Consider the following 41,834-nt stretch of genomic DNA (forward strand, 5'->3'; position numbering starts at 1 on the left):
GCGGATCGCCTCCGGTGCCACGGATTCGGCCCTGCCCGCCCGGGTGGCCTCGTCCCTGGCCAACTACATGCTCTGGCTGGTCAACCAGTCCGAGGCCATCTGCGCCACCGAGGCGCGCCTGGCCGACATCCTCACCGTCCTCAACAAGGCCATCGAGGAAATGACCCGCCCCATCGACACCATCCGACACCAGGCCAAAACCGTCACCGTCGGCATATCCAGGCCGCAAGGGTAATTTCATGAACGGCATGAACGGCATACAACGATCATGCGGCCGCCCCACGGGGGGCGAAGCCTCGGTGATCGTCCTGACGGAACATCGCGTGGTTTTACCGGAGTGGAGGGCCGTGAAACGGCTGTATCCTCGCTCCCTCGACCCGGAGAAACGGTCATGAAGAATCGGATTGCCAACGCCCTTACCGTGGACGTGGAAGATTATTTCCAGGTCAGCGCCTTCGAGCACTGCATCGACCGCGCGTCATGGGATTCCATGGAATTGCGCGTGGAAAACAATGTGGCCAGAATTCTGGACCTTTTCGATGAATTCGGGGCCAAGGGGACGTTCTTCACCCTAGGATGGATCGCGGAGCGCGCCCCGGGCCTGGTCCGGCGCATCGCCGACCGCGGGCATGACATCGCCTGCCACGGTTACGGGCACCAACTGGTCTACGACATCGGCCCGGACAGGTTCCGCGAGGATATACGCCGCGCCAAGGCGATTCTGGAAGATCAGTCCGGCAAAGCCGTGACGGGCTACCGCGCGCCGAGCTACTCCATCGTCGATCGGTCGCTGTGGGCGTTGGATATTCTCATCGAGGAGGGGTTCGCCTATGATTCCTCCATTTTTCCCATATTCCACGACCGTTACGGCATTCCGGACGCTCCGCGTTTCCCCCACGATATCGAGCGCGAGAACGGCACGATCCGGGAGTTCCCGCTGACCACGAAATTCTTCTCCGCCTTCGGGAAGGAAATGAATTTCCCGGTGGCGGGGGGCGGGTATCTGCGGCTGTTCCCGGTGAGCCTGATCGAGCGGGCCTTCAAGTCCATCAACCGGGACGGCAATCCGGTCGTGCTCTATTTCCATCCCTGGGAGATCGATCCGGGGCAACCCCGCATTGCGAATACGGGATGGAAATCCCGCTTCCGGCATTACGTGAACCTGGACAAGACGGAATCCAAACTGCGCACCTTGCTCGGATCGTTTCATTTTGCCCCCATGGCCTCGGTGCTGGGCGTGGGCGGAGGCGGCCATGGCTCCTAACGGGATACGGGTTTCCCTCGCCGACCTTTCCTCTCCGGCGGATACGGCGGCCTGGAACGCGTTTGTCGATGCGGCGGACGGGGCCGCCAACTACCACCGGTCCGGCTGGCTCGGCGTTGTCGAGAAGACCTTTGGCCATGCGCCGTACCCGTTGTGGGCACGGGATGACGCGGGCGTGGTGCTCGGCATTCTGCCTGTCGTGCTTATGCGCAGCCGTCTCTTCGGCACTTTCCTCACCTCGCTTCCCTTTTTCAATTTCGGTGGAGTCCTCGCGGAGGACCCGGCAGCGTCGAACGCCCTGATCGAGCGGGCCGGAGCGCTGGTGCGGGAATGCGGCGCGCAGTTCCTCGAACTGCGCCATATCGGCGCGGTGGCGCAGGGGTTGCCCTCCAAGACGCACAAGGTGACCATGCGCCTGGACCTGGCCCCCGGGGCGGAAGCGCTCTGGGAGGGCTTCAAGGCCAAGGTGCGCAATCAGGTCAGGAAGGCCACGAAATCCGGGCTGACCGTCGCCACCGGGCGGCATGAGCTGCTTGACGATTTCTACGAGGTGTTCGCCCGCAACATGCGCGACCTGGGAACGCCGGTGTACTCGAAAAAGTTGTTCGCGAACGTGCTGGACGCGTTCCCGGAATCCACTAGGCTGTTCACGGTCAACCATGCCGACGGTTGCGTGGCCGCCGGTCTCGGCACCTGGTATCGGTCGATTTTCGAAATTCCGTGGGCGTCGTCCATCCGGGACTACAATTCCCTTTGCCCCAACAACCTCCTGTACTGGACCCTCATCGAACACGCCTGCGCGGAAGGGTGCTCGACCTTCGACTTCGGCCGTTCCACGCCGGAGAAGGGCACCTTCCGCTTCAAGAAGCAATGGGGAGCGGAGCCGGTGCAGCTCAATTGGCAATACATCATGCCCAACGGCGGCGAATTGCCCGAGATGAACCCGGAAAACGCCAAATTTCAATTTGCCATCCGCGTCTGGCGCAAGCTGCCGGTGCCTTTGACCAAGCTTATCGGGCCGTCCATCGTGAGGAACATCCCATGACGTTGCGCGCCCTGGCTCCCTCCGGTGTTCCCTTTTCCCTGGGCGATATCGTTCAGGGCTTGCTCGCGGCCGTGGACGGCGAGCGCAGCATGACCCGTTTCAGGGATCAGGTGGCCGCCCGCTTTGGCAAGCGGCATGTGCGGTTCTTCTCCTCGGGCCGGGGCGCGGTCAGCGCGGGGCTGAGCGCGCTGCACGCGCGGTTTCCGGCTCGCGACGAGGTCGTGATTCCGGCCTACACCAGCTTTTCCGTGGCCTCGGCCGTGGTTCACGCCGGGCTCAAGGTCCGCCTTTACGATGTGGACCCGGAAACGCTCGGGCCTGTCCCGGAGAGCCTGGAGCGCGCCTTGGGCGACAGGTCGCTGTGCCTCATGGTCTGCCATCTTTTCGGTTGCCCGGCCGATATGGACATGGCCCGTGAAATGGCCGGCCGATACGGTGTTCCGCTGTTCGACGATGCGGCCCAGGCCATGGGAGCGGCCTGGAAGGGCAAACAGGCCGGAACGTTCGGCGACATCGGTCTGTTCAGCCTGAGCCGGGGCAAGAATATTTCCGCCGTGGACGGGGGCATTTTGGTCACGGACGAGGATTGGCTTGCCGAAGGGCTGGACGCCCTGGCTCCCCCGGCCCCGTCCATGCGGGGAAAGGTCAAGCTGTGGCTCACGGCCCTGGCCCTGTGCGTTCTCATGCATCCGCGCCTGTACTGGATTCCCAACAGTCTGCCGTTCCTGAAATTGGGCGAGTCCCATTTCGATCCGGATTTCGGCGTGACCGCATTGACGCCTTTCCAGGCCGGGCTGGGGATGCGGATGCTGCGTCGTCTTGACCGCATCAACGCCGGGCGCGGGAGCGTCGCCGTTCAATGGATGAACGTCCTGAATGGGAGGAAATTCCCCAGCTTGCCGGAAGGAAGCGATTCCGTATGGCTCCGGCTTCCGCTGCTGGACAGCGGCCCCGGCGATGTCATGAAGGAGTACGGCGTGGTCCGCTCCTACCCCACCGGTCTGCATGAGATAGAGGCGTTGCGGCCGCATCTGGCCGGGGATGGAACGTATCCAGGCGCCGAGCGGCTTGCCCGGTCGCTGGTGACGCTGCCGACCCAGGGGTATGTTACGGGACAGGACATCGAACATGTCGCCCGCGCGATGGGCGGGGGAGCCGTGTGATGGAATCCGTTTTCTGGTGGTGCCTGGCGGTTCTCGCCTATGCCTTTGCGGGGTATCCCCTCGCGTTGCGGCTCCTTGTCCGGATGCGCCCCCGTCGCGCGGCCTTCGGCGGGGACGGCCTGCCGAGCGTGACCATGATTCTGTCCGCCTTCAATGAGGAAGCCGTCATCGCCGACAAGATCAGGAATTTTCTCGACCTCGAATATCCTCCTGAAAAGATGGATTTCATCATCGTCTCCGACGGCAGCACGGACAGGACCGAGGAAATCGTCGCCGAATTCGTCGGCGAGAGGGCGCGGCTGCTGGTCCAGGAAACCAACCAGGGCAAGACCGCCGCGCTCAACCGGGCCGCTGACGAGACGGACAGCGACATCCTCGTGTTCACCGACGCCAATTCCATGTTCGACAGGGACGCGGTCCGGAAACTGGCCGGACATTTCGCCGACCCGGAAATCGGGCTGGTCAGCGGGCATTCGGAGTACGTCGCGAAGAACGGCGAATCCGGCAGCGGCGCATACCGCCGCTATGAGGACAGCCTGAAGGAGATGGAGGGCTCCCTTTGGGGCGTGGTGGGCGCGGACGGCGCCATATACGCCATGCGCCGCTCCCTGTACCGGCCGATGCGGCCCGAACACATCAACGATTTTCTCCATCCGATTCAGGCGGTCATGTCCGGATATGCGGTCGTGCAGGAGCAGGGCGCGATCTGCCGCGAGCCCGTGGACGAGGTCGGGCCGGGAGAGCTCAAACGTCAGACCCGCATCATGACCCAGTCCTGGATCATCGTCTTTTCGCAACTGCCGGAGCTGGTTAAAAACCGGCGAATCGGGTTCCTGTGGCAGCTCTTCTCGCATAAGATTCTGCGTTGGCTGACCCTGCCGCTCATGGCGTTGCTTCTGGCGGCGAATCTGTGCGTCCTGGGCGACGGCGGCTTCTATGTCCTGGCCCTGGTCGGCCAGATATTCTTTTATGCCGCAGCCTACGCCTTTCGAAGGGCGGACGGCGGCATCAAGCAGTTGCCGTATTCCTTTCTTCTGCTCCATCTGAGCGCGGTCATCGGCCTGGTCCAGTATTTCAAGGGCGAAAAATACATTTCCTGGAAGCCGAGGGAGTCCTGATGCTGAACTCCGTCCGCAGCCCCCGCATCGGCCTGTTGCCGAACTTTGCCATCTATCTGCTGATGCTCGTATTTGTCGGGAATCTTCCCGCCTTCAGCTCCATATTCGCGTTTCGCGGGCTGGGTTTCATCGCCGCGGCGGTGGGCGTTATCGCCATGGCCGTTTCGCAACAGCGACAGTCCTTCGCCGACATGTTCAGGGACGTGCCGGTGTTCAAATTTATTCTGGGATTGATGGCGATGGTCTTCCTGTCCGTGCCGATGAGCGTCTGGGTGGGCGGAGCCTTCAGCATGGCCAAGACCTATCTCTATACGATCGCGTTTTTCTTTTCGCTGGTCGTCCTTGCCAAAGGCGAAAACGGGTTGCGCGTATTGCTCAACAGCGGCTTGCTGGTTTTCGCACTGCTCGCGTTCGGTCTGGTCATGAACCATGGGCAGGGGCGGGCCATGATCGAGGGATCTCTCTATGATTCCAATGATGTGGCCTATGTTCTGCTCTCGTTCATGCCGCTGCTGTTCTATTATTTGCATTCGTTGCGCATCCCGGTCGTCAAGTGGATCGGGTATTTCGTCATCCTGACCGGGGTATTGGGGCTGGGACTGACCGAATCCCGTGGCGGCGTTCTCGCCTTCGTGGTGGTCTTCCTCGTGTTTCTGCGTTTCGAGAAGGTCAGTTTCAAGTTGATCCTGTCGGGCGCGCTGATCGGGTTGATCGCTCTCAACTTTCTGCCCGGGGCGTTCTGGGAGCGGATGGCGACGCTGACGGACCTCTCTTCCGATTACAACATGCAAAGCGAATTCGGAAGGATGGCCATATGGGAACATGGCCTCGACATGTTCTATTCGAATCTCCTGACCGGCGTCGGCGTCGGCCAGTTCTCGGCGGGCAGCGGCATGAGCGGAGCCGTGTTCATGACGGCGCACAATTCCGTCATTCAGATTGCTGCGGAACTTGGGCTTATCGGCCTCGTCTGCTACCTCGTCATGGTCCTGTATCCGCTGCGGACCCTGAAGAAGCGGATCAAGGACCCGGCCATGAAGGTCCGGCCCCATTATCCCCTCTACAAGGGCCTGTACATTTCCTTTGTCGGCCAGTTTTGCGGGAGCCAGTTCATTTCAGCGGGATATTTCAAGAGTCTCTATTATCTGTTGGCTGTATATGTCGTGATTGTCCTTATTGATGTGGCGTATGACGAAGAGAGTGCCGCGGAAACGGTCGAGGAGCACGTTCCCGTGGAAGCGCCGGAAGAAGGGGAAAAGCGAAAGTACAAGATCAAGAAGAAACGTACGTACACGATGATGGACAAGAAGCCTTAGGAGGGAGCCATGGCCGCTGCGAACAACCATATGAGCATACGTCTTGCCCGGATGATTTGTTGTCTCGTCCTGATATTGGGATGGGCGGCGTCTTCGCTCCCGGCCGACGCCGCGAGCGGGGAATTCACTCAACGTGGACCGGGCGGCGCGGGCGGCGTGTATGTCCCTTCCTTCTCGCCGTATCAAAAGGACCTGCTTTTTCTCGGCACCGACATGGGCACGGCCTTTCGCTCCACCGACGGCGGCGCTTCCTGGGAGATCATTCACCGGAGAAACGGTTCGACTTTCATGCAGTTTTCTCCTCCCGCCGTATTTTTCGAGGACGTCGCCTTTTGGGTGTTCAAATTCCGGCGCCTGCGGGTCAGCCGGGATCAGGGCGTCAACTGGGAGGCCGTCAAGAACGCGCCCTGGGGGAAGGAGAGAGTGCAGCACCTCGGCGCGTTGCCGGGGAATCCGAATGTCCTTCTGGTCGGCACAAAGAAGACGGTTTGGCGTTCCGCCGACATGGGCGGGAGTTTCGACAAGGTGCTGGACGTCCCGGTAACGGAGTTCGTCGTCCTGGGCGAGGCCGTTTACGCCTTGGCCGCAAACAAGGACCTCATGGTCAGCAGGGACTGGGGCAAGACATGGTCGGCGCGTCCAATGAATATAGGGGATGGGGAAAAGGAGGACGTGTTCAGCCTCGCGGGAGGACAGTCGCAGGATGGGCCGGTTCTGTTCGCCGCCATCAGGAAACGGGGCGTCTTCCGTTCGAAGGACGAGGGCGCGACCTGGGAGCAGGTGCGTCGGTACAAGGGAGAAAAACTCCTCCTCATGGACCCGAAGCAGGCCAAAGTGGTCTACGCGGTCCAGACCGGTTCCAACGTGAACAAGGAGGTGTTGCGCTCCGAGGACGGCGGCGACACATGGGAGAGCGCGTTCAGGCTGAAGGTCGTCTGGGAAAAGGCCCTTTTCAAGGATTACAACGTGGAGCCGTCCTGGGCGCAGACCGAGTTGATGTGGGGTTACTATATCACCAACTTCGGGCTGGGCATGGACCCGTTCGATTCCCGGCATCTCATTTTGACGACCCAGGGGGACATGTACGAGACCCGCGACGGCGGCGATAGCTGGCGGCCCGTCATCAATACGGTCCTGCCCCCCGAGGAGGGCGAAACCGCTCCGCGATACGCCTCCATCGGCCTGGAAGTCACCAGTTGCTGGCAGTATTATTTCGATCCGTTCGAGAAGAACGTCCATTACGGAGCCTATTCGGATATCGGGTTCCTGCGTTCCGACGATGCGGGCAAGACCTGGAGCTGGGCGGCGAAGGGTTGCCCCTGGCGCAACACCTATTACCAGATAGCCTTTGATCCGGACGTTCCCGGCCGCATCTTCGCCGCCACGAGCAAACGCCACGACATTCCCCATGACATGGCCCTGGCCATAACCCGGCCGAGCGCCTCCACGCACCAGGGCGGAGTGGTCGTCAGTGACGACAGGGGCCGTAACTGGACCGTTCCCTATGCCCCGGGAAAGATCGGCGGCCTGCCCAAGCTCGCCTGCACGGCCATCGCCCTCGACCCCAAGTCGCCCGTGAACAGCCGGACGCTTTACGCCGGTCTGTTCGGCGAGGACGAGTCCGCGGGCGTGTTCCGCTCGGACGACGGAGGCAAGACCTGGGCCAAGAAGAGCCGGGGCTTGGGAGTGGTCCCCAACATGCACGTGTTGCGGCTGGCCATCCATCCCAAGAGCGGCAATATATACTGCCTCATCACCGGCCTCAGGAAGAAAGGGGCCGTGTACAAGATCCCCGGCGGGGTCTGGAAGTCCACGGACAAGGGCGAGAATTGGCAGTATATTTCCGCCGACTCGGATCTCAACTGGCACGCGACATCCCTGTACGTGAATCCCGAGAACGAGGATGAAATCTACGTGACCGCCACGTCCCCGGCGGGCCGCTGGCTGACGGGCGGCCTCTACCGGACGAGGAACGGCGGCGCGACCTGGGAGCACATCCTCACGGACAAGCAGATCGGCAAGGCCGCGGGCGGGGATTCCTGGGACCACACCATGAGTTTTGCCATTCACCCGGACGATTCGGACCTGCTCTACGTGGGCACCACGCACCATGGCCTGCTCTACAGCCAGGACGGCGGGAGCAGTTGGGAGAGTTTCAAAGCGTTCCCCTTCAACACCATCCAGTCCGTTACCGTGGACCCGGACGATCACGACAGGATGATCGTCACGACCTTCGGCGGCGGGATATGGGAAGGCCCGAGCCGTCCCTAAAGGGGGCATTGGGAGAATATGATGATCAGCGGACGGGATTTCGTGGTGTTTTCGGACGACTGGGGGAGGCATCCCTTTAGTTGCCAGCACCTCATGAATGTTTTCCTCAAGGAAAACAGAATCCTTTGGGTCAACACCATCGGCCTGCGCAACCCGACCATTTCCCTCTATGACGCCGGACGCATCGCGGAGAAGGCCATGGGGTGGCTGGGACGGGGCAAGCGAGGGGATGATATCGTCCTGCCCGAAAATCTGACCGTTGTTTCGCCCTTCATGGTCCCCTGGAACCAGTTCGGAGCCCTTCGGGCCTTCAACAGACGCCAGGTGGTGTCCTGCGTGCGGAGCGCGATGGAGGCGTTGGAATTCGATTCGCCCCTGGTGGTGGCCACCGTGCCCAACGCGGCGGACTACATCGGCAGGCTCGGCGAGAGGCTGTTCGTCTTCTATTGCGTGGACGAGTTCAGCGAATGGCCGGGGGTCAACAGCGAACTGGTGAAAGATCTCGAAAGGACGATGTTGTCAGGGGTGGACATGGTGGCGGCCGTGTCCGACCGGCTGGCCGGGAGCAAGAAGGCCGCCAACGGACCGACTTATCTGCTGACTCACGGCGTGGACATCGAGCATTTCCGTCAGACCGGCCGGGTGGAGCCTGCGGAGATATACAGGGACCTGCCGGGGCCGGTGATCGGCTATTTCGGCCTGATCGACGAGCGCACCGACCAGGACTTGCTGATCGCGCTCCTGGAGCGGTTCCCGGAGGCGTCTTTGGTGCTCATCGGCAACACCAAGGTTTCGCTGTCGCGCCTGACGCAATTCGGCAATTTCCATCACATCCCGCCCGTGCGCTACGAGCTCCTGCCCCGGTACATCGCGGGGTTCGATGTGGCGATTATCCCGTATGTCGTCAATGCGTTGTCAAATAATATCAACCCGCTCAAGCTCAAGGAATACATGGCCTCTGGAGTGCCCATCGTTTCCACGCCGTTGCCCGAGGTCGTCAAATTCGACGGCGTCATTCGCGTGGGTTCGACCGCGGCGTCGTTCGCCGATGCCGTGGAGTCCGCCCTGTCCGACGGGGGGAGGGACGTTTCGGCGGCTCTTGCCGGAGAATCCTGGGCGGAAAAAGCGGAACTCCTGTCCGGTTGGATGATCCGGCGTCTGGAGGAGAAAGGCGGCGGCCGCGTCGATGAAACCGTGTTCAAGCCCATGTCTGCGCCCGGCAAGCGAGATGGAGTATAAATGACTGTCCTCAAGTATATTTTCGGAAGCTCTCTTTTGCGCAACGCTTCCTATTTCCTGACCATCGCCACGGGTCTCATCGTGACGCCCATCCTCGTGCGCGCGTTGGGGAGCGAGGACTACGCCAAATGGGTGCTGATAAACACGCTGCTCATTTATTTCATGGCGTTCGATTTCGGCTACTCCTCCAGCGTCGCCCGCTACGTTTCCCGCAAGTACGAGGAGTGGGGGGAGGGAAGCGCACAACGGTGCATCACCACGGCGTTTTACGCGCTGTGCGGCGCCCTGGTGGTCTCGCTTTCGCTGATAGCCGTGGGCTATACCTTCTTGAGGGAGCGGTTCTTTTCCGGAATGCCGCCCGAGCTCATCGTGTCGGTCCTGTTCCTGCTCCTCTGTTATTCGACCATCATCCCCTTGCGCGTATTCCATGGCGTTTTGCGGTCACAGTTGAAATGGAACACCATTTCTCTGATCGTCATGACCAAATCGGTGTTGATGAACGCCATCATCGTCGTCATGGCGTTGAACGACTACGGGCTCTACGCCGTCATTTTTCCGAACGCGGCCTTCGTCATCATCGAATACCTGGCGTATTATTTTTACGCCAAGCGGTCCTACAAGTTCACGTTGAACCCGAAGGGGTTCGACCTGCGCGTGCTGAAGTCGCTTTCCTCCTACAGCATATCCTTTTTCCTGATTCAGGTTTCCAACATGTTCGGCCGGCGGATGCAGGCGTTCTTCATCGCCCTGTACATCAGCCTTCCGGCAGTCACCATTTATACGATCGGTTTGCAGATGCTGAAGTACTACGAGGAGTTGATGTGCAGCACCTTTGACGTTCTGGCTCCCTATTTCAGCAGGCACGAGCAGGATTCTCAACGTATGATATCGGATTACCTGACCATATCCGCCCATTGCTTTTCCGTGGCGGCTTTCGGCGGGTACATGGTCTGGGCGTATGCGAAACCGTTTCTCTATTATTGGATCGGGCCCGAGCTGCTTCCGTCGACGGCGGTCATCAGCGCCTTGGTGATTCCCTTTGTCCTCAGGACGGCGCACATCCCGAGCCGGGAGCTTCTCTACGGGACTTCGAATCACAAATTCATGGTCCCGCTGAATGTCCTGGCGTTCGCCGTCAACCTCACCCTGCTTTTCTTCCTGGTGAAGCCGTTCGGCATGGCGGGCGTCTTGTGGGCCATGGGCAGCACCATGTTGTTTTTCCGGGTCGGCGTGTTCATGTTCCTCTTGTTCAGGAAAATGCACATCCCCGCCGGGAAATATCTCTACAACGTCTACGCCAAGCCGTTGGCGGTTTATATGCTGCCCCAGTTCCTGATACACTATTTCATCTACCCGCGGTTCGACGTCTTTTCGTTGGAACTCGGGTTCGTGTTCGTTCTCAGCATCGTCCTGTTCAGCGTGACCTTCTACGCCGTCGTGCGGAAGGAATTGCGCGAGCCCGAAGTCCCTGCGGAGCAGGGCTAGGCGGGCAAGGTTTCGGCAATGGTTTATCGTAAGGGAGTCGTCGGCGGGACGCCGGATCGCGAATGCGCCGTTCCTCCGGATTCCCGAGAGTTGGTTCGGAAGATTGAACGGGGTGAACATGAGTCGTTGTTCGGGTAAGGAAAAAGGGTTGCCCCCCGCTTTGGTGACATCCGCCCACAGCCGGGTGGGGTACACCGTCGCGCGGCAATTGGCCAAGGCCGGAATTCCCGTGATCGTCGGGTCGGGCTCGGAAAATGTCATGGCCATGCAATCCCGGCATGTCTGCGGCACGTTTGTCCATCCCTCGCCGTTCAAGGACGAGGACGGTTTCGTGCAATGCCTTCTGGACACTGCCGACAAGTACTCCGCAAGGGTCCTGATGCCGATACTGGAGGAGACCTTCCTGGTGGCCAAGGCGGCCGGAAGGCTGCGGGAGCGGTTCGCCATCGCCATGCCCAGCTATGAAACGCTGTTGAGCGTGCACGACAAGTACCGGCTCGGCCTGCTGTCCGAAAGGATAGGCGTGCCCACGCCGAGGCTGGCGTCCTTCGAGCAGATTGCGGAGGACCATTCCCTTTTGGACGCTTTCCGGTTTCCTGTCCTGGTCAAGCCCAGGCAGGGCGGCGGCGGCTGGGCGGTTAACGAGTTCGCCACCCCGGCCTCCGTGCTCGAAGTCCTTGATGGCGGGCGTTATCTCGATCTGCCCCTGGAACGTTTTTTCGTTCAGGAAAAGATCAAGGGGTCGGGCATAGGGCTGGCCATGCTTTACGGCAAGGGGACCTGCATGGCCTCCATAGGCTATCGCCAGGTCCGCACTTATCCGGTGCCGTTCGGCCAGCCGACCTACCGCGCCAGCGTCCATGATCCCGTGAGCGAGCGGCACCTCAGGACGCTGCTCGATCACCTTGAGTGGGACGGCGTCTGCCAGGCGGATTTCCTGATTTCCAGGGAAGATGGGACTCCGTACCTCATCGACGTCAACCCCCGGTATTGGGGGTCCGTCGGACACAGCATCGCCGCCGGTGTCAATATCCCCGTCATGCACTACCGCCTGGCCCTGGGGCTGCCCTGCGATCCCGTGGCCGGATTCGACGTGGACGCCCGTTCGCGCTGGCTCGGCGGGGACATCATGTCCTTTGCGGGCAGTTACCGTCTGGCCGAGAACAAGCTGGCGTTCGTGAAGGATTTTCTGTTTACCCGCTCCGCATACTGCGACGATTTTTCGTTCGACGACCCGGTTCCGTTCTTCCGATGGGGCTGGGACAAGCTCCGGCACAAGGGGCAGGGCGACGCCATGGAGGGCATCTGGAAGTGATGAAGAAAGACAGGCGTCCCGCCGTGTGCATGTTTATGGCTTCCTCCATCCTCGGCGGTCCCGGCAAGGGGTTGATCCAGTTCTTTCGTTGCGGAGGGAGCGAACTCTCCCGTCCCACGGTCGCCGGGTTCGACATCGCGGGGAAGACGGGCGGTTGCGAGTTTGACGACCGGATGCGCGAGACCGGGGTTCGCTTCGAGCTGCTCCGGCAAACCCGGCGATTCGATTGGGGGTTGGTCGGGCAGGCCCGAAGGATCGTGGAGGATACGCAGTCCGAGATTCTGCAATCGCACGGCTACAAGCCCCATGTCCTGTGCCTGATCCTGAAATGGCTGACCGGACGGCCTTGGGTCGCCTTCGTGCACGGCTGGACCTCCGAGGACTGGCGGATGCGGTGCTACAACATTCTGGAAAAAATCATCGTTCGTTTCGCCGATTCCGTCATCCCCGTGTCGGAGTCTCTGGCGGACCGGCTCGGGATGCGCTCGCACCGCAAGGTCACGGTCATCCCCAATGCCGTCGACCCCGACGATTACGACCTGGATAACATCGCCCGCGATTTGCGGAAGGAATACGGCGTGGCCGAGGACGAGATTCTGCTCGGGGTTATCGGGCGGATGAGCCCGGAAAAAGGGCAGACGTATTTCCTGGAAGGATTGAAACAGGCCCGGAATCGCGTGGGCAAGGTCAAGGCGCTTCTGGTCGGCGACGGCCAGGACAGGGCCGCCTTGGAGCGTCTCGCCGGGGAATTGTCCCTTGAGGATGCGGTGACGTTCACCGGGTACACCCGCGATGTCGCCTCCGTGTACAACGCCATCGACTGCCTTGTCCTCCCGTCCCTGAGCGAGGGGATGCCGAACGTGGCCCTCGAAGCCATGCTGTTCGGCAAGCCTGTGCTGGCGACCCGGGTGGGCGGCACGCCGGAAGTCGTTCTCGACGGGGAAACGGGCATATTGGTCCCGTCCGCGGATGCCGGGGCATTGGCCGACGGTCTGGTGCGCATGTGCCGGGACCGGGACGAAATGAAGGCTTTCGGCGAGGCGGGCGCGCGCAGGGTGCGCGAGTCCTTTTCGCCGTATGAACGCGTCAAACGAATAGTATCGGTATATAAATCCCTTGCATGAAGGAGAGTCCGTTTATGGGATATGCAACGTTTCGCAGGGCCGTCAAGGAGCAGAAAACTCCATTTTATAAGCTTCTTTACAAGATAGCCGTCAAGGTGCGCCGGTTTTCCGTGCCGGTCATCAAACCCTTTCACAATTTCCTCTACCATGAGTGGCTGTTCAGGAGAGGGTTGTGGCACAACTTCTGGCGCGTGGTGTACTACGAACCCATGTTCAAATCCCAGTGCGTCGAAGTCGGCCCCGGTTTCCGCATGGAGTATGCCGGAAACGGGTCGACCACCGTGGCCGGGCAGGTCGATATTTATTTCGGTAAAAACATCCGCATGTTCGACAACACCTGGATTCAAGGCGTGCCGATCGGCGGGAGGTCCGTGCTGAAAGTGGGCGACGACAGTTACCTTTCGCCCATGACCCGCATCATCGTGGCCGAACGTGTGGAGATAGGGAAGAGGTGCCTCGTGGCGGCCAAGTTCATCGCGGATAATTCCGGCCATCCCATCTCCGACGTCATGGGCCGCATGGTTTCCGGTGGCGGCCTGCCGTCGCCGGGGTCCATCAAGCCGGTGAAAATCGGCGATTTCTGCCTGCTCGGCACCCAGACGATCATCTACCCCGGAACCGTGATCGGCGACGGAGTCGTGGCCCAGATCGGAACGCATCTCAAGGGGAACATTCCGCCGTTCACCATCGTGGGCGGGAACCCCATGCGCATTCTCGGCAAGTTGCCCATCCCCAAGGAAATCAGCGAAATCGTCGGGGAAGAGCGGTATCAGGGCTATCTCAAGGCCCACGAAGACCTGGAAATCTAGGTTTCGTACCCGGCATCGGACATGGAGAGGAAAGCAATGCTGCGCGTCATGGAGGTCATATTCACGTTGAGCCACGGCGGCGCCGAACGGCTCGCCATGACCATTCTCGACGGGACGCGGGACAGGGTCGCGGGAATGGTCTGCGGCGTGTTCGGCGATGGCGGCCCCCTGGAGGCCGCACTCGGGGAAATGGGGTTGCGCCATGTGAGCCTCGACGCCGGGCGCAGGGGCAAGCTCGGAACGTGGCTGGAGCTCTACCGGCTCTTCCGGCGCGAGCGCGTCGACATCGTCCACGTCCAGGCGGGCTACCTGCTGCTTTACGCATTCCTTCCGGCGCGGTTGGCGGGAGCCAGGGTCGTTTACACGGAACATGCGAAGCATTCCATCCAGACCAAGCCGGGAGTGCGGCGGATCATCAGACTGACTGCGCCGTTCCTGGGCCGCATCACCACGGTTTCGAACAATCTGAAATCCTTTTTCGTGGATTCCCTGGGCCTGCCCGGGCAACGGCTGGAAGTCATCCCCAACGGTGTGGACACCGCGTTGTTCACGGCGGACGGGCCGTCCGTGCGCGGCAGCGGGATTCCGGACGACGGGCGGGTGGTGTTCGGTTCCGTGGCCCGGATGACCGAGGCCAAGGACCACGGCAATCTGCTCCGGGCGTTTCGCAGGGTACGGGACGGGCGGGACGGCGTGCTGCTGGTCCTGGTCGGCGATGGAGAGACCCGGGAGGAAGTCGAGAGAATGATCGATGAACTCGATCTGCGGGATTCGGTGCTCATGGCGGGCCGCCGGGACGACATCCCCGCCTGGCTGCGCGCCATGGATATTTTCGTATTGCCATCCAGGAGGGAGGGCGCGCCCGTGTCCGTGCTCGAAGCCATGGCCTGCGGCGTTCCCGTGGTGGCCACCGACGTGGGCGGAGTCTCGGAAATTCTCGAGGACGGCGGGAACGGCCGGGTGGTGCCGCCCGAAGACCACGAAGCCCTGGCCGGGGCCATGCTGTGGATGATGGATAACCCCGAAGCCCGGATAAAATTCGCCGAAGCGGGGCCGAAGAGCGTCGCAGACCGGTACAGCAATCGCGCAATGTGTTCCAGTTACTTGAATCTATTTGAAAAGGTGACGTCATGAGAGGAATGATCTGCAAGTTCTTGCAAACACTGCGCAACGACAAGCGCTACGAATATTTTGCCGCGGCGGAGAAGTTGCAATGGAAAAGCTCCGACGAACTGCGCGCGCTTCAGTGGGAGAGTCTGAAACGGCTGGTCGGACACGCCTACGGGACCACGAAGTATTATCGGGAGCTCATGGACGGCGTTGGCCTGACTCCGGCGGATATCCAGGGAGCCGAGGACTACGCCCGGCTGCCGATTCTGACCAAGGAGATCGTCCGCACCAGGGGGGACGACCTCATTTCCCATGAATTCGACAAGGCGTCGCTCCGGCGCAACAGCAGCGGCGGCTCCACCGGCGAGCCGGTGTCCTTTTACCAGAATGCGGAGTTGTGGGACAAGATGAACGGAACCATGATGCTGGCCCAGACCTTCATGGGGTGGAAGCCCGGCGACATGGCCATCCGCATATGGGGCAATCCTCAGGAGTTCCGCAAGAAGCCGGGAAGGCTGAACAGGCTGAAATCCAAGATTTCAGGGACGATCAACCTGAATGCCTACGAGTACAATTGGGGTACGCTGGGCGAATGGGCCGGGATCATCGGCGGCTTTTCGCGGGTCTTCATCTACGGGTATCCTTCGGTGCTGACGGACCTGGCCAACTACCTGATCGAGAAGAAGATCGACTTGCCCGGGGTCAAGGGCGTCATGACCTCGGCCGAAAAAATGCATGACTGGCAGCGGGAGCTTTTCGCCAAGGCCTTTTCCTGCCGGATTTTCGATCAGTACGGCAGCCGCGAGATTCCCGGCATCGCCTCCGAATGCGAACACGGCAACATGCATCTGCTGACCCATGCGGCGTACACCGAGTTCCTGCCGGACCCGGAAACGGGAACCTTCAGAATCATAGCCACGTCGTTGGCGAACGAGGGGATGCCGTTTCTGCGCTACGACATCGGGGATTGCGGCGCGCCCATGGACGGCGTCTGCCCCTGCGGGCGGGGATTCCCCCTGATGAAGATGGACATCGGGCGCATCTATGACAGGTTCGTCACCCCTGAGGGCAACGCCATACACGGAACCTATTTCGTCCGGCTGCTGGCCGCGGTGAAGGGCGTTTCCGCCTTCCAGTACCGGCAGACCGAGCGAAGCCGGATTGATCTGCATATTGTCCGGGGGCAGGGCTTTTCCGAGGAGAGCGCGGCAACCGTCAATGGCCTGGAGCAGCGGATCAGACGCGACGTTTCTCCCGCCTTTTCCCTCGAGGTCCGGTATGTCGACGACATACCGAAAACCGTGGGCGGCAAACACCGCTACATCGTTTGCGAGGTCGAAAGCTGATGTCGAGAGAAGTGCCGTGCATCATGTATCATACCGTGGGCATTCCCAAGCCCGACTGGGTGTGGAGTTTCCTGACCATGCCTTTTGAAACGTTCGACAACGAGATGCGCATTCTCAAGAAGTGCGGCTACCGGACCCTTTCCAGCGCCGAATTCCTCGAATGCCACAAGACCGGCGAGTATCCCGACAAGGCCGTCTACCTGACCTTTGACGACGGATACCTCGACAACTGGGTGTTCGCCGCGCCCATTCTGGAGAAATACGGCTTTTGCGGGACGATCTTCGTCAACCCGGACTTCGTCGATCCCTCCAGGGGGTTGCGGCCGCGCTACGACGAACGGCCCGTGGACGAACTGGAGCTTCACGGCTTCCTCAATTGGGACGAGATGCGGGAAATGGAGCGGCGCGGGTGCATGGAAATCCAGTCGCACGCCATGACCCACACCTGGTATTTCTCCTCCCCGGAGATTGTGGACTTCCACCATCCGGGAGACGACCACGTCTGGATGGACTGGAACGACAGGCCTGAGAAAAAGTATGCCTATCTTGGTGCGGACGCCTACAGGGGCAACTGGGGCGCGCCGGTCTATGCGCACCGCAAATCCCTGAGTGGTCCGATGTACACTCCGGACCCGTCCGTCCGCGAAGGGCTGGTCGCCTATGCAGCGGAGCGGGGGGAGGCTTTTTTCGATGGGGCCGGTTGGCGCGAGGAGATCGGGGCCAAGGCCCGGGAGCTTCAGGCTTCGGCGGGAGAAGGCCGCATGGAGACCAACGAGGAGTATCTCGAAAGGGTCCGCTGGGAGCTTACGGAATCCAAGCGGGTCCTGGAGCGGGAGCTCGGCAGGAGCGTGGACGTGTTCTGCTGGCCGGGCGGCGGGTATTCCGACGAGGCCGAGGCCATCGCCGCGTCGTTGTACAAGGGCGTCACCGTGGGGTCGGCCAAGCGCGACCAGGGCGGTTGGGATGAGCACGGCAGCTTCAAGATCGCCCGCATCGGCGCGCAGTCGCTCTTCTTCGAGGACGGCTCCATCATTTATCCGGGCGGTTGGTACACCTGCCTGTTTCTCAGGGAATATCAAGGCGACGGCGTGGCCCGCTTCTTTCGGCAGATGTACAAGGCCGCGCTGTTGCTGAAGAGGAAAATGGCCCGCTGACGGGCTGGAGGAATACATGAAGGCATTGATAAAGAAATCATGCAGGGGAGCCGCGCTCGCGGTGGCATCGCCGTTCGCGCTCCTGGCGCATATCGGCAAAAAGGCCGGATCGTCGGGCATGTATCTCGGCGGGGCGCAGTTCATGAGCCTGTTGCCCGGGGGAATGGGCGAGTATATTCGCGGCGCGTATTACAGGCTGACGCTCCCCGTATTCGGCAAGCATACCCAGATTTGCATGGGAGCCGTCATCACCAAGATGGAAACGAGCGTGGGCGACTGGTGCGGAATCGGCCCGTTCACGACCGTCGGGCTGGCCGAGATTGAGGATAAGGCCGTCGTCGCGGGCGGATGCTCCATTCTTTCCGGGGGGCGGATGCATGATTTTTCCGACCCGGACAAGGGCGCGCTTGAGTCCGTGGGGGGTGTCTACAAGAAGGTGCGGATCGGGGAAAAGAGTTTTGTGGGAGACCGCAGCGTGGTCATGGCCGACATCGGCAGGCAGACCATCGTCGGTGCGGGCAGCGTGGTCGCCAAGGAGATCGGCGACCTGGTCGTGGCCGTGGGCAACCCGGCGCGCGTCATCAAGAAAAGGGAAGAGGCCGCCGACTGATCGCGGCCGTTCGGTTGACGATGACGCCGCGGTTCCGGCTGGAGCGCGTTGATAGAGCAAGGAGACAGGGACGGGTTATGGATATAGTGATCGCTACCGAGAAGGACAGGGCCGACTGGAACGACTTTCTCGCCCGTTGTCCGAACGGCAATTTGCGGCAGACGTTCGCCTGGGGCCGGATCAAGGCGAAAGCCGGTTGGGAGCCCATTCCCTTGATGGCGAAGGGGGGCGGAGAGGTTCGGGCGGCGATGCTGGTCCTGAAAAAAAGGCTGCCTTTGGGCTTTTCCCTGTTGTACGCCTGCCGCGGACCCGTCTTGTCCTGGGACGACGGCGAGGCCGTCCGGACGCTTTTCGATTGGGTGCGGCTCAATGCCGGGCGTCACAAGGCCATCCTGCTCAGGATAGACCCGGAGCCGGGGGACGACGCCCTGATGGCGCGGCGGCTGGCGGACGCCGGTTTTGTTGAATTGGACGTGCCGTACACCGGCTGGAACCGGACGCGCTACGAGATACGCCTGGCCCTGAAGCCGGAAGAGTCCATCGACGAGCTGTTCAGCTCCTTTAGAAGGACGCATCGCCAGAACATCATGTCCGCAGGCAAAAAGGGCGTGACGTTGGAGATCGGCTACAAGGACGGTGATGACCGGCTGTTTTTCGACCTGATGCAGCAACTGGAATCCAACAAGCACGCGCTCTATCATAGTTTCGAATACTATTCCGGCACGATCGCGGAATTGCTGGCCGAGGGCCGGGGGGAAATCCTGAAGGCCGTGTATGAAGGCAAGGTCGTCGGCGTGCTGGTTCTTCACGTGGTGGGAGACCGGTGTTGGGCCGTGTACCAGGCCAACGATTACAACTACCGCAAGCTCATGCCGAATAAGTTCGTCCTCTGGGAGGCCATCAAGTACGCCAAGGAAAAGGGCTGCGTCTTTTTCGATATGGGGGCGACCCAGGGACGCTCATTCAATCCCGATTCAGCCCTGGACGGCTACAAGATGGCGTACCGGCCCGACGTGGTCGATTTCCCGCCGTATTACGACCTGCCGCTCAATCGCGTGCTGTACAAGTGCTTTTCGCTTTTGGAATTCAACCTCATTCCCCGCCTCTACGACATGCGGCGCAAGTGGGAAAATACGAAGAAGAAATTCACGGCCTGACGGGCTAGGGCGACAGCCAGCGCGTGTGTCTGTTCGTCCTTAGCAGCCAGGCGAGCGCCAGGGACGCGAGAGAACAGACCAGGAACACGAAGAGCCCGAAAACGAGAGGGGGGAGCCGCAGGTAGCTTTCCAGCTTGTCGAATCGGAAGAGCCAGATGAACAGGGGATGTGAAAGGTATATGCCGAAACCGCACAGGGCGATTTTCGTAGCCGCGTTGCTGAACGCGGTACGCGTGATGCGGACATCCCTGGCTATGAAGTAGGCGGCGAGGACCATCGGGAGTTGCTGAATGAAGCTGTATCGCATGGTGGACGTCACGAGGTCGCAATTCCCGGTGGCGGCGACGATATCCCGGGCGGAGAGGAAGTTGTAGCCGAAGCCCGCGACTCCGAGCGCGAGGAGCAGATATCTGTATTTGCCCTCGAAGGAGTGCATGAAAGTGCCGAGGTAAAAATAGAAGACGTATACGGGTATCCTGCCGACATGGCCGAGGTCCACGAATGCCTGGCTCGCGAACAGCAGGACGCCGGACAGGAGCAGGAAAGCGCGGCTGTCGAAGATGCGGAAGTTGTTTTTCAGGATGATGATGAAAGGCGCGGCCAGGATTATCAGTATGAAGTCATACATGAACCACAGGTGGTAGTAGGACATCTTGTGCGGGACTTGGGACAGGACGGCGGCGACCGTGTCCCAGTTCGTTTCCCAGGTCACGTTCGATGTGCCTCTGATGAAACAGAAAATGACGGACCATGCCAGGAACGGCGGCAGTATTTTCCAAGCCCGGCGCCGGTAATATGCGGGGATGTCCCTGATGGTGAACGTGCTTGGAAACAAGACCCCGCTCAGGAGAAAGAAGATGAGCACGGGCCAGCGAAGGGCCGCAAAGACCGCAAGGTGGGTCTCCCAATAGATGGCGGGGGCATTGCCGCAGGCGAACACAACGGTTTGGATGCTGTGGAGAAGGACGACGCCCGACATGCAGACGCATCTGAGCAGGTCGAGACCGGCATCCCTTTGGCGCAATGTTTTGTCGGCCATGTCGTCTCCTGTCGGGTGGGGAATCCTGCCGGTCGGGAACCGGATGAATGCGCAACGGGTTTCGACTGCCCGGGGATGCAAGGGAGCGCCTCGGCAGTCCTTCTTTTCAGCGTAAAGTTAGCATAATCGCATATGGAAAAAAATAATAAAATACATGCGGCAGGCATGACCCGCCGCATCGGCTGCAGCAACGGCTTCAATCCGGCCGATTTGACGGAAAGGCCGCGCGTTCCTTCCGCAAGACGGAGCGCGAAGTCTTGAACCGGCAGTTTGCGCCCTCGTAGGGCCAGGGAGAGTGGATATCATGCCTGCTTCGCTTATCGTTGGTTTGGATGAAGGGCGGCTCGGTGTCGAGCTGGACGGCAAGGCGGCCAGAGGGGCCGATCCTGCGGGACGGCTGGCATTGTCCTCGGCCTCGGGGGCGGAGTGGGCGATCCATTCCGGTTGCAGCGACAAATGCGCCCTCGGCGGAACGCGGATATATGAGGACGACAGGTATGCGGCCTGTTACGCCGGGGCCTTGGTCGACCGCGACGCCATCCCCTGGCGGGAAATCCTGGACGGTCTCGAAGCGGGCGACGACGGCGTGTTCAGGACGCTTCAGGCCAACCATGCCATAATGGCGTATCGCAAGGACGAGCGCGCCGTGTACCTGGTGTCGGACAAATTCGGCCAGCATTCCCTGTTCATGGGGATGCTGGACGGCCGTTTCATCGCGTCCACGTCTATGCTCACCTTTCTGCACGTGCTGGATTCTCCCGAGCTCGATCCGGCCTGGCTGCACGACTTTTTCTTTTTCAACTATCCCCTTGAGAGCACCACGCTGCTCAAGGGCGTGGAACGATTGGGACCCGGCCGGGTGGTGCGCGTCGATCTCTCGACCGGCGGGCGGGAGGAGCGGCGGTACGCTCCGCAGCTTGAGCGGCAACCCTCGTCAATGACCATGCGCGAGGCCCAGGCTCTCGCGTTCGAGGTCTTCAGCGACCGGTTCCCGCACTACTACGACAACATCCTGCCCGACGGGTGCGGTGTGGGCGTGACGGGCGGTTTCGACGCGCGTATCGTGGCGTCCTACATGCCGGAAGGCGTGTCCGCCCATCTCTACACCTATGGCATAGAGGGCTGCTCCGACATGGTGAACGGCAGGAAGGTGGCGGGCAAACTCGGGCTTGAGCACCACGCCTTCGCGTTCGGCTCCATGGGCGCGGAGGAATTGTGGAATTTGGCGGCCGACACCGTCTACTACTCGGGCGGCAGTCTCAACGCCATGCGGGCCACCCTGGCCAAGGTTTACCGCCACCTGACCGGGGCCGGGCTCGGCGTCATCCTGACCGGCGTGTCCAGCGGGCATTTTTTCCGGGGCGTATTTTCGACGCCGCAGGTGCTTTCGGACGCCATCGTCAAGCTCATCCGGGACCCGGCGTACGCTCCGGAGGCTTTTTACGGCGAGCTTTTCCGGGACAGGGACGCGCTGCTCGATTCCTTCGAGGCGAAGCGCCGCCACTTGTTGGAAGGGCTCGGCTGGGCGCACATGCCAGTGGAAGAGCGGCACATGAGCTTCATGCACTATGAGCAGGCGCCCAAGTATTTCGGTGGGGAACTTGTCTTCGCCGAGAGCTTCGGCCACATGCGGTCCCCGTTCTGGGACGCCCGCATCCGGGGGCTTTCCCATGAGATTCCCCTCAGCACGCTTTACAACTCGCTCTTTCTGGGGCGCAGGACCACGCCGTGGGAATCCAAGGCGATGCTGGGCTACATCCTTGCCCACGGCAGGCTCAGGCATCTGAATGTGGACGGGATGCCGCCTAAATATTGGGCGGCCGGAACGAAGACAGGATATTATGTCGGCAAGATCATCCACCAGGGCCCGGGCAAGCTCGCCCACAGGCTGTTCCCGAAAACCGGCGGCCACGTGCCGTTGGAGGATTGGGGCAGTTGGGTGCGGAAGGCTTTCCTGCCGAAGCTCCGGGGAACCATGGCGGACTCTCCGCTGTCCCGGTACATCGACCCGCAAAAGGCCGAAGCCATTCTCGGCGGAGACATGAACGACCCCATGACCATGCATTGGACCGGCAAGCTGCTCACCGCGTCCCTGGTCCTTGATCTTGTCGAAAGGCGGATGCCGCAATTCACGGCGTGACGCTTCAGGATGTCAGGCTGCCCTTGATCCTTTTCATCAGGTTGAAGAGGGCGGGCCACTTGCGCACATAGGGGCGCACGTCCAGGGCGGTCGCCACCCTGTAGCAAAAACGGCCCAGGGGCGGCACACGGTGGGCCATGCCGTGGGACATGGCTATCCGGCACGGGTTGCAGGTGCCGCAGGCCTCCCCAAGGAAGTTGGGTCTGTGGCAGAACCAGGACATTTCCAGAATGTCCAGGAAGTCGTGTTGTCTCGCGATTTCCCTCATTTCCACCTTGGTCAGGGTGATGATGGGAAAAGAAAACATGCCGAATACCGCGAATTCGTGTTCATGCCCTTCACGTTGGGCCACGCGCCGCACGCCGTCTTCCCCCTCCTCGAGCAGGGTATGGACCGTCGCGTAGCATCCGACCGGCTGCCCGAAGTCGTTTTCGATGCATATTTCGGCATTCTCGATGCCGAACTGCTTGGTGGCTCTCGCGAGCCATTCGTATTGCCCCCCGAAGTGGATTTTTTTCACCAACTCTTCCGCGTGGCGGGCGAGTTCCGGGTCCGGTTTTATGTCGGTGCGGTCGTACATGACGGTGGGCAACAGGTATTGCCCGGCTTCGGGAAATCTGGCCAGGGTTTCTTTCTTGATCTTGGCCATGGCCTGTAGTTCCTGCGGCAGGGACCATCTTTCCGGGTCAAGAATGTAAATGGGCTGTACGGGACGCTTCTCGATAAGCAGCAATTGAAGCATTCTGAAGGTCGAGTCCCAGCCTCCGGTATTGAGCAGATTCGCAGGCGTTGTTTTCATCGCGTGTCCCGTCCTGTGGCGGATTGTCAAAAGGAATGGGGGCCGGAGGCCGTTCCGGTTTCCCGCTTCGTTTATTCGTTCGCGTATCCCTTGGGGTTTTTCGACTGCCAGTTCCAGGTGTCGCGGACCATGTCCTCTATGCCGTGGGTGGCTTCCCAGCCGAGTTCGCGCCTGGCCTTGTCCGTGGATGCGTAGTTGGCGGCCACGTCGCCCGGGCGGCGGGCCACGATCTCATAGGGGACGGGCACGTTGTTGACCCGCTCGAAGGCCTGGATCAGTTCAAGCACGCTGCATCCCTTGCCCGTGCCCAGGTTGTGGACCATGTAGCCGGGGTCCTCTTCAAGCTTGCGCAGGGCGGCGACGTGGCCGCGCGCCAGGTCCACCACGTGGATGAAGTCGCGCACGCCGGTGCCGTCCGGCGTGTCGTAATCGTCGCCGAAGACGCGGAGCTTTTCGAGCCGTCCCACGGCCACCTGGGAGATGTACGGCATGAGGTTGTTGGGGGTGTCCGACGGGTCTTCGCCGATGAGTCCCGAGGGGTGCGCGCCCACCGGGTTGAAATAGCGCAGGACGGACACGTTCCAGTCCGGCTCCGCCGTGTGGAGATCCTTGAGGATTTCCTCGATGTAGAGCTTGGTGCGCCCGTAGGGGTTGTAGGCGCAGGTCGGGGTCTCTTCGGTCAGGGGCAGCTTGTCCGACAGGCCGTAAACCGTGGCCGAGGAGCTGAAGACGATGTTTTTCGCCCTGCCCGCAGCGCTCATGACCTTGCACAGGTTGATGAGGCTGAGCAGGTTGTTTTCGTAATACATGAGCGGCTTTTCCACGGATTCGCCCACAGCCTTGTGTCCCGCGAAATGGATGGCCGCGTCGATGATCTCGGTCCGGAACAGGGCCTCTACCTCCTCAAGACGGCAGAAGTCCATGCGGTGCAACGGAATGGACCGGCCCGTTATCGCCTCGACCCGTTCCATGGCCACGGGCGAGCTGTTGCAGAAATTGTCCGCGCAGATCACTTCGTATCCGGCGGCCAGCAATTCGATACAGGTGTGGGTGCCGATGTACCCCGCGCCTCCCGAGACCAGAACCTTCTTAATCTTCATGGGGAATCCTCGTGTCCTTGATCCGGTCCCTGCGGCCGGATGCATTCGTCTCTTCGGCCCGTCCAGGCCTGAAATTCCAGCGGGTATACAATCAGCAAATAGGCGGATTTTGTCCAGTCAAAATGGCGATGAAGGCATTTCGTTACGCGACGGACATGATTGTCGGAGCACTGGGGCCCCGGGCTGGACAACCCCGGCGATCCGTCTTACCCCGAAGGCAGTGCCGGGGTCAGGCCGCAAGCCGGCGGCCCGGCACTGCCTGCAAGTGTTTACTGCGGCCCGTCCCTGGCGGCCCGTTTCCCAACCTTCTGTCCGGAGAAGACATATGCCTTTACTGAGCACGAATCCAATGACCGGAGAGGTCACGAATACTTTTGAGGAGTGGACGCCCGATCGGACGGCCGCCGCCGTGCGGTCTGTCGCCGAGGGGTACGCTGTCTGGAAGGACGCCGGTTTCGCCCGTCGCGCCGAGAGCCTGGTCAGTCTGGCGGGCGTGCTGCGCAGGCGGGCGGACGAGTTCGCGGAGATCATGGCCGGGGAGATGGGCAAGCCGGTGAGTTACGGCCGCGCCGAGGTCCTCAAGTGCGCGGCCGTGTGCGAACACTACGCGGAGCGCGGCGAGGCCATGCTGACGCCCGAGCCGGTGTCTGGCTGCGGCCGGGAGGCCTTCGTTGATTTCGCGCCCATGGGCACGGTCCTGGCCGTCATGCCCTGGAATTTCCCCTTCTGGCAGGTCCTGCGCGTGGCCGCGCCCACCCTTATGGCGGGCAACACCCTGGTCCTGAAGCACGCTTCCAACGTGCCCCGATGCGCTCTGGCCATCGAATCCGCTTTCCGTGAATCCTCCTTTCCCGACAACGTGTTCCGCACCCTGCTCATCGGCGCGCGCCAGGTGGAGTCCGTCCTGGACTTCGATTCGATCATCGGCGTGAGCCTTACCGGCAGCGAGGGGGCGGGAAGCAAGGTCGCGGCCGCGGCGGGAGCGCGTCTCAAGAAGTGCGTCATGGAATTGGGCGGCAGCGATCCCTTTGTGGTCCTGGCCGACGCGGACGTGCGGAAGGCGGCCGGTGTGGGCGCGTTGTCCCGTTGCGCAAACGCGGGCCAGACCTGCATCGCGGCGAAGCGGTTCATCGTGCACGATGCGGTATACGATGAATTCGTCGAGGCCCTTGGCGCGGAGATGGATGCGCTCAAGATGGGCGATCCCATGGCGGAGGACACCGTGATCGGTCCCATGTCCTCGTTCGGTTTGCGCGCGGACCTGCAAAGCCAGGTCGAGCGATGCGCGGCCGCGGGCGGCAAAATCGTGAAGGGCGGAATTCCGTCCGACAGCGGCGGGGCGTTCTACCCTCCGACCATCATCGAGGGTGCGCCGTTCGACGCGCCGGTCTGCCGCGAGGAGTTCTTCGGTCCCGTGGCCCTGGTTTTTCGGGCCGTGGACGAGGAGAGCGCCATTGCCATGGCCAATGATACGCCATTCGGCCTGGGCGGTTCGGTGTGGACCCGGGACGAGGCGCGCGGGATGGCCCTGGCCCGGCGCATCGAGGCCGGAGCCGTGGTGGTCAACGGGCTGGTGCGCAGCGATCCGCTCATGCCGTTCGGCGGCATCAGGCGGTCCGGTTTCGGCCGGGAGCTTTCCCATTTCGGCATCCGCGAATTCGTGAACATCAAGTCGGTCATTCGCGACTAGCGAGTGCTGCCGCAAAGGTAAAGGGAACTATTCCTTTTCCTTGAAGGCGAAAATCAGGCGTTGAGAGCCGCTTTGCGGCAATTGTCGGGTGATTTCGCCTCCGGCGGGCAAGGGCTCGCACCCTTGCATCCCCTGTATGCGCCTTCGGCGCGGGTTTTTTCTCGCTCCGCAGCATTCTGTCGTGAAAGCGGGGGAGGATAGCAATGAAAAGGCCCGGCCAGTGACGACTGGCCGGGCCTGTATGTTCCGTGTGGGCAGGGTTATTCCTGTCCGGTGATGACGAAGCCCTGCGGGGCCAGTCCGGTGGAGGAAGAAGTACCTGCGATGCGGGAGAGATAGGTATCGCCCAGGTTGGCGATATGGTCCTTGACGGCGTCGAAGTAGTTGAAGTGGGCCTGCTCCTCATCGATGATCGTTTCAAGCAGCTTCACGCTGATGGAGTCGCCGTTTTCGCGGCAGACCAGGAGGAACTGGTTGTAGACGTCGATGGTGTCGTCTTCCTCGCCTGCGTCGTAGGCGTAGATGACGTCGATCTTCTGTCCCTTGGACACGGGCTTGGAGAGGTGGTCGGTGGGTTCGCCGCCCAGTTCCTTGACCCGTTCGGCAAAAGCTTCGGCGTGGCGCATTTCGTCGATGGCGATGAGTTTCATCTTGGCGGCCAATTCACCGTAATCCATGTCGTCCAGGTTGTAGTGCTGGTTCATGTATTGGTGAATGGCCTGCAACTCCATGGAACGGGCCTTGTTCAGGACTTCGATGACTTTTTGACGCCGTTCTTCCTTGGTGGACATGTCTTTTCTCCTTGATTTTTTTTAGGGCGATTCGGGTGAACCTGGCGGTTTGTTGCCCGAGTTGTCACATTGTTGCGAATGTTGCCACGGACGGCATACACTCATAGCTGAAAAAATAACTACCGGCATGGATTCAGTCAAGACGGCGCGTGCGATTCCCTGCGTCCTCATGCGGATTTCGCCGCTTGTCGACGGTGTCGGCGGGTGATAGTGGGTACGGCGTGGCCGCCGGGAGCGCGGCCGGACCCGCAAACAGTCCGGAGACGACATGGAAAGGATCAAGAACATCGCGGTGGTCGCTCACGACAACTGCAAGGACGAACTGCTCGATTTCATGGATTGCAACCGCGAGGCCCTGGTCAGGCACAACCTGATCGCCACGGGAACCACGGGACGGCTGGTGGAATCCCTGCTGTCGGCGGGCGGTTCCGGCGAAGGGGAGCCCAAACGGGTCCTGCGGCTCAAGTCCGGCCCGTTGGGCGGCGATCAGCAGCTCGGGGCCATGATAAGCGACGGCAAGGTGGACATCCTCATCTTCTTCTGGGACCCCATGGAACCGCAGCCTCACGATGTGGACGTCAAAGCGTTGTTGCGGCTTGCCGTCCTCTACAACATCCCCACGGCCAGCAACCGCTCCTCGGCCGAGTTCCTGATTTCGTCGGCCTTTTTCGACCATGAATTCAGCATCAAGCCGGGCCGTTACTTCGAGTACGCCGACCGGAATTTGAAGTAGGCCGGGATTGCCGGATCGCCTTGTACAATAAGAGGAACTCCCTCGTTAACTCCTTGAAGAAAAAAACAGGCGTTGGAAGCCGCTTCGCGGCAATTGTCGGGTGATTTCGCCTCCGGCGGGCAAGGGCTCGCACCCTTGCATCCCCTGTATGCGCCTTCGGCGTGGTTTTTTCCCGCTCTGCGGCGTTCTGCTTTGAAGGCGGGGAGTTAAATATATAGGTTTCAAAAAAAGGGGCTCCCGAGATGATCTCGGGAGCCCTTTCAGTTTGTGTAATGCGCGGATGATTAGAGGAAGAGATACACCGCCGTCAGTCCGGCAATGGACATGGTGATGGTGTAGGGCAGCGCCAGCAGGACCATCCGTCCGTAGGAGAGGCGGATGACCGGGGCCAGGGCGCTGGTCAGCAGGAACAGGAACGCCGCCTGGCCGTTCGGAGTGGCCACGGACGGGATGTTGGTTCCGGTGTTGATGGCCACGGCCAGCTTGTCGAAGTGCTCCATGGTCGACCGGACCAGTTCCGCAGTGCCCTGCGGGAGCGTGGCGATGACGTCGGCCCGCGCAACGTGGGGATCGGTCAGTTTGGCCATGAGGGCCTGGCCGGTCATGCCGATGTTCGGGATGGTGTCCAGAACGTGGACGAAGTGCATCTTGGTCTCGGAGATGTAGACCGTGGCGACGAAGACGTTGTCGGAGATGGAGGAGAGCAGGCCGTTGGCGATGAAGTAGGCCACCAACTGGTTCTGTCCCTTCATGCTCAGGACGAATCCGATGATCGGCGCGAAGAGTCCCTGGCTGTGGATGACCGCGACCACGGAGAAGAAGACCACCAGCAACGCGGTGAACGGCAGGGCTTCTTCAAAGGCGTGGCCGAGCTGATGTTCCTCGGTGACGCCGGTGAAGGCGGTCAGGAGGATGATGACCGACAGGCCGATGAGACCGACCGCCGCGAGGTGGAAGGCCAGGGCGGCGATGAGCCACAGGCCGGTGACGGCCTGGATGACCAGCTTGATCTTGCCTTTGTCGCCCTGTTTCTGCTCCATCTTGATGGCGGTTTCCAGCAGGAAGGACCGGATGTTGCCGGGCAACTGGTAGCCGTATCCGAAGAGGTGGAACTGTTCCACGGCGAGACAGGTCAGCAGGCCCACGATGAGGACCGGGATGGTGACGGGCATGGCGTGCAGGAAGAACGGGATGAAGTGCCAGCCCATTTCCGCGCCCACCAGCAGGTTCTGCGGCTCGCCGACCAGGGTGCACACGCCGCCGAGGGCGGTGCCCACCGCGCCGTGCATCATCAGGTTGCGCAAAAAGCCCCTGAACTGAAGCAGTTCTTCGCGGTTGGTGTCCTTGACGCTGTCGTCGCAGATCAGGTCATGGGTGGACGCGTTGTCCTGCCCGGATACGAACCGGTGATAGACGTTGTAGAATCCGTAGGCCACGGCCATGATGACGGCCGTGACTGTCAGGGCGTCCAGGAAGGCGGACAGGAAAGCGCCCGCCAGACAGAAAAGAAGCGCGATGGCCTTCTTGGAGCGCACCCGCACCAGAATGCGGGTGAAGGTGAACTGCAAGAAGTCCTTCATGAAATAGATGCCGGCGACCATGAAGATCAGAAGCAGGATGACTTCGAAGTTCTTCAGGGCTTCATGGTACACCGTTTCGGGAGTGGTCAGGCCCATGATTACGGCTTCCAGGGCGAGCAGGCCGCCTGCGGGAAGCGGATAACATTTCAGGGCCATGGCCAGGGTAAAGATGAATTCGGCGATGAGCGCCCATCCGGCAATAAACGGGCCGACTGTCAGCATGAGCACGGGGTTGAGGACGAGGAACCCGATGATGGTCAACTTGTACCATCCAGGGGCGTTTCCGAGGAAGGTTTCGACAAAGGCTTTTGACAACGGTGTCTTCATTCGATTCTCTCCTTCAATACGGCGAAAACGCCCCTGATGGCCGTTGTCGCGGACAAGAATCCGCTTGGGGCCGAGGCGTAGCGTCGATGAAAAAAATCTTTTTTGGCTAGGGGTTGTGTGAGTCTTTCCTCATTTAACCGAGAAAAGGCGCCGGTAACGATTACCGGCGCCCCGTCGGCTGTTAGTAGAATAGCATTAAGCCGGATACCATGACAACCATGTAGAGCAAGGTCATTCCGGCCCCGCTTTTGACGTAGTCGATGGTGCGGTATCCGCCCGGGCGCATGATGAGCGCGTTGACCTGGTGGGTCGGCAGGATAAACGTGTTGGAGGCGGCAACGGCCACAGTCAGGGCGGCAACCCTGGGGTCCACGCCCGCGTTGAGGGCCATGTTCATGGACAGCGGGACGAGAAGCACCGTCGCGCCCACGTTGGAGGCGACCAGGGTGAAGAAGGAAGTGAGGACGCCGATGACCGAGAGCAGGACCAGCGCGGTCGGCGTGCCGAGGGCCGCCATGATGGTGTCCGCGATGAATTTGGCCGCGCCGGTGTTTTCGAAGGCCATGCCCAGCGGGATGAGGCCGCCGAGAAGGAAGACGGTCATCCAGTCCACGGATTGATACGCCTCGTCGATGGTCAGGACCTTGGTCAGGACCATGCCCAGCGCGCCGGTCAGGAGCGCGATGGAGAGCTGGACGTGGAAACCGAGGATCATGGCCAGGGCGACGGCCAGCCAGAGCACGGCCAGCCATGCCTTGTCCGTGCGCAGCAGCTCGCCTTTCACTGTTTCGGTGAAGACCAGGTCCGGCAGCCCCTTGAGCAGGTGGAACATCTCCCATCGGCCGTGCAGGAGCAGGGCGTCGCCGGATTCGATGATGATGTCGGACAGGCCGCTGACGAAAATCTTGTCGCCCCGAAAGATGGCCAGGGGGGAGACCTGGAACCGTTCTCGGATGCGCAGCTCGGCGAGGGTCTTGCCCATGAACTCCGAACGGGGCGTGACGATGCCCTCCATGATGCCCGCGTTGTTGGGGGAGAGCTCCTCGGCGAAGGAGGTCAGCTCCGGGCGCAATTCCCAACTCAGGTCCCGGGCCATGATCTCCGCGAATTCGGGCGGGCCCACGACCACGATCTCGTCGCCGGGCCGGATGGTTTCGTCGGGCGAGGGGGCGAAGATGTGTTGCTTGCCGTTCCCGCGGCAGATGGCCACCAGCGTGCAGAAGTAGATTGGCCGGATGTCGAGGGACCGGAGCGGGGCCTCATTGGTCCAGTCGGCGGGCACGGCCAGTTCGTACAGGGAACCGATGTTGTTGTAGGTGCCCGTGAGCACGGAGGACATGGGGCCGGAATTTTCCTCGGACGATCTGTTGGGCAGGATGAAACGGCCGAACAGGATGAAGTAGATCAGAGCCGCCGCCACCAGGAGCAGTCCGAGAGGCGTGACGCCGAACAGGTGGAAGGCTTCGTATTTGCGGCCGCCCACGATCATCAGGTCGTTGAGCAGGATGAGCGGGCTGGAGCCGACCAGGGTCAGGCAGCCGCCGATGATGGCGCAGAATCCCATGGGCATGAGCAGCCGCCCCACCGGGACGCCCGTCTGGTTGCCGATGCGCTTGGCGGCGGGCAGGAAAAGCGCCGCCGCTCCGATGTTTTGCATGAAGCCGGAGATGACGGCCACGGTCCCGGCGATCAGGGTCATGATGCGCGATTCGCTCTTGCCCGCGAAGCGCAGGATGATCCGGGCCATGGTGTTCATCACGCCGGTCTTGTCGAGCCCCGCGCCGATGATGATGACTGCGATGATGGACACCACGGCGTTGCTGCTCAGGCCGCTTATGGCCTGTTGCGGCGTGACCAGTCCGAGCAGGGGCAGCAGCACCATCATGATGATGCCGACCACGTCGACCCGTACCCATTCAAAGATGAAAAGCAGTATGGCAAGCAGCAATACGGCCAAAACCGTAAGGATTTCTGGGGTCATGAGCGTCCTTGGAGTAAGCGGACGGTTGCCGTCCAGGACGGGCCTATTTCGTCCGCAGCACGGCCCTGGTGTAGACTGGGATGCGGCTTCTGTTCTTGCAGACGGCTGCGGAGTCGTCCATCACGTAACGGAAGCCGGGGTCCTGTTCATGCATGTGGGCGACAATGGCGCTCTCGTCTCCCTGCCGGATTTCGTGGCGGAAGCACAGGCCTGCGTCGGAAGCCTTGTGGCTGAAATATTCGATGTCGCGTTCGGCCTGGCTGCGGAATCCCTCGAAATCCCATCCGGACTCGTCGACGTTGACCGCGACCAGGGAGCTGTGGGTCTTGCGGGCCATGTCCACGGCATAGTCGGCGATGCCGCGCGAGAATTTCCGATCCTTGCAGACCACGAGTATCTTGTATTGCGTCTTTTCCCCACAGACGAGCTGGGCGGCGGTTGCGGTCGGGGCGGTCCTGGCCGCCGCATGGGCGCGGCGGTTGTCCTTGAGGCGTTTCAGGAACGTCATCAACGGGGAACCTGCCGATTCCTCCTGGAGATGAAGTTCGTGGCAGACGACCCACGTGCCCACACTGCACGTGTTGCAGTTTGCCGCCGCCTGGGCCGCATAATGCTTGTCCACCACCTGTTTGACCGCACTGAAGAGAGACATTTGTTTTTCCTTGCTGATTTTGGGTTTCGAGTTGTTGTGCGAACCTGCCTGGACACGCAGTATCAAAAGATATGCCAAGGAATGTAATTGATTTAATATGCTGAAAAGTATGGTTTAAATAATTGTGTCCCCTTGCGCGCCATCTCCTTGTGATGCAAAGTGCAACAGTTGTTTCCCCGGATGGCGTTCGGCAGGAGCAAGATGGCGCGGTACAGCCGTTTCCATGTGGGTGATGCAGTTTGCAACGGCAAGGCGGCCCGCGTCGTCGATTCAGGGGAAGGGCGAGGGACGGTCGCTGCTCGGCGAGCGGATTGCCCCTTGTCTTGAGGGGAGAGAATCGGCGGGCGACCGTGGCGGACAGCCGCGTGACGGGGCGGGCGGGGCACGGTGGAGAGAATAGGTGCAGGCAGGTTCCGGCGGGGGATACCGGTGTTGCACATTGCAACCTTAACAAGCCGGTTTCAGCATGTTAGGTAAATATTATAAGACCATAAGGCGTCGACGCCTGAACGGGCACCGTCTTTCCATTCAACTCCGCAACAGGAGGCAACGGTCATGGGCTGGTTCGGCAAACGAAGGTCTTCCATTCCCGCAGAGGAGGAACCCGTCAGGGTGGAGCCCTTTGGCGCGCGGTCCGCGCCGCCTCCGGAGCACAGGCCCCTGCGCGACCAGGTGGAGGCCGCAGGGCTTCCGCCCGAGATTCTCGAGGCCGCCACGGCGGAGTGCGACCGCATGGAGGGCCAGGACCCGGCCTCGCCGGAATACTCCATCAGTTTGAATTTCCTTGAAGTCATCCTGTCGCTGCCGTGGAACACGGCGACCAGCGACAACCTGGATATCGTCCGGGCGGAAGAAATTCTCAACGCCCGTCATTACGGATTGCACCGCGTCAAGGACCGGGTACTTGAATTTCTCGCGGTGAAAAGCCTGTGCGCCCGGCGCAATCCGCGCATCCTGCTCGTGGACGACGAACTCATCGCCCGGGAAAATCTGACCATAGTGTTCAAGGCGGACGGCTACGAGGTCGAGGCCGTGGCCAACGGCCTGGAGGCCGTGGCGGCCATGGAGCGCGAACCGGCCAACATCGTCGTGTCGGACCTCAAGATGGACGGCATGGACGGCATGGAGCTGCTTGCGGTCCTGCGCAAGCGGTGGCCGGACACCAAGGTGGTCATGATTACGGGCTACGCCACGGTGAAGACCGCGGTGGACGCCATGCGCCAGGGGGCCGACCAGTATTTGGGCAAGCCGGTCAACCTGACCACGCTGCGCCGGTACGTGGCCGAGCTGTGGGAGCAGAGCCTTCGGGCCAGGCACTTGCGCGGGTTCGTGCTTTGTTTCACCGGCCCTCCGGGCATGGGGAAAACATCCATAGGCAAGGCCGTGGCCGAGGCCCTGGGCCGCAAGTTCATTCATCTTTCCCTGGCCGGGCTGCGCGATGAGGCCGAGTTGCGCGGGCACCGGCGGACCTATGTGGGGGCCATGCCGGGCCGGATTATCCAGGGCCTCCGCAAGGCCGGCACCCGCAACCCGGTTATCCTGCTCGACGAGGTGGACAAGGCGGTTCGGGATTTTCAGGGCGACGCCGTTTCCGTCCTGCTCGAAATGCTCGACGCGGAGCAGAACACGGCCTTTGTCGATCATTACCTTGGTCTGCCCTTCGATCTGTCCAATGTCCTGTTCATCTGCACGGCCAACGGGGTGGACCGGCTTCCGGCCCCGTTGCGCGACCGTCTCGAGATCATCGAGTTCCCCAGCTACACGCCGGGAGAGAAGTTGCAGATCGCAACCCGCCATCTCATTCCCGAGCTTTTGAACCAGCACGGCCTGGACGACAGGCTGGTGACGGTTCCCGCCGAGACCCGGCCCGGCTCATCTCCGGCTACGCCCGCGAATCCGGCCTGCGCGGATTGCGCCAGCAGATCGCTTCGCTTTGCCGAAAGCTGGCCAAGCGCGTTCTGATCGAGGGCGAGGACCCGGTGACTGTGGATGAAGCCATGCTTCAGGAGCTCCTCGGCGCGCCGACCCATTCCTGCGCATCGGCCAGGGCCACTCCCCGTGTCGGCCTGGCCGCCAGCCTGGCCTGGACCGAGGACGGCGGCGAGATAATCTTCGTGGAGGCGGCGCGAATGCGGGGCAGCAAGCAACTTATTCTGACAGGCTCCCTGGGCGAGGTCCTGCGCGAGTCGGCCAGGACCGCGTTGAGTTTTTGCCGCAGCCGCGCCGAGACCTTCGGCATAGATCCGGCGTTTTACGCGGATTCGGATATCCACGTGCATATCCCGGCGGGCGCGATTTCCAAGGAAGGGCCGTCGGCGGGCGTGGCCATCACGCTCGCGCTTCTCTCCCTGCTCACCGGGCGGCCCGTGCGTCGGGACGTCGCCTCCACCGGCGAGCTGTCGCTGCTGGGCGAGGTCCTGCCCGTGGGCGGCATCCGCGAGAAGCTCATGGCCGCGCGCGGAGCCTGCATGTCCGTGGTCATCCTGCCGCAGGGGTGCGAGGCCAGGGTGGGCGCGGTCGAAAAAGAAGTGGTCGAGGGGCTGGATATCCGTTTCGTGACGACCATGGAGGAGGCCGCGGCCATCGCCCTGTGCGGAACGGCTACTCCAGGCGGAAGCGTTTGATCTTGCGCCACAGTGAGACGCGGTCGATGCCCAGGACGCGCGCGGCCTGCGTCTTGTTCCCGGCCGAAGCGGCCAAGGCCTTTCTGATGCAGCTTTTCTCCATGTCCTCCAGCGTGGGAAGCGAAGCACTGATTTCGGTTTCGGCGATCTCGTTCGGCAGAAGCTCCGGAGTGAAGACCGCGCCCTGACCGAGGGCAAGCGCCCGCTGGACCACGTTTTCGAGTTCGCGCACATTGCCGGGGAAGGGGTAGGACGTCAGAATATCCAGGGTCTCCTGGGCGATGGAGTTGACGGTCTGTCCCGGCTGGCGGTGTTTTTCCAGGAAATGGCCGACCAGAAGGGGGATGTCCTCGCGGTGTTCCCTGAGCGGCGGGGCGTGGAGGGTGACCACGTTCAGCCGGTAGTAGAGGTCCTGCCGGAACTCTCCCTTTTCCACCAGTTCGTGCAGGTCGCAGTTGGTGGCCGCGATTATTCTGATGTCCACCGGAATTTCCCTGGTGCCGCCCACGCGCAGGAAGTTGCGTTCCTGCAGAACCCTGAGCAGCTTGACCTGCATGTTCAGGGGCAGCTCCCCTATTTCGTCGAAAAAGACCGTACCGCCGTCGGCGGCTTCGAGGATGCCTTTCTGGGTCCGGTTCGCTCCGGTGAAGGCTCCTTGCTCATGGCCGAAAAGTTCCTTGTCCATGAGCTCGGCGGTGAAGGTGCCGCAGTTGATGGCCATGAACCGCTCGTGCGAGCGCGGGGAGAGCATGTGGATGCCCCGTGCCACCAGCTCCTTGCCGGTGCCGGTTTCGCCCTGGATGAGCACGTTGCAGTTCATCTGGGCCAACTGCCGGACATCCTTCTTGAGCTGGATGAAGATGTCGCTCTGGCCCACCAGCGGCAGGTCGCGTTTGCCCTCGGCGACGATTTCCCTGAGCCGAATGACCTCCTGGGACAGGGCGTGCTGCTCCAGGGCGCGCGCCACCTGCAATCGCAACTCGTCGAGCTTGAGCGGCTTGGCGATATAGGAGTGGGCGCCTTTCTGCATGGCCTTGACCGCGTTGGCCACGGTGGCGTGGCCCGTGATCACGATGACGGTGGTGGGGGAGTGGTGCGCGCGGATGTGTTCGAGCAGCCTGATGCCGTCCATTCCCGGCAGCATCAGGTCGGTGACGACCAGGTCGAAATCCTTTTTGTCCATTTCGCGGAGCGCTTCCTCGGCCGAGGCCAGGGCCGTGACGGCATGGCCGCAACCGGTCAGCACGTGGGTCAGGTTCTCCCGCGCGATGCGCTCGTCTTCGACAACCAGTATGGACGCGTCGGTCATGCCTCCTCCTCAGGGTCAAGGGGCAGGGTGATGATGAACGATGTTCCCTTGCCCGGTGCGGAGTCCACGCGGATGGAACCCCGGTGTTCCTCGATGATGCCGTAGACGATGTAGAGGCCGAGGCCCGTGCCTTGCCCCACTTCCTTGGTGGAGAAGAACGGGTCGAAGATGCGTTGCAGGGTCGTCGGGTCCATGCCCGGGCCGTTGTCGGAAATGGTCAGGATCTTGTGGCCCGGCTCCCGGGCGGCGCGGATGCTGATGGTGCCTTCCGCGCTGCCGATGGCCTGGATGGAGTTGATGATGAGGTTGAGCAGCGCTTCCTGGAACCGCTGCCGGTCGAGGAAGAGGGTCATATCCTCCGGCACGTCGACGTCCACGGAGATATGCGCTCCGAGCTGGCTTGAGACCAGACGCACGGCGCTGCGGAGCAGGTCCCTCAGGTTGCATGGGCCGGGGTGGAAATCCTTGTGCCGGGAAAATTCGAGCATCCCCTTGACGATGTCGCGGGCGCGCAAGGTTTCCTGGCTGATGTTGCGCATCATCTTGTCCGCGAACTCGTCCTTGCCGCCGGTTTCCTCGGCCAGGATCTGGACCGAGGTGGAGATGTTGTTCAGGGGATTGTTGAGCTGGTGGGCGATGCCCGAGGCGAGGGTCCCGATGGAGGAGAGCTTCTGCGCCTGGACCAGTTGGGTCTGGCGTTTCTTGAGCTCCTCCACCATGGAGTTGAGGGCCACGAAGACCTGCTGGATTTCGTCGCTGTCCCCCCGTACCGGCAGGGGCGAGAAATTGCCCCGGGCGATACGCCGCGTGGCTTTCTGCACCTCGCGAAGCGGGCCGAGGATGGCCTTGGACACGAAGAGGACCAGGGTCAGGACCACCACGGCCACGGCGGCCATGGAGATGAACAGGGTCATGCGCAGCCGCTGGTTGATGTCCAGGATGTTGCCGCGTTCCAGCTCGGCGATGGCCTTGGAGTGTTCCACCAGGCTTTGGCCGGTCTCGCGCAGGGCCTGGGCCTCGGGGCTGCCTTCACCTGTGCCGGGAGGAGCCGTGCTCAATTCCACGAGCAGTTGGCCGTAGCGCGCCATGCCTTGGGCCAGCGCCGCGTCGTGGCGTTCCCCGTGGAGTTCGGCGATGCCCCCGGACAGCTTGCCGAGGATGGCTCCCGCCTGATTAAGATTGGTGCGCCCAACGGAAAAGAGGGATTCGTCACGGTAGAGGAAGTAGTTTTTTTCCTCGCGCCGGATTTCGAGGATGAGATTGCGCAGGTCGTCGGCCCGCTCCACCAGAAGAACCGCTTCCTGCAACCTGTCCAGCGTGGACAGCGAAAGCACGGCGATGCTGCCGAAGGCCAGGGTGAAGATGGCGATGCCGAGTATGATGGTTTGTCTCAGGTTGGGTCTGACCATGCCAGGTCCCTTCATCCGCATGGTGTGCATGAAACAGGAATATGCCTCGTGCCGGTAAAAGGCAAGCGGGGCGCGGTTTCGGACGGTCCGTGCGCGGCCGCGTGCGGGATTCGCGCTTGCGCGTACGGGCCTCTTTCGATAGGAAAACCCCCATGACACCGGCAATCAATGCGGCCAAGAAGGCCAAGATACAGTACACGGTCCACGAATATGAACATGACCCGGCCGCGCCGTCTTTCGGCGAGGAGGCCGCGGAAAAACTGGGCGTGTCCCCCGAGCGGGTTTTCAAGACCCTGGTGGTGGACGCGGGCGGCCGGCTCGCCGTGGCCGTGGTTCCGGTCCTGCTCAAGCTTGATCTCAAGGCCGCAGCCAAGGCCCTGGACGCCAAGAAGGCGGCCATGGCCGAGGTCAAGATCGTGGAGCGGACCACCGGCTACGTGGTCGGCGGCGTGAGCCCGCTCGGCCAGAAGAAGCGCCTGCCCACGGTAATCGACGCTTCGGCAGAGGCCTGCGCGACCATCTTCGTCAGCGGTGGCAGAAGGGGCCTCGATATCGAACTTTCCCCCGCCGACCTGGCCGGGCTTACCGGCGGGGCCTTCGCTCCCATCGCCCGCTAGGCCCGTTTCGGCCTGTCCCGGCTCTCCGGGTAAAAAGCGGTTGTCTTCCGGGACCTCCTTTTTTATTGTGTCCGCCCGGACATAATGCGGTGTTCCGGCAAACCTGGAACCAGAGACGTCATGAGCACATCCAGCACGTTATTCCCCGAAGAATCGGATATTCCCGAACCGTTCCGCTTCGACACCCCACTGGAATTGAACGAATACCTCCTAGACGGCCGTATAAGACGCTGGGACGGCGAGATGCAGCGAGTCGATTCCGTTATCGAGACCGCTGTCGACGGCGTCTATGCGCCCAAACATCTGGGTTTCTGCCCCGCGATGGACGCGAAGGCCGGAGCGGCCGCCGTGGCTTCGACCCTGGCGGCCTGGGACAACGGCATGGGAGCGTGGCCGACTATGTGCGTGGCCGACCGCATCGCGCATGTGGAGGAGTTCACCCGCCGCATGATCGCGGTGCGCGACGAAATCGCCCGCCTCATGCTTTGGGAGATCGGCAAGCCATACAAGGAATGCCGCGTGGAGTTCGACCGGACCGTGGAGTACATCCGCGATACCGTCGACGCGCTCAGGGAGCTTGACCAAAATTCGTCGCGATTTGTCGTCGAGTCCGGCATCTACGCCCAGATTCGCCGTGCGCCCCTCGGGCCGACCCTGTGTATGGGGCCGTACAACTATCCTTTGAACGAGACCTTCGCCACGCTCATTCCGGCGCTGCTCATGGGCAACACGGCGATCATCAAGCCTCCGCGCCGGGGCAGGCTCTTTTTCGCTCCGCTCCTGGAGGCCTTTCGCGACTGCTTCCCGGCGGGAGTGGTCAACCTGGTTTTCGGCGACCGGCACCTCGTCAGGCCGATTCTTGAATCCGGGGCGATAAACGTCCTGGCCTTCATCGGCTCCAGCAAGGCGGCCAAGGCTATGCGGATGCTCCACCCCAGCCCCAACCGGCTGCGTTGCATCCTCGGCCTGGGAGCCAAGAACGCCGCCGTGGTCACGGAGTCCGCGGACATGGACCTGGCCGTGTCCGAGGCCGTGTCCGGCAGTCTCGCCTTCAGCGGCCAGCGATGCACGGCCCTCAAGATTCTCTTCGTTCATGAAAACGTGGTGGATGAGTTTCTTCGCCGATTTAACGAAAGCCTCGTGGACATGCCTGCGGGTATGCCGTGGGAAGAGGGCGTGCGCATCACGCCGCTGCCCGAACCGGGCAAGATCGAATACCTGACGGAGCTGGTCGGGGATGCCGTGGCCCACGGCGCAAAGGTCGTGAACCCCGGCGGCGGGGCGGTGGATAGAACCCTGTTCCATCCTGCCGTGCTTTATCCCGTCAACAGGGATATGCGCGTCTATCACGAGGAGCAGTTCGGCCCGGTCGTGCCCATCGTGCCGTTCCGGGATGTGGAGACTCCCATCCGTTATATCGTCGAGTCCAGCTACGGCCAGCAGATGTCCATTTTCAGCGACGATGCGGCCGAGGTCGCCTCGCTGGTGGACCCCATGGTCAACCAGGTCTGCCGGGTGAACGTCAACAGCCTGTGCCAGCGCGGACCGGACACATTCCCTTTCTCCGGGCGCAAGGATTCGGCCGAAGGCACGCTGTCCGTGGGCGACGCCCTGCGTTGCTTCTCCATCCGCACGCTGGTGGCGGCCAAGGACACCCCGCGCAACAAGTCCCTGCTTTCGGATATAGCACGTACCCGCAAGTCCAATTTTCTGAGTACGGATTCCTCCGTATAGCGGGGGCGGGGTCGACGCCTGAAAAAAGGAGAGAGGCTTGGAGGGAATTCCCCCCAAGCCCCTTTTTGTTTGTCGCCGGATAGTCCGGCACGGTTACATCATGTTGTCGTTGCCGGAGTCGATGATGGTCTGGATGAGCGCGTTCAGGTCTTCGCTCGTGGTTATATCCGCCACCTGGTTCACCGCATCATGCACGGGGGATACCCCGAGGAGGTTGACCGTGATGTACTCGTTCCCGTCTATGTCGGAGAAGACCAGGCTGACATCCTCGGTGTTCGAGAGGACATCCACGGTCGTTCCTTCCAGGTTGCCGAGCGCGAGACGGTCGTCGTCACTGAAGTCCGTGATGTTTATCACGGCGTGATCGCCGCCCGTGACGAGCGGATCAATGACGATGGTGTCGCTGCCGTCCCCGGAGGAAACGGTGTCGCCGTCCGCCGGGAAGAGTACGTCGTTGCCGTGCGTGCCGGTCAGGACGCCGGTTCCGCCCGCGGCGCCGGTCGCATTAACGTTCAGGGAAACCTCGATGTAGGCGGTGTCGGTGCCTCCATGGCCGTCGGACACGGTGTACTGGAAGAGGTCGGTCACGCTGCGGTCTAGGTTTTGCCAACCGCCTTCGCCGTCAACTTCCTCGTGCGGGGTGTACGACCATTCGCCGGTCTCGTAGATCTTCAGCGAGCCGAATTCGCCGTCGATGAGGTGGTAGTTGCCGTTCAGGTCGGTTCCGGCGCTCGACGAATTCCCCGGAATGTTGCTGGAGTCGATGGCGGACACGGAGAGCTCCATGAGGTTCATGTCGCCTGCCGCCGCCGCATCGTCGAAGTCCACGTTGTCCACGTCGTAATCGTTGGCGAGAACGTTGCCTTCGGCCGTGCCGGTGATGGAGTTCTCTCCGCCGGTTACGGTGGTCAGGCTTTCCATGCCGAACGATCCGTTCGGGATGAAGACGATGGTGTCGAACTCGAAGCCGGGGGTGATGTCCACCGCGTTGCCCACGTTGGTGAACAGGACGGGCTCGCCGCCTCCCACGGGGTAGACCCAGGCGTTGACCTGGTTGTTGCCCTGGGCGACGAACTCGATGCTGAACGACTCCTGGGGCGTGTCGAACTCGAAGGTAATCTGTTCGGTGCCGTCCTGATCGTCGACCCTGCGGTCGTCGCTCGTGCCGTTGGTGTAGATGCCCAGGTGCTGGTTGTTGCCCCAGGTGGTGAACCGGACATCGTCAATCGAGTTGCCTTCGGCGTCGAAGGCCTCCGCGGTCATGATGTAGCCCGGACCGTAATAGACCGAGCCGGATACGCCGCTCCAGTCGTCGATGACGGTCTCCACTGTATTCGTGATGAAGATGTCGTGCGAGCCGTCATGGACCGCCACGGGGGAGTCGTTGGCCCCGGAGATGGTGATGGTCAGGGTGGCCGAGCCGGTCAGCGCGCCGCCCGCCTGGTTGTCGGAAACCACGTAGGTGAACACGTCGCGCACGTCCGGGTCGCCGCTGTTCAGCGGGTCGGTTGCGTCCCTGTCCTCCACGTAGATGTAGGAGCCGTCGCTGTTGAGGTACAGGGTGCCGTATTCGCCCTCGATGACGTGGTCGGCCTCGTAGAGGTCGCTGACCCTGTCGGGCGGGCTTCCTTCGCCTGAGTAGACGATGGATTCCACGGACAGATCGTCGGGTGCGTTGTCCACATCGCTGTCGTTGTCGAGCACGTTGCCGGAGACTTCGGCCGCGGCCGCGCCGTCCACGGTCTCGGTCAGGGCGTTGGCGTCCACGACCGCTACGGGGGAG

The 41,834-nt window shown here is 61.7% G+C and carries 34 protein-coding genes; 24 read left to right on the plus strand and 10 right to left on the minus strand.

What is annotated here, in order from left to right; translation table 11 throughout:
* The 17 genes from PSN43_RS15500 to PSN43_RS15580 form a co-directional block, all read left to right on the plus strand.
* On the plus strand, positions 1–235 hold a 235-nt coding region (locus PSN43_RS15500), incomplete at its 5' end, for a hypothetical protein (protein ID WP_272701605.1).
* Between the two features lie 156 nt (positions 236–391).
* Positions 392–1,264: an XrtA system polysaccharide deacetylase gene (locus PSN43_RS15505; protein ID WP_272701648.1), complete on the plus strand. Its 873-nt coding sequence runs from the start codon at positions 392–394 to the stop codon at positions 1,262–1,264.
* On the plus strand, positions 1,254–2,309 hold the full coding sequence (locus tag PSN43_RS15510) for a FemAB family XrtA/PEP-CTERM system-associated protein (RefSeq protein WP_272701649.1): 1,056 nt from the start codon (positions 1,254–1,256) through the stop codon (positions 2,307–2,309). The genes PSN43_RS15505 and PSN43_RS15510 overlap by 11 nt, the downstream gene beginning before the upstream one ends.
* Positions 2,306–3,472 carry a DegT/DnrJ/EryC1/StrS family aminotransferase gene (locus PSN43_RS15515; RefSeq protein WP_272701650.1) on the plus strand — a complete coding sequence of 389 codons (1,167 nt, stop codon included), beginning with the start codon at positions 2,306–2,308 and terminating at the stop codon, positions 3,470–3,472. The genes PSN43_RS15510 and PSN43_RS15515 overlap by 4 nt, the downstream gene beginning before the upstream one ends.
* On the plus strand, positions 3,472–4,590 hold the full coding sequence (locus tag PSN43_RS15520) for a glycosyltransferase family 2 protein (RefSeq protein ID WP_272701651.1): 1,119 nt from the start codon (positions 3,472–3,474) through the stop codon (positions 4,588–4,590). The genes PSN43_RS15515 and PSN43_RS15520 overlap by 1 nt, the downstream gene beginning before the upstream one ends.
* On the plus strand, positions 4,590–5,906 hold the full coding sequence (locus tag PSN43_RS15525) for an O-antigen ligase family protein (protein WP_272701652.1): 1,317 nt from the start codon (positions 4,590–4,592) through the stop codon (positions 5,904–5,906). The genes PSN43_RS15520 and PSN43_RS15525 overlap by 1 nt, the downstream gene beginning before the upstream one ends.
* A gap of 51 nt (positions 5,907–5,957) precedes the next feature.
* Positions 5,958–8,177: a WD40/YVTN/BNR-like repeat-containing protein gene (locus PSN43_RS15530; protein ID WP_272701653.1), complete on the plus strand. Its 2,220-nt coding sequence runs from the start codon at positions 5,958–5,960 to the stop codon at positions 8,175–8,177.
* Between the two features lie 18 nt (positions 8,178–8,195).
* The gene (locus PSN43_RS15535) at positions 8,196–9,416 is read left to right on the plus strand and encodes a glycosyltransferase (protein ID WP_272701654.1); all 1,221 of its coding nucleotides are present in this window, start codon (positions 8,196–8,198) and stop codon (positions 9,414–9,416) included.
* The gene (locus PSN43_RS15540; protein ID WP_272701655.1) at positions 9,417–10,901 is read left to right on the plus strand and encodes a lipopolysaccharide biosynthesis protein; all 1,485 of its coding nucleotides are present in this window, start codon (positions 9,417–9,419) and stop codon (positions 10,899–10,901) included.
* A gap of 118 nt (positions 10,902–11,019) precedes the next feature.
* Positions 11,020–12,216 (plus strand): carboxylate--amine ligase, encoded by a 1,197-nt coding sequence (locus tag PSN43_RS15545; RefSeq protein ID WP_272701656.1) that lies wholly within the window; start codon positions 11,020–11,022, stop codon positions 12,214–12,216.
* Positions 12,216–13,340: a glycosyltransferase family 4 protein gene (locus PSN43_RS15550; protein WP_272701657.1), complete on the plus strand. Its 1,125-nt coding sequence runs from the start codon at positions 12,216–12,218 to the stop codon at positions 13,338–13,340. Before PSN43_RS15545 ends, PSN43_RS15550 begins: the two co-directional genes overlap by 1 nt.
* Before the next feature lie 14 nt (positions 13,341–13,354).
* Positions 13,355–14,149 (plus strand): acyltransferase, encoded by a 795-nt coding sequence (locus tag PSN43_RS15555; RefSeq protein WP_272701658.1) that lies wholly within the window; start codon positions 13,355–13,357, stop codon positions 14,147–14,149.
* A gap of 36 nt (positions 14,150–14,185) precedes the next feature.
* Positions 14,186–15,283, plus strand: a complete 1,098-nt coding sequence (locus tag PSN43_RS15560) for a glycosyltransferase (protein WP_272701659.1) — start codon at positions 14,186–14,188, stop codon at positions 15,281–15,283.
* The gene (locus PSN43_RS15565) at positions 15,280–16,605 is read left to right on the plus strand and encodes a phenylacetate--CoA ligase family protein (RefSeq protein ID WP_272701660.1); all 1,326 of its coding nucleotides are present in this window, start codon (positions 15,280–15,282) and stop codon (positions 16,603–16,605) included. The genes PSN43_RS15560 and PSN43_RS15565 overlap by 4 nt, the downstream gene beginning before the upstream one ends.
* Positions 16,605–17,759, plus strand: coding sequence for a polysaccharide deacetylase family protein (locus tag PSN43_RS15570; protein WP_272701661.1), 1,155 nt, complete (start codon positions 16,605–16,607; stop codon positions 17,757–17,759). Before PSN43_RS15565 ends, PSN43_RS15570 begins: the two co-directional genes overlap by 1 nt.
* Before the next feature lie 16 nt (positions 17,760–17,775).
* Positions 17,776–18,369 carry an acyltransferase gene (locus PSN43_RS15575; protein WP_272701662.1) on the plus strand — a complete coding sequence of 198 codons (594 nt, stop codon included), beginning with the start codon at positions 17,776–17,778 and terminating at the stop codon, positions 18,367–18,369.
* 77 nt (positions 18,370–18,446) lie between these two features.
* Positions 18,447–19,526, plus strand: coding sequence for a lipid II:glycine glycyltransferase FemX (locus PSN43_RS15580; protein WP_272701663.1), 1,080 nt, complete (start codon positions 18,447–18,449; stop codon positions 19,524–19,526).
* A 4-nt stretch (positions 19,527–19,530) separates the two neighbouring features.
* On the opposite strand, the gene PSN43_RS15585 is transcribed toward PSN43_RS15580, so the two are convergent.
* Positions 19,531–20,565: an acyltransferase gene (locus PSN43_RS15585; RefSeq protein ID WP_272701664.1), complete on the minus strand. Its 1,035-nt coding sequence runs from the start codon at positions 20,563–20,565 to the stop codon at positions 19,531–19,533.
* A 304-nt stretch (positions 20,566–20,869) separates the two neighbouring features.
* Between PSN43_RS15585 and PSN43_RS15590 the strand changes: the two genes are divergently transcribed.
* Positions 20,870–22,705, plus strand: coding sequence for an asparagine synthase-related protein (locus PSN43_RS15590; protein WP_272701665.1), 1,836 nt, complete (start codon positions 20,870–20,872; stop codon positions 22,703–22,705).
* A 4-nt stretch (positions 22,706–22,709) separates the two neighbouring features.
* On the opposite strand, the gene PSN43_RS15595 is transcribed toward PSN43_RS15590, so the two are convergent.
* Entirely contained in the window at positions 22,710–23,504 is a 795-nt protein-coding gene (locus PSN43_RS15595; protein ID WP_272701666.1) for a hypothetical protein, read from the minus strand.
* A gap of 71 nt (positions 23,505–23,575) precedes the next feature.
* The gene (gene galE / locus PSN43_RS15600; RefSeq protein ID WP_272701667.1) at positions 23,576–24,604 is read right to left on the minus strand and encodes a UDP-glucose 4-epimerase GalE; all 1,029 of its coding nucleotides are present in this window, start codon (positions 24,602–24,604) and stop codon (positions 23,576–23,578) included.
* 325 nt (positions 24,605–24,929) lie between these two features.
* Here galE and PSN43_RS15605 point away from each other — a divergent pair, with 325 nt between their 5' ends.
* Positions 24,930–26,294, plus strand: a complete 1,365-nt coding sequence (locus PSN43_RS15605; protein ID WP_272701668.1) for an NAD-dependent succinate-semialdehyde dehydrogenase — start codon at positions 24,930–24,932, stop codon at positions 26,292–26,294.
* A gap of 260 nt (positions 26,295–26,554) precedes the next feature.
* Here the strand turns inward: PSN43_RS15605 and PSN43_RS15610 are convergent, their stop codons facing one another.
* Positions 26,555–27,085 carry a ferritin-like domain-containing protein gene (locus PSN43_RS15610; protein ID WP_272701669.1) on the minus strand — a complete coding sequence of 177 codons (531 nt, stop codon included), beginning with the start codon at positions 27,083–27,085 and terminating at the stop codon, positions 26,555–26,557.
* A gap of 268 nt (positions 27,086–27,353) precedes the next feature.
* Here PSN43_RS15610 and PSN43_RS15615 point away from each other — a divergent pair, with 268 nt between their 5' ends.
* Positions 27,354–27,818, plus strand: a complete 465-nt coding sequence (locus tag PSN43_RS15615) for a methylglyoxal synthase (RefSeq protein WP_272701670.1) — start codon at positions 27,354–27,356, stop codon at positions 27,816–27,818.
* A gap of 284 nt (positions 27,819–28,102) precedes the next feature.
* Here the strand turns inward: PSN43_RS15615 and nhaB are convergent, their stop codons facing one another.
* From nhaB to PSN43_RS15630, 3 genes are all read right to left on the minus strand, one after another.
* On the minus strand, positions 28,103–29,725 hold the full coding sequence (gene nhaB / locus PSN43_RS15620) for a sodium/proton antiporter NhaB (RefSeq protein WP_272701671.1): 1,623 nt from the start codon (positions 29,723–29,725) through the stop codon (positions 28,103–28,105).
* Between the two features lie 181 nt (positions 29,726–29,906).
* Positions 29,907–31,706, minus strand: coding sequence for an SLC13 family permease (locus PSN43_RS15625; protein ID WP_272701672.1), 1,800 nt, complete (start codon positions 31,704–31,706; stop codon positions 29,907–29,909).
* 43 nt (positions 31,707–31,749) lie between these two features.
* Positions 31,750–32,358: a universal stress protein gene (locus PSN43_RS15630; RefSeq protein WP_272701673.1), complete on the minus strand. Its 609-nt coding sequence runs from the start codon at positions 32,356–32,358 to the stop codon at positions 31,750–31,752.
* Positions 32,359–32,913: 555 nt separating this feature from the next.
* Here PSN43_RS15630 and PSN43_RS15635 point away from each other — a divergent pair.
* Both PSN43_RS15635 and PSN43_RS15640 read left to right on the plus strand, forming a co-directional pair.
* Complete coding sequence (locus tag PSN43_RS15635; protein WP_272701674.1) at positions 32,914–34,320, plus strand: response regulator; 1,407 nt, start codon at positions 32,914–32,916, stop codon at positions 34,318–34,320.
* Positions 34,269–34,982 (plus strand): S16 family serine protease, encoded by a 714-nt coding sequence (locus PSN43_RS15640; RefSeq protein ID WP_272701675.1) that lies wholly within the window; start codon positions 34,269–34,271, stop codon positions 34,980–34,982. The genes PSN43_RS15635 and PSN43_RS15640 overlap by 52 nt, the downstream gene beginning before the upstream one ends.
* Here the strand turns inward: PSN43_RS15640 and PSN43_RS15645 are convergent.
* Both PSN43_RS15645 and PSN43_RS15650 read right to left on the minus strand, forming a co-directional pair.
* Positions 34,960–36,291 (minus strand): sigma-54-dependent transcriptional regulator, encoded by a 1,332-nt coding sequence (locus PSN43_RS15645; protein WP_272701676.1) that lies wholly within the window; start codon positions 36,289–36,291, stop codon positions 34,960–34,962. The genes PSN43_RS15640 and PSN43_RS15645 overlap by 23 nt on opposite strands.
* Positions 36,288–37,730, minus strand: coding sequence for a sensor histidine kinase (locus tag PSN43_RS15650; protein WP_272701677.1), 1,443 nt, complete (start codon positions 37,728–37,730; stop codon positions 36,288–36,290). The genes PSN43_RS15645 and PSN43_RS15650 overlap by 4 nt, the downstream gene beginning before the upstream one ends.
* A 122-nt stretch (positions 37,731–37,852) precedes the next feature.
* Here PSN43_RS15650 and ybaK point away from each other — a divergent pair, with 122 nt between their 5' ends.
* On the plus strand, positions 37,853–38,317 hold the full coding sequence (gene ybaK / locus PSN43_RS15655) for a Cys-tRNA(Pro) deacylase (protein ID WP_272701678.1): 465 nt from the start codon (positions 37,853–37,855) through the stop codon (positions 38,315–38,317).
* Between the two features lie 120 nt (positions 38,318–38,437).
* The gene (locus PSN43_RS15660; protein WP_272701679.1) at positions 38,438–40,051 is read left to right on the plus strand and encodes an aldehyde dehydrogenase family protein; all 1,614 of its coding nucleotides are present in this window, start codon (positions 38,438–38,440) and stop codon (positions 40,049–40,051) included.
* A 93-nt stretch (positions 40,052–40,144) separates the two neighbouring features.
* Here the strand turns inward: PSN43_RS15660 and PSN43_RS15665 are convergent.
* Positions 40,145–41,834: VCBS domain-containing protein (locus PSN43_RS15665; RefSeq protein WP_272701680.1), on the minus strand; the 1,690-nt coding region annotated here is incomplete at its 5' end.

Origin of the sequence: Desulfovibrio sp. Fe33, assembly GCF_028532725.1 — a bacterium.
GTDB lineage: Bacteria > Desulfobacterota > Desulfovibrionia > Desulfovibrionales > Desulfovibrionaceae > Pseudodesulfovibrio.

Excerpts from the sequence above, each read along its gene's own strand:
- PSN43_RS15505 (WP_272701648.1), top strand. The coding sequence starts at position 392 with ATGAAGAATCGGATTGCCAACGCCCTTACCGTGGACGTGGAAGATTAT.
- PSN43_RS15510 (WP_272701649.1), top strand. The coding sequence starts at position 1,254 with ATGGCTCCTAACGGGATACGGGTTTCCCTCGCCGACCTTTCCTCTCCG.
- PSN43_RS15515 (WP_272701650.1), top strand. The coding sequence starts at position 2,306 with ATGACGTTGCGCGCCCTGGCTCCCTCCGGTGTTCCCTTTTCCCTGGGC.
- PSN43_RS15520 (WP_272701651.1), top strand. The coding sequence starts at position 3,472 with ATGGAATCCGTTTTCTGGTGGTGCCTGGCGGTTCTCGCCTATGCCTTT.
- PSN43_RS15525 (WP_272701652.1), top strand. The coding sequence starts at position 4,590 with ATGCTGAACTCCGTCCGCAGCCCCCGCATCGGCCTGTTGCCGAACTTT.
- PSN43_RS15530 (WP_272701653.1), top strand. The coding sequence starts at position 5,958 with ATGATTTGTTGTCTCGTCCTGATATTGGGATGGGCGGCGTCTTCGCTC.
- PSN43_RS15535 (WP_272701654.1), top strand. The coding sequence starts at position 8,196 with ATGATGATCAGCGGACGGGATTTCGTGGTGTTTTCGGACGACTGGGGG.
- PSN43_RS15540 (WP_272701655.1), top strand. The coding sequence starts at position 9,417 with ATGACTGTCCTCAAGTATATTTTCGGAAGCTCTCTTTTGCGCAACGCT.
- PSN43_RS15545 (WP_272701656.1), top strand. The coding sequence starts at position 11,020 with ATGAGTCGTTGTTCGGGTAAGGAAAAAGGGTTGCCCCCCGCTTTGGTG.
- PSN43_RS15550 (WP_272701657.1), top strand. The coding sequence starts at position 12,216 with ATGAAGAAAGACAGGCGTCCCGCCGTGTGCATGTTTATGGCTTCCTCC.
- PSN43_RS15555 (WP_272701658.1), top strand. The coding sequence starts at position 13,355 with ATGGGATATGCAACGTTTCGCAGGGCCGTCAAGGAGCAGAAAACTCCA.
- PSN43_RS15560 (WP_272701659.1), top strand. The coding sequence starts at position 14,186 with ATGCTGCGCGTCATGGAGGTCATATTCACGTTGAGCCACGGCGGCGCC.
- PSN43_RS15565 (WP_272701660.1), top strand. The coding sequence starts at position 15,280 with ATGAGAGGAATGATCTGCAAGTTCTTGCAAACACTGCGCAACGACAAG.
- PSN43_RS15570 (WP_272701661.1), top strand. The coding sequence starts at position 16,605 with ATGTCGAGAGAAGTGCCGTGCATCATGTATCATACCGTGGGCATTCCC.
- PSN43_RS15575 (WP_272701662.1), top strand. The coding sequence starts at position 17,776 with ATGAAGGCATTGATAAAGAAATCATGCAGGGGAGCCGCGCTCGCGGTG.
- PSN43_RS15580 (WP_272701663.1), top strand. The coding sequence starts at position 18,447 with ATGGATATAGTGATCGCTACCGAGAAGGACAGGGCCGACTGGAACGAC.
- PSN43_RS15585 (WP_272701664.1), bottom strand. The coding sequence starts at position 20,565 with ATGGCCGACAAAACATTGCGCCAAAGGGATGCCGGTCTCGACCTGCTC.
- PSN43_RS15590 (WP_272701665.1), top strand. The coding sequence starts at position 20,870 with ATGCCTGCTTCGCTTATCGTTGGTTTGGATGAAGGGCGGCTCGGTGTC.
- PSN43_RS15595 (WP_272701666.1), bottom strand. The coding sequence starts at position 23,504 with ATGAAAACAACGCCTGCGAATCTGCTCAATACCGGAGGCTGGGACTCG.
- galE (WP_272701667.1), bottom strand. The coding sequence starts at position 24,604 with ATGAAGATTAAGAAGGTTCTGGTCTCGGGAGGCGCGGGGTACATCGGC.
- PSN43_RS15605 (WP_272701668.1), top strand. The coding sequence starts at position 24,930 with ATGCCTTTACTGAGCACGAATCCAATGACCGGAGAGGTCACGAATACT.
- PSN43_RS15610 (WP_272701669.1), bottom strand. The coding sequence starts at position 27,085 with ATGTCCACCAAGGAAGAACGGCGTCAAAAAGTCATCGAAGTCCTGAAC.
- PSN43_RS15615 (WP_272701670.1), top strand. The coding sequence starts at position 27,354 with ATGGAAAGGATCAAGAACATCGCGGTGGTCGCTCACGACAACTGCAAG.
- nhaB (WP_272701671.1), bottom strand. The coding sequence starts at position 29,725 with ATGAAGACACCGTTGTCAAAAGCCTTTGTCGAAACCTTCCTCGGAAAC.
- PSN43_RS15625 (WP_272701672.1), bottom strand. The coding sequence starts at position 31,706 with ATGACCCCAGAAATCCTTACGGTTTTGGCCGTATTGCTGCTTGCCATA.
- PSN43_RS15630 (WP_272701673.1), bottom strand. The coding sequence starts at position 32,358 with ATGTCTCTCTTCAGTGCGGTCAAACAGGTGGTGGACAAGCATTATGCG.
- PSN43_RS15635 (WP_272701674.1), top strand. The coding sequence starts at position 32,914 with ATGGGCTGGTTCGGCAAACGAAGGTCTTCCATTCCCGCAGAGGAGGAA.
- PSN43_RS15645 (WP_272701676.1), bottom strand. The coding sequence starts at position 36,291 with ATGACCGACGCGTCCATACTGGTTGTCGAAGACGAGCGCATCGCGCGG.
- PSN43_RS15650 (WP_272701677.1), bottom strand. The coding sequence starts at position 37,730 with ATGCACACCATGCGGATGAAGGGACCTGGCATGGTCAGACCCAACCTG.
- ybaK (WP_272701678.1), top strand. The coding sequence starts at position 37,853 with ATGACACCGGCAATCAATGCGGCCAAGAAGGCCAAGATACAGTACACG.
- PSN43_RS15660 (WP_272701679.1), top strand. The coding sequence starts at position 38,438 with ATGAGCACATCCAGCACGTTATTCCCCGAAGAATCGGATATTCCCGAA.